This window comes from Xanthomonas sp. 3058 (assembly GCF_014199765.1).
Lineage (GTDB): Bacteria > Pseudomonadota > Gammaproteobacteria > Xanthomonadales > Xanthomonadaceae > Xanthomonas > Xanthomonas campestris_B.
Genome location: NZ_JACHOF010000016.1, coordinates 1 through 57,500, shown reverse-complemented (window position 1 = coordinate 57,500; position 57,500 = coordinate 1). Strand labels below are relative to the sequence as shown.

Below are 57,500 nucleotides of genomic sequence, written 5' to 3'. Positions count from 1 at the left end.
CGCGCTGCCCGCGAATGCGCCGAGGCCTTTCTGACGCCGCTCCGCCAGGCGCTGGACCAGCACTAGGAACGAAGCTCCTTTTGCGGGGAAGAGGAACTGTGTGGATCCCCCGGCGCGCTCTGCCCCCATCCGCCCTTCGGGCACCTTCCCCCGCAGGCGGGAGAAGGCAGGCGATTGGTCGTTGCGGTGTAGCGGCAGGAGAAGGCAGGCATTGGTCGTTGCGGTGTAGCTGCGGGGTCGGCAGACGATCGATTGTCGCAGTGGAGTCCCTCTCCCGCTTGCGGGAGAGGGGTTGGGGTGAGGGCGTGGGGGGGTGAGGGCGTGAAGGCCGCAGGCAACGCCAAGTGCATCCCGACCACAAGCTCCGCAAGTCAGAACGCGTGCGACGCAGCCCCCCGCCTTTCCTCCAAGCCCCCGCGCAACCACTACCGCGCTGGCCCAAGCCTGCGAATTGCCACCGCAACCCCATATTCATCCTCTGCGCTACCTCGGCCTTCCCGCAGCGCGTTAGACTGTCGCCCCTCTGCGGCCCGTGCGGCCGCCCTGCATGGATTGTCATACACGCATGAGCTGGCTCAGCAAATTGATGCCCTCCGGCATCCGCACCGAGAACACCCCGGCCAAGAAGCGCAGCGTCCCCGAGGGCCTGTGGGAGAAGTGCAGCAACTGCGGCAGCGCGCTGTACGGGCCCGAGCTCGAGGAAAACCTGGAGGTGTGTCCGAAGTGCGACCACCACATGGCGATCCGCGCGCGCGCGCGCCTGTCGGCCCTGTTCGATGTGGATAGCCCGCTCACCGAAATCGCCGCCCAGCTCGGCCCGGTCGACGTGCTCAAGTTCAAGGACCAGAAGCGCTACGGCGAGCGCATCAAGGCCAGCCAGAAAAGCAGCGGCGAGTACGACGCCTTGATCGCCGTGCGCGGCATGCTCAAGGGCAATCCACTGGTCGCTGCCGCATTCGATTTCGCCTTCATGGGCGGCTCGATGGGCTCGGTGGTCGGTGAGCGCTTCGCACGTGCGGCCGAAGTGGCACTGGAAGTCGGCTGCCCGTTCGTGTGCTTCTCCGCCAGCGGCGGCGCGCGCATGCAGGAAGGCCTGTTCTCGCTGATGCAGATGGCCAAGACCTCCGCCGCGCTCGGTCGCCTGCGCGAAGCGGGCCTGCCGTACATCTCGGTACTGACCCATCCCACTACCGGTGGCGTGTCGGCCTCGTTCGCGATGCTGGGTGACATCAACATCGCCGAGCCGCATGCATTGATCGGCTTCGCCGGCCCGCGCGTGATCGAACAGACCGTGCGCGAGACCTTGCCGGAAGGCTTCCAGCGCTCGGAATTCCTGCTCGATCACGGCGCCATCGATCAGATCTGCGACCGCCGTGACCTGCGCGACCGGATTGCCGAGTTGACCACGATGATGATGCGTCAGCCGCATCCGCAAGACGCGGCCGCATGAGCCGAGTCGTTGCGCGATCGCGCGACACCGTCGCACGCGTCGTGGCGCGTGCGTCCACCCGTTAGGCAGGAACACCGCAGCGCATGAGCAGTCGTAAGTATTTTGGCACCGACGGCATCCGCGGTCGGGTCGGGCAGGGCGTGATCTCGGCCGATTTCGTATTGCGGCTGGGTAACGCGCTTGGCCGCGTGCTCACCCGGGGACGCAGCAAGCGCCCGTTGGTGTTGATCGGCAAGGACACCCGCATTTCCGGCTACATGTTCGAAGCCGCGTTGGAAGCCGGTCTGGTCGCCGCAGGCGCCGACGTGCAGTTGATCGGCCCGATGCCGACCCCGGCCATCGCCTTCCTGACCAACACGCTGCGCGCCGACGCTGGCGTGGTGATCAGTGCGTCGCACAACCCGCATTACGACAACGGCATCAAGTTCTTTTCCGCCGAAGGCGAGAAGCTCGACGACGCGACCGAAGCGGCGATCGAAGCCGCGCTGGACGAGCCGTTCCACACGGTGGAGTCCGAGCACCTGGGCAAGGCGATCCGCACCCGCGACGCGATCGGCCGCTACATCGAATTCTGCAAGGCCAGCGTGCCGCGCGGGTTCACGCTGCACGGAGTGAAGATGGTGCTGGATTGCGCGCATGGCGCGACCTACCACATCGCCCCGATGCTGTTCCGCGAGTTGGGTGCGGACGTGGTGGTCATCGGCGCGGCGCCGGACGGGCTCAATATCAACGCAGGTGTCGGCTCCACGCATATCGACAACCTCGCCGCCAAGGTGCGCGAGAGTGGCGCCCAGCTCGGCATCGCCTTCGACGGCGACGGCGACCGCGTGCTGATGGCCGACGACCAGGGCAATCCGGTCGATGGCGACGACCTGCTCTACATCCTGGCACGCTCGTGGCAGGCCAGCGGCCGGCTCACCGGCACGGTGGTCGGCACCTTGATGACCAACTACGGCCTGGAACAGGCGCTGGCCGCATTGAACATCCCGTTCCAGCGCGCCAAGGTCGGCGACCGTTATGTGCACCAGGCCCTGGTCGAAGGCAGCGGCACCTTGGGCGGAGAGACCTCCGGCCATTTGCTGTGCCTGGACCGTGCCACCACCGGCGACGGCATCGTCAGCGCGTTGCAGGTGCTCGAAGCGCTGGGCCGCGATGGGCACAGCCTGCGCGAGGCCTTGAGCGGGCTGGCCAAGGTGCCGCAGAAGACCGTCAACGTGCGGCTGCAGGGCGGCGCGGCCAAGGCCGTCGTGGATGCGACCGGCGTGCAGCAGGCGCTGCAGCAGGCGCAAGCCGCCGTGCAGGGCCGTGGGCGTGCGTTCCTGCGTCCGTCCGGCACCGAGCCGGTGGTGCGCGTGACCGTGGAAGCCGACGACGCCGGCCTGATGCAGGACACCCTCGACCGACTCTCCGGAGCAGTGCGTGACGCGGCGTGAGTCGATCGTCATTGGCGTGTGCGTGGTCGTGGCCAAGGCCGCGACGTTCTACCTGCTGTATCGCCTGCTGATCTGATTGGCTGGCCATTGCTGTTTCGCCCTTTTCGACCTCGACTGCAGATATCCGTATGAGCGCCCGCATCCCGACCCTGGACATCACCCGTTTCGACAGCGACCGCGACGCCTTCGTCGCCGAGCTCGGTTCGGCCTATCGGCAGTGGGGCTTTGCCGGCATCCGCAATCACGGCATCGCGCAGGCCGACATCGACGGTGCGTATGACGTGTTCAAGGCGTTCTTCGCGCTGCCGGAAGAGGTGAAGCGTCGCTATCACGTGCCCGGCAGCGGCGGCGCGCGGGGCTATACCGCGTTCGGCGTGGAGACCGCCAAGGATTCCAAGCATTTCGATCTGAAGGAGTTCTGGCACATCGGCCGCGAAATCCCGGACGACTCGCCGTACCGCGAGGTGATGCAGCCGAACCTGTGGCCAGACGAAGTGCCCGATTTCCGCGCGCGTGGCTATCGGTTGTACCAGCAGCTGGATCAACTGGGGTCGCGCGTGCTGTCGGCATTGGCGCTGCATATCGGCCTGCCGCAGGACTATTTCGTCGACAAGACCAATCACGGCAATTCGATCCTGCGACCGATCCATTACCCGCCGATCACCAGCGACGACATTCCCAATGTGCGCGCCGGCGCGCATGGCGACATCAACTTCATCACCCTGCTGGTCGGCGCCAGCGCCGCTGGCCTGGAAGTGCGCTCCAACGATGGCGAGTGGGTGCCGTTCACCGCCGACGCCGACACCATCGTGGTCAACATCGGCGACATGCTGCAGCGCCTGACCAACCATGTGTATCCGTCCACCATCCATCGCGTGGTCAATCCGCCGGGCGAGCAAGCGCGCAAGCCGCGTTACTCGGTGCCGTTCTTCCTGCACCCCAATCCGGATTTCCTGATCGACGTGCTGCCTTCGTGCATCAGTGCCGACAATCCCAGCCGTTATCCCGAGCCGATCACCGCGCATGGTTTTCTGGAAGAACGTCTGCGCGAAATCAAACTGAAGTAACGCGCCGTTTGCATCGATTACGGCAAGGCGCGCAGCGATGCGCGCCTTGCAAGCAATGACCGATTGCACAGTTTGATTCACCGATAATCGCTCGCGTCCGGTTAAAGCTTGCGTTCACCTCGGCCGATAACCCAGTCTGATCGCGAGCGCGATGTCGGACTTGGCCGGCGTCCGCTGCAGAGTGCAATGGGGGCGCGGGTTCATGCGAAAGCAGAGAGTGAAACGGGTAGGGTTTGGTTGCTTGCTGCTGGCCGCCGCTGTTGCGACCTCGGCGATGGCGACTGCGGTCAGCGTGACCGTGGTCGATGCCAATGGCATGTTGGTCGATGCGGTGGTGAGTCTGGAGCCGGCGCGTCCGGCTGCCGCGACGGCAGCCAAGACCGTCGAGATGGATCAGGTCAATTCGCAGTTCGTGCCGGCCGTGTTGGCGGTGCGCACCGGCACCCTGGTGCGGTTTCCGAACAACGATCAGATCCAGCATCAGGTGTATTCGTTCTCTGCCGCAAAACGCTTCGAATTGCCGCTGTTTCAGGGCAGCACGGCGACACCGGTGCGGTTCGATCAAGCCGGCCTGGTGACCGTTGGCTGCAATATCCATGACTGGATGCTGGGCTATATCGTGGTGCTGGAAACGCCTTACTTCGGCAAGACCGGCAGCGACGGGCGCGTGCAGCTCGATGCGCCTGCAGGCAGCTACACATTGCGGGTATGGCATCCGCGCATCAAGGGCGCCCCGGCGGCCGAGCCATTGCTGCTCGCACGCGATGCCGTGCAGCGCCGTGTGGTCCTGCAGACCACTGGTGCCGCCCCGATGGTCGCCCCGCCGGATCCGCGCGTGCGCGCGTTGCAGGATAAATTCCGCCGCGCCGATCCGAAGAAGCCGCAACCGTGAAGGCGATGCGCTTGCATACCCGCATCGCGGCCTTGCTTGTGTTGGTCGTGCTCGCGACGCAGGCGTTGACCTTCATCGCGGTGCAGGTGGCGACCGAGCGTAGCGTCAAGGCGCAGCTCGGCGAAGAACTGCTGATCGGCGAGCGCGTCTGGCAACGCATCAATATGCGGCGCGATGAACAACTGACGCAGGCGGCCTCGGTGCTTGCCGACGACTTCGGTTTCCGCGCGGCGGTGGCCAGTGGCGATGTGCCGACCATGCAATCGGCACTGCGCAACCATGCCGCGCGCATGTCGGCGCAGACCGCCGTGCTGTTGTCGCCGGATGGCGAATTCCTGACCGGGCTGGCCGACGTCCCGCAGGCCGAGCAATTGCGTGCAGTGCAGGTCTTGCTGCAGCAGGCGCAGCGCGATGGGCATGCGGTTGGCGTGGTCGCGTTGGACCGGCAGATCGTGCGGTTGGCGGTGGTGCAGGTGCTGGCGCCCGCCCGCGTGGGCTGGATCGCGATCGGCAACGAATCCGGCGATGGCCTGGCGCAGGATTTCCGTAGCACCACCGGGTTGGATGCCACCTTCTTTACCGATGGCCCACCCGTGCGCGTGCTGGCCTCCACCCTGGAGCCGGCGGCGCGTGCGGAATTCGCGCGACAGTTGCCCGACGCGGAGCATGTGCAGGCGGCGTCGATTCCATTGACGCTGGGGCAGTCGCGTTATCTGGTCAAACTGCAATCGGTCCAGGGCGATAGTCATGTGCGGGTTGCGTTGCAGGCATCGCTGGATCGCGCGGTGGCGCCGTATCGCATTCTCAAGTTGCGCATCCTGCTGCTGGCCGGGCTGGCGACCGCTTCCGCGCTCGCAGTGGCGATCTTTCTGGCGCGCAGTGTGAGCAAGCCCGTTGCGCAACTGGTACAGGCGGCACGGCGCATCCAGCGCGGCGATTACCACACCGCGCTCGAAGTGCCGCCGGGCCGCGAGCTGGCCGAGCTGGCCGACAGTTTCGGGCGCATGCAGCACCAGATCGCCAGTCGCGAGCAGCACATCCTGCATCAGGCACGCCACGATGCGCTGACCGGGCTGCCCAATCGGATCTGGTTGCTGGAGCGGCTGCAACAGGTGGTCGATCAGACTGTAGCCTGCGGCGGCACCGCGGCGGTGCTGATCCTGGACCTGGAACGCTTCAAGGAACTCAATGACAGCCTGGGCCACGATTTTGCCGATCAGGTGCTGGTCGAAGCCGGGAGTCGGCTTTCCGAAGTGGTGCAGGAGCCCAATCTGGTCGGGCGCCTGGGCAGCGATGAATTCATGGTGGTGGTGGCGCACGCCGATGCGGCCACCGTGCAGCAGGATGCGCAGCGCCTGCTGCTGCAGTTGCGCCGCCCGTTGGCCTTGCCGCAGGCACGTATCCAGCTGGAAGCCAGTATCGGGATTGCCTTGATTCCCGAGCATGGTGCCGACCCGGACACCCTGTTGCGGCGCGCCGACATTGCGCGCCGTCAAGGCGGCAACGTCACCACCGTCGGCGCCAGCGTGTATCGGCTGGGCCAGGACGAGCAGCATCTGCGGCGCTTGCGCCTGACCGGCGATCTGCGCCAGGCCGTCGGCGACAACGAGTTGACCTTGCGCTTCCAGCCGAAGATCTGCCTGCGCAGCGACCAGGTCGAACAGGTCGAGGTGCTGATGCGCTGGCACCATCCTGTGCTCGGTGCGATCGGCCCGGACGAATTCATTCCACTGGCCGAGCACTCCGGCGTGATCCATTCGCTGACCCGCTACGTGCTGGACGAGGCCTTGCGCTGCCAGGCGAAATGGCGCAAGCAGGGACTGGAACTGGGGATGGCGATCAATCTGTCTGCGCTGGATCTGTCCGACCCCGGCTTGCCCGATTTCGTGCGTGCCCGCCTCGAAGGGCATGCGGTGCCGGCGCAGTCCGTCACGCTGGAATTGACCGAAAGCGCCTTGATGCGCGACGTGGAATCGGCGCTGCATATGCTGCACCAGTTGCGTAGCGTCGGCGTGCGCCTGTCCATCGACGACTTCGGTACCGGCTATTCCTCGTTGGCTCAACTCAAGCGCATGCCGGTGAACGAATTGAAGATCGACAAGAGCTTCGTCATGCAGTTGGCAGAAGGCACCGACGATGCCTTCATCGTGCGCAGCACGATCGATCTGGGCCATAACCTGGGGTTGAGCGTGATTGCCGAAGGTGTCGAGAACGACACCGCGTTGGGGCTGTTGCGCAGCTACGGCTGCGATATGGTGCAGGGCTATCTGTACGCGCCGCCGTTGGAGGAAGCGCCGTTGGTGGCCTGGTGCATGCGTCAACTCGGCAGGACGCCGATGGCGCAGGCAGGAGCGCACCGATGAGGCAGCGCCTGCGCAACGCACTGACCGTTGCCGTGTTCGCCGCTGTGCTGGTGCCGGCGCTTGGCATCGCCGGCGACGGGCGTCTGCTCGCCACCGGCGGGGTGTCGACGATCGAAGGCAGCGGCGGTGGCGGCATCGTGCCGTGGGCCACGTTGTCCGGCTATGGCACACGCGACGAACTGGGCACGGTGCTGTTCGCCACGCATGTGGACAGCGGCGATTACCGGCTCGATGTGCAGGGCGCTGCGCTCACTGTCGGCAACCGCCTGGAACTCTCGCTGGCCCGGCAGCGGCTGGATCTGAGGACGCTGCAGGATCGCCTGGGTCTACCGTGGAATGCGCTCGGTCAGGATGTGTTCGGCGCCAAGCTGCGCTTGCACGGTGATCTGGTGTACGGGCGGGCGCCGCAGGTCAGCGTGGGGGTGCAATACAAGCGGCTGCGCGATGGCACGCTGCCGTTGGCGATCGGCGCGCGCGACGATCACGGCACCGATGTCTACCTCAGCGCCAGCCGGTTGTTGCTGCAAGGGGCGGGCGGTTATCAGCTGCTGCTCAACGGCACGCTACGCGCCACCCGCGCCAATCAGACCGGCTTGCTCGGCTTCGGCGGCGATCGTCGCAACGGTTATCGACTTGTAGCGGAAGCCAGTGCCGCAGTCGTGCTGTCGCCGTCGTGGGTAGTGGGTGTGGAATATCGCGACAAGCCGAACAACCTGGGTTTTGCGCGCGAGCAGGCCTGGGCGGATGGATTTGTCGCCTGGTTTCCCAGCAAGCATGTGTCGTTGACCGCCGCCTGGGCCGAGCTGGGCGATATCGCCACGCTGACCGATCAACGCGGTCCCTATCTTTCCTTGCAGGTAGCGTTCTGATGAAACGACGGCTGCGCTGGTCCTTGCTGTGCGTGCTGGGCCTGATGAGTGCCTGCGCCACCACGCAGCCGCGCCCCACGCTCTACGACGAACTCGGCGGACAGGCCGGAATCGAGGCGCTGGTGGAAACCATGTTGTCGCGTATTGCCGACGATCAACGCATCGTCGACAAGTTCGCGCGCGTCAATATCGTGATGCTCAACGAGCGCCTGGTACAGAAGTTCTGCCATGTCAGCGACGGACCGTGCCCGGATACTGCCAAGTCGATGAAACAGGCGCATGCGCATCTGGCGATACGCGAAGGCGACTTCAACGCCCTGGTCGAGGATCTGAACTGGGCGATGGATCAACGGCAGATTCCGCGCCGCACGCAGAATCGCTTGCTCGCGCGGCTGGCCGCCATGCATGGCGAGATCGTCAACCACTGAGGGTGGCTGCTTGCACCGCCGCAAAGGCGCGAACAGTCCCGATGCTTGGTGCAGCATGTGCCATGCCTGTGCCGTGGGGATTGCGCACGATTCTATCCTGACGACCGCTGACACCGCGGTGTCAGCCGCCCGACGTCGTGGAAACGCGTGTGGGCGAAAGTGCACGTGCACGATGTCGCGGCCAATCGACGCACAACGTCTTTAATCCAATGGACGCACCCGATGCGAGCCGCGCGCCATCAGGCGCAATGCCAGCGCATGCGGTAGCAGGTGCAGTGCGGCGTTGACCAACCGATAACGCCATCCCGGCACCGCCAGCACTTGGCCGCGCTCCAGTGCCTTGATGCCGTACTCGGCCACATCGTCGGCCTGCAGCCACGCCCAGCGGGGCAGGGCGGACATCGCCGCGCGGGTGCCGGTCACATCGTGGAATTCCGACCACGCAAATCCGGGGCACAGCGCGCAGACCTTGACCGCGCAGTCGGCGTTTTCCAGCGCCAGCGATTCGCTGAAGCGCAGCATGAAGCTCTTGCTGGCTGCGTACAGCGTCTGTCCATCGGCGCTGGGTGTCAGCGCGGCAAACGAGGCCACGTTGAGAATGCGGCCCTGGCCGCTGGCGCGAATCATCGGCAGCAGTCGCCAGGTCAGCTCGCACACCGTACCGACCATGACCTGCAGAAAGCGCGCATGCGTGGCCCAGTCGTTATGTTGATAACGGCCCGGCACGCCGTAGCCGGCGTTATTGACCAGCGTTCCCACCGTCCAGCCGTTGCGCTGAATCTGCGTTACCAACGTTTCCACCGCCGCGGGGTCGGCCAGGTCGGCGGGCAGCACTTCCACTCGCACCTGCGCGCGCAATTCGTCGGCCAATGCCTGCAACCGATCCACCCGGCGCGCGGTCAACAGGAGCGGCACACCGCGCCTGGCGTAAGCCCGCGCAATTTCCCGTCCGATGCCGCTGGAGGCGCCAGTGACCAATGCGAAGACAGGCGAAACGGACATGGCGGGTTCCTGCTGCAGGAGGGAGGGGACAGGCAATGGACAGAAGTGTGCCGGTTGCCGACAACGCATGGGCTATTCTGTGGGCTGTCTTCCACTCAGGAACCTGCACCTGATGCGTCGAAAGATCGTTGCCGGAAATTGGAAACTGCATGGCAGCCGCACCTTCGCCACCGAACTGGTGGCCAAAGTCGCCGCGCACATGCCCCTGGAGGGTGTCGATGTCGTCATCCTGCCGCCACTGCCTTACCTGGGCGACCTCATCGAGGACTTCGAAGCGCATCACCTGTTCTTTGGAGCCCAGGACGTCAGCAGCAACGAGAAGGGCGCCTACACCGGCGAGGTCTCGGCGACCATGCTGGTCGATGTCGGTGCGCAATACGGGCTGGTCGGCCACTCCGAACGCCGTCAATACCATCAGGAGACCAGCGAGTTGGTGGCGCGCAAGTTCGCTGCCGCCATCCACGCCGGGCTGATTCCGGTGCTGTGCGTGGGCGAGTCGCTGGAACAGCGCGAAGCCGACCAGACCGAGGCGGTGCTGCGTGCCCAGCTCGAACCAGTGCTGGCGTTGGTGGGGAGCGAGGGCTTCGCGCGGGCGGTGCTGGCCTACGAACCGATCTGGGCCATTGGCACCGGCCGTACCGCCAGCCCGGAACAGGCCCAGGCCGTGCATGCGTTCCTGCGTGGCGAAGTCGCAAAGGCGGATGCTAGAATTGCCGATTCGCTGCCAATCCTGTACGGGGGCAGTGTCAAGCCCGACAACGCCCATGAGCTGTTCGCGCAGCCTGACGTCGATGGTGGGCTGGTCGGAGGCGCGTCACTGGTCGCCGAAGATTTCCTGGCCATCGCACGCGCGGCGGCCGCTTGTTAACCCATTAAGTTTTGTCCGGGGACGGATTTCGAAATGCTGATGTTGATCCTCAATGTGGTCTACGTGCTGGTCGCGCTGGCGATGATTGCGCTGATCCTGATGCAGCGTGGTGCGGGTGCGGCGGCCGGTTCCGGCTTCGGTGCCGGTGCGTCGGGCACCGTGTTCGGTTCGCAGGGCGCGTCGAACTTCCTGTCCAAGTCGACCAAGTGGCTGGCAGTGGTGTTTTTCAGTATCAGCCTGTTCATGGCGTGGTATGCCACGCATGGCGCACGTCCCACCGATCAGAACCTGGGCGTGATGTCGCAGTCGGCCACGCCGGCGCCGGCCGCTGCGGGCGAATTGACGCAGCCGTTGCCGCAGGCTCCGGCCGCTGGTGCGGTTCCGACCGCTCCGTCGCAACCGGCGCCTGCCGCTCCGGCCCCGTCCGCACCGGCGCAACAAGCGCCTGCGGCACGCGAAGAAAACGCGTCGGAACCAGCACAAAAACGCTGAAGCCGGTTACAATACGCTGCGCACTGGGATGCCCAGCGGCGCAACGTATGCCCAGGTGGCGGAATTGGTAGACGCACTACCTTGAGGTGGTAGCGACTTAGGTCGTAGGGGTTCGAGTCCCCTCTTGGGCACCATTGTTTGGCTGCAGTTCCTGCGCATCGCGGCATGCCGCGCGCGGGGTCTGCCTATACCCCATGCCGGCACGCGGCGCGTGCGGGCAGAGGCAAGAGAGAATCGCTGTGCTGGCCGAATATTTGCCGAGTCTGCTGTTTCTGATCGTCGCCACCGGTATCGGCATCGTGTTGATGCTGATCGGTCGATTCCTCGCTCCGCGTACCCCGGATGCGCGCAAGCTCTCGCCTTACGAGTGCGGCTTCGAAGCGTTCGAAGACGCGCGCATGAAGTTCGACGTGCGCTACTACCTGATCGCGATCCAGTTCATCGTGTTCGATCTGGAAATCATCTTCATCGTGCCGTGGACGCAGGTGTTCATGGAGATCGGCGCACGCTCGCTGGTCACCATGGGCCTGTTTGTCGGCATGTTGTTCCTCGGCTTTATCTACGTGTGGAAGAAGGGAGCGCTGGAATGGGAGTGATTCAGACCCTGGATCGTCTGATGACCAACCCGATGCCGGAAGGCCGGGTGGAAGACATCCTGCGCCCGGAAGGCGAAAACCCGCTGCTCGAGAAGGGCTACGTGACCACCAGCGTCGATGCGCTGTTGAATTGGGCGCGCACCGGCTCGATGTGGCCGATGACGTTCGGTTTGGCCTGTTGCGCCGTCGAGATGATGCACGCTGGCGCCTCGCGCCTGGATCTGGACCGTTACGGCGTGGTGTTCCGCCCGTCGCCGCGCCAGTCCGACGTGATGATCGTGGCCGGTACGCTGGTCAACAAGATGGCGCCGGCGCTGCGCAAGGTCTACGACCAGATGCCGGATCCGAAGTGGGTCATTTCGATGGGCAGCTGCGCCAATGGCGGCGGCTACTACCATTATTCGTATTCGGTGGTGCGCGGTTGCGACCGCATCGTGCCGGTGGACATCTATGTCCCGGGCTGCCCGCCGACCGCCGAGGCGCTGGTCTACGGCATCTTGCAGCTGCAGAAGAAGATCTGGCGTACCCAGACGATCGCGCGCTGACACCCGTCTTCTTCTACCGAGAGCAGCCAAGCCCCCATGGCAGAGCAAGCATCCTCCTTCACTGACCGACTTGCGGCACGTTTCGCCGGTGCGCAGATTGCCGTGGCATTGCCGCGCGGCGAAGTGACGCTGGAAGTCGCTGCAGCCGATTGGCACGCCACCTGTCTTGCGCTGCGCGACGAGCTCGGTTTCGAGCAGCTCAGCGACCTGTGCGGCGTCGATCATCTGGGTTACGGCAGCGACGAGTGGGATACCGCCGACGTGTCGTCGCAGGGTTTCAGCCGCGGCGTCGAAGGCAAGGCCGTGGGCCGTTTCGCCTGGGGCGAATTTCCCAGCCAGGAAAGCTCCGGCGGCGCGCATCCGCAACACATGCCCAAGCAGCGTTTTGCGGTGGTCGCGCAGCTGATTTCCTACCAGCACAACCAGCGTCTGCGCGTGCGTTGCTACGCACCCGACGAACAGGTGCCGGTGGTGGCATCGCTGACCGATATCTGGCCGGGCGTGAACTGGTTCGAGCGCGAAGCCTTCGACCTGTTCGGCATCGTCTTCGATGGTCACCCGGACCTGCGCCGCATCCTGACCGACTACGGATTCGTCGGCCATCCGTTCCGCAAGGATTTCCCGCTGATCGGCAACGTCGAAGTGCGTTACGACGAAGAGCGCCAGCGTGTGGTGTACGAGCCGGTCACCTCGGTCGAGCCGCGCGTCGGTGTGCCGCGCGTGATTCGCGACGATGCCCGTTATGAGACTGCCGCTGGTGAAGTGGGCAAGTCGGAGACCGCCAAGTGAGTGAGTTCCGCCAGGCAACCGATGCCTTCGCGAGCAATCCTGTCGAAAGCAGGCAGGAAATCCGCAATTACACGATGAACTTCGGCCCGCAGCATCCTGCGGCGCACGGCGTGCTGCGTCTGATCCTGGAAATGGACGGCGAAACCGTGGTGCGTGCCGATCCGCATATCGGCCTGCTGCACCGTGGCACCGAAAAGCTGGCCGAGTCCAAGCCGTTCAACCAGTCGGTTCCGTATATGGACCGTCTGGATTACGTGTCGATGATGTGCAACGAGCACGCCTACGTGCGCGCGATCGAGTCCCTGATGGGAATCGAAGCGCCCGAGCGCGCGCAGTACATCCGCACCATGTTCGACGAAATCACCCGTATCAAGAACCATCTGATGTGGGTCGGTTCCAATGCGCTCGATCTGGGCGCGATGGCGGTGATGCTGTATGCGTTCCGCGAGCGCGAAGAATTGATGGACGTTTACGAGGCGGTCAGTGGCGCGCGCATGCACGCTGCCTACTACCGTCCCGGTGGCGTGTATCGCGATTTGCCCGATCGCATGCCCAAGTACAAGGAATCGCGCTGGCACAAGGGTGGGGCGCTGAAGAAGCTCAACGCAGCGCGCGAAGGCTCGATGCTGGACTTCCTCGAAGACTTCACGAATACCTTCCCGTCGCGTGTGGACGAGTACGAGACGCTGCTCACCGACAACCGCATCTGGAAGCAGCGTACCGTCGATGTGGGCATCATCAGCCCGGATCTGGCGCGCGCCTGGGGCATGACCGGCCCGATGCTGCGTGGCTCGGGCATCGAATGGGACCTGCGCAAGAAGCAGCCGTACGCCAAGTACGACGCGGTGGATTTCGATATCCCGGTCGGCACCAATGGCGATTGCTACGACCGCTATCTGGTGCGCGTGGCCGAGATGCGCGAATCCAATCGCATCATCAAGCAGTGCGTGAAGTGGCTCAGGGCCAATCCAGGCCCGGTCATGGTCACCAATTTCAAGGTCGCTCCGCCAAGCCGCGAAGGCATGAAGGACGACATGGAAGCGCTGATCCATCACTTCAAGCTGTTCAGCGAAGGCTATTGCGTGCCGGCTGGCGAGACGTATTGCGCCGTCGAAGCACCCAAGGGCGAGTTCGGCTGCTACCTGATGTCGGATGGCGCCAACAAGCCGTTCCGCCTGCATCTGCGCGCGCCGGGCTTTGCGCATCTGTCCTCGATGGACGCGGTGGTGCGTGGTTATTTGCTGGCCGACGTCGTGGCGATGATCGGTACTTACGATTTGGTTTTCGGTGAGGTTGACCGATGAAGGCGACGGGTAATTTCGAAGCGGCGCGCGACGTCGATCCGCAGGTGGTGCTGAGCGACAAGACGCGCGCGCACATCGATCATTGGCTGGCCAAGTTCCCGCCCGACCGCAAGCGTTCGGCGGTGCTGCAGGGCCTGCACGCTGCGCAGGAGCAGAACCAGGGCTGGCTGACCGACGAATTGATCGTCGGCGTGGCCAAGTACCTGGAACTGCCACCGGTGTGGGCCTACGAGGTCGCCAGCTTCTATTCGATGTTCGAGACCGAGAAGGTCGGCCGCCACAACGTGGCGTTCTGCACCAACATCAGCTGCTGGCTCAACGGCGCCGAAGATCTGCTGGCGCACGCCGAGAAGAAACTGGGTTGCAAGCTGGGGCAATCGACGGCCGATGGCCGCGTCTACCTCAAGCGCGAAGAAGAGTGCCTGGCGGCCTGCTCGGCAGCGCCGATGATGGTCATCAACGGCCATTACCATGAGCACCTGACGAAAGAGAAGGTCGACGCGCTGCTGGACGGGCTGGAGTAAGACATGGCACATCATCACGCACCCTCGGGCCCGGTCGGGCCGGCACCGTTGCCGCATCAGGTCGTCTACACGACGCTGCACTACGACACTCCGTGGTCGTACGAGAGCTATCTGAAATCCGGTGGCTACGCCGCGCTGCGCAAGATCCTCGAAGAGAAGATCGCGCCGGCCGACGTCATCGAAATGGTCAAGGCGTCCAACCTGCGCGGCCGCGGCGGCGCGGGCTTCCCGACCGGCTTGAAGTGGTCGTTCATGCCCAAGGGCACGATGCAGAAATACATCCTGTGCAACTCGGACGAATCCGAGCCGGGCACCTGCAAGGACCGCGACATCCTGCGTTACAACCCGCATTCGGTGGTGGAGGGCATGGCGATCGCCTGCTACGCCACCGGCTCGACCGTGGGCTACAACTACCTGCGTGGCGAGTTCCACCACGAGCCGTTCGAGAATTTCGAACTGGCGCTGGCCGATGCGTATGCCAACGGCTGGCTGGGAAAGAACATCCTCGGCAGCGGCGTGGATATCGATATCTACGGTGCGCTGGGTGCCGGCGCCTACATCTGCGGCGAAGAAACCGCGCTGATGGAATCGCTGGAAGGCAAGAAGGGCCAACCGCGCTACAAGCCGCCGTTCCCGGCCAACTTCGGCCTGTACGGCAAGCCGACCACCATCAACAACACCGAGACCTACGCGTCGGTGCCGGCGATCATTCGCAACGGCCCTGAGTGGTTTTTGGGGTTGAGCAAGACCAAGAACGGCGGCCCGAAGATCTTCTCGGTGTCCGGCTGCGTGCAGAAGGGCGGCAATTTCGAAGTGCCGCTCGGCACCACCTTCGACGAACTGCTGGAAATGGCCGGTGGTCTGCGCCCGGGCCGCAAGCTCAAGGCAGTGGTGCCCGGTGGCGTGTCGATGCCGGTGCTGAAGGCCGAGCAGATGCCTGGCTTGCAGATGGATTACGACACCTTGCGTGCACTGGGCACCGGTCTGGGGTCGGGCGCGATTGTCGTCCTGGATGACAGCGTGTGCTGCGTGCGTTTCGCCTGCCGCATCTCGCAGTTCTTCCACAAGGAATCCTGCGGTCAGTGCACCCCGTGCCGCGAAGGTACCGGCTGGATGCATCGCGTGCTGGAGCGCATCGTCGCCGGCAAGGCCACGATGGAAGACCTGCACCAGCTGCGTACCGTGGCCGGCCAGATCGAAGGGCACACCATCTGCGCGTTCGGCGAAGCGGCGGCGTGGCCGATTCAAGGCTTCCTGCGGCAGTTCTGGGACGAGTTCGAGTACTACATCGTCAACGGTCGTTCGATCGTCGACACGCACGTCGGAGTGGCCGCATGAGCGCCCAACCAGTGAACCCGAACGTGCCACCGGACCATGTCACCGTCGAGATCGACGGGCAGTCCCTGGTGGTGCCGAAGGGCTCGATGATCATCCAGGCGGCCGACAAGGCCGGCATTCCGATCCCGCGCTTCTGCTACCACGAGAAGCTGCCGATCGCGGCCAACTGCCGCATGTGCCTGGTGGACGTCGAGAAATCCCCGAAGCCGTCGCCGGCCTGCGCCACCCCGGTGATGGATGGCATGAAGGTCACCACGCGCAGCGAAAAAGCGTTGAAGTACCAGCGCAGCGTGATGGAATTCCTGCTGATCAATCACCCGCTGGACTGCCCGATCTGCGATCAGGGCGGCGAATGCGAATTGCAGGACGTCTCGCTCGGCTACGGCCGGTCGGTGAGCCGCTTCAACGAGCGCAAGCGCGTGGTGCCGGACGAAGACATCGGTCCGCTGGTTGCCACCGAAATGACCCGCTGCATCCAGTGCACCCGCTGCGTGCGCTTCACTGCAGACATCGCCGGCACCTACGAACTGGGCGGCATGTATCGCGGTGAAAACCTGCAGATCGGCACCTACGACGGCAAGCCGCTGACCACCGAAATTTCCGGCAACGTCATCGACGTGTGCCCGGTGGGCGCGCTGACCAACAAGGTGTTCCAGTTCCGTGCGCGTCCGTGGGAATTGATGGCGCGCGAATCGCTCGGCTATCACGATGCGATGGGCTCGAACCTGTTCCTGCACGTGCGTCGCGGCGAAGTGCTGCGCACCGTGCCGCGCGACAACGAAGCGGTCAACGAGTGCTGGCTGTCCGATCGTGACCGTTATTCGCACCAGGGCCTGTATGCGGAAGACCGTGCGGTCAAGCCGCTGAAGAAGATCAACGGTGAGTGGACCGAAGTGAGCTGGACCGAAGGTCTGGCCGCTGCGACCCAGATCCTGCGCGACAATGCCGGCGACGCGCTGGGTGTGCTGGTGCATCCCTCCACGTCCAACGAAGAGGGCGCGCTGCTCGCACGCCTGGCCGAAGGCCTGGGCAGCGGCAATCTGGATCACCGCCTGCTCAACCGCGATTTCTCCGACGCTGCAGTGGCCGAAACCTTCGCCACGCCGCTTGCAGAGATCGAGCAGGCCGATGTTGTCGTGCTGTTCGGCACCAACGTGCGTCACGAACTGCCGCTGCTGCATGCGCGTTTGCGCAAAGCGCACATCCAGAACCGGACACAGATCCATTCGGTCAATCCGGTCGATTTCGATTTTGCCTTCACCCAGGCAAGCCGCACGGTCGTTGCGCCGTCGCAACTGGCTGGCGCACTGAACGATGCGGCCTTGCGCGATGCGGTCAAGGGCGCCACGCGTGCCGTGATCGTGGTCGGTGCACTGGCTGAAAATCACCCGCAGGCCGCTGCACTGCGTGCTGCTGCACGCGACTTTGCCGCTGCCACCGGTGCGTCGCTGTGCCGGATTCCGCAGGGTGCGAATGCTGTCGGGCTGGTTGCGCAAGGTGTGCTGCCGACCGCACGCGATGTGGCCGGCATGCTGGCGCAGCCGCGTCAGGCGTATGTGCTGTACGGCATCGAGCCGGGCCTGGATTTTGCCGATGCCGCTGCTGCACGCAGCGCGCTGGCTGGTGCCAAGGTAGTCGCTTTCAGCCAGTTCGCTTGCGCCTCGACGCGCGATGTGGCCGATGTGATCCTGCCGATCGGCGCATTGCCGGAAATCGATGCATCGCTGACCAATCTCGACGGTCGCGTGCAGACGGCACGTGCCGCCGGCCGCCTGCCGGTCGAAGCGCGCGAGGGTTGGCGCGTCCTGCGTGCGCTTGGCGGCGAGCTGGGTCTTCCGGGTTTCGAGTTCATCGATCTGGTCGGCCTGCGTGCCGGTATGCAGAATCGCAGCGTCATTCCTGCGGCATCGGCGCAGCCGGCAACGATGCGCGACGGACTGGAAGTGGCCGCCACCGCAGCGATCTATCGCACCGATGCCGTGGTGCGGCGTGCTGCTGCGTTGCAGTCGCATCCGCTCAACATCGCGCCCTGCGTGGTGATGCATCCCGACCAGGCTGCACAGTTGCAGGTCGGCGCGCATCAGATGGTCAAGGTCGGTACCGACGCCGGTCAGGCGACGTTGCCGGTGATACTGGACAAGCGTGTCGCACCGGGCACGGTGTGGATCGAATCCGGCCATGGCGCAACCGCGCCGCTCGGTGCCGGTCGTGTAACGGTGGTGGCTGCATGAACGAATTGCTGTTGAACGTGGTCGACCCCCTGCACCAGTGGTTCCTCGGACTGGGCGATGGCGGCGTCCTGCTGTGGATCGTGCTGAAGATCCTGCTGATCGCCGTGCCGGTGATCCTGGCGGTGGCGTTCTACGTTGTCTGGGAGCGCAAGCTGATCGGCTGGATGCACGTGCGTCACGGGCCGATGTACGTGGGCATGGGCATTTTCCAGGCCTTCGCCGACGTGTTCAAACTGCTGTTCAAGGAGATCCTGCAGCCGAGCAGTTCGCACAAGGCGATGTTCATCATCGCGCCGCTGCTGACATTGGCGCCGGCCTTCGCGGCCTGGTCGGTGGTGCCGTTCGATGCGCAGCTGGTGCTGTCCAACGCCAACGTGGGTCTGCTGTATTTGCTGGCGATGACCTCGCTGGGCGTGTACGGCATCATCCTGGCCGGCTGGGCGTCCAACTCCAAGTACGCGTTCCTGGGTGCGATGCGTTCGGCCGCGCAGGTGGTCAGCTACGAAATCGCGATGGGCTTTGCGCTGGTCGGCGTGATGATCGCTTCCGGCAGCGTCAACCTCAGCCAGATCGTGTTGGCGCAAGGCGGTAATTCGGGCTTCTTCGACTGGTTCCTGATTCCGCTGTTCCCGCTGTTCATCGTGTACTGGGTGTCCGGCGTCGCCGAAACCAACCGCGCGCCGTTCGACGTGGTGGAAGGCGAATCGGAAATCGTTGCCGGCCACATGGTGGAATACTCGGGCGGCGCGTTCGCGCTGTTCTTCCTGGCCGAATACGCCAACATGATCCTGGTCAGCTTCCTGATCTCGATCTTCTTCCTCGGCGGTTGGCTGAGCCCGATCCAGGGTTGGGTCACAGCGGATATCTCGCCGTGGATCAATTGGGTGTGGACCGGCGGTTGGCCGTGGCTGCTGATGAAGGTGTTCTTCTTCGCCAGCGCCTATATCTGGTTCCGTGCAAGTTTCCCGCGCTACCGCTACGACCAGATCATGCGTCTGGGCTGGAAGGTGTTCATTCCGCTCACGATCGTGTGGATCGCAGTGACGGCGTTGATGGTGTTTTACGGCGTGATCCAGAAGGGCGTGTAATTGATGAACAAGATCACCCATTACTTCAAGAGCTTGCTCCTGCTCGAATTGCTCGGAGGCTTGTGGCTGACGTTGAAATACACGTTCAAGCCCAAGTACACCGTGATGTACCCGATGGAGAAGTTCCCGCAATCGCCGCGTTTCCGTGGCCTGCATGCGTTGCGCCGCTATCCCAATGGCGAAGAGCGTTGCATCGCCTGCAAGTTGTGCGAAGCGGTGTGCCCGGCGCTGGCGATCACCATCGACTCGGCCAAGCGCGAGGACGGCTCGCGTCGTACCACGCGCTACGACATCGATCTGTTCAAGTGCATCTTCTGCGGCTTCTGCGAAGAAAGCTGCCCGGTGGACTCGATCGTCGAGACGCATATCCTCGAATACCACTTCGAGAAGCGTGGCGAGAACATTGTCAACAAGCCGCAGCTGCTGGCGATCGGAGACCGGTTTGAAGCCGAGATCGCCGAGCGTCGCGCTGCCGATGCCGCCTTCCGTTGAGGTCATGATGGACTGGGTCACTATTGCTTTTTACGCCTTCTCCGCCGTCGCGGTCGTGTCCGCCGGTGCGGTGATCAGCGTGCGCAACCCGGTGTATGCCGTGCTGTGCCTGATCCTCACCTTCTTCTCGATGGCCTGCATCTGGCTGCTGGTCGGCGCCGAGTTCCTCGGCGTGACGCTGGTCTTGGTCTACGTCGGCGCAGTGATGGTGCTGTTCCTGTTCGTGGTGATGATGCTGGACATCGACACCAGCCGTCTGCGTGAGGGCTGGGTCAAGTACATGCCGATCGGTGTCATCGTCGCGGTCGCCATGCTGGCGCAGATGGTCACGCTGATTGGTGTCAAGGCACGCAGTGTCACGCCGTTCCCGGCCGACAACGCGGCCGCGCAGGCAGCCGATAGCTCGAACCTGACCTGGCTGGCCAAGAGCCTGTACACCGAGTTCCTGCTGCCATTCGAATTTGCTGCGGTGATCCTGACCGTGGCCGTGGTGGCTGCGGTGATGCTGACGCTGCGCAAGCGCACCGGCATCAAGATCCAGATTGCCTCCGAGCAGTCTCGCGTCAAGGCGGGCGATCGCTTGCGTATCGTCAAAATGGCGGTTGAAAAGCCGGTACAGGTCGCGCCGCAGATCGATGCGGCCGACGGACAGGAGGCGAAGTCTTGATTACCTTGGGCCACCTGCTTGGACTGGGCGCTGTGCTGTTCTGCATCTCCCTGGCCGGCATCTTCCTCAACCGCAAGAACGTCATCGTGCTGCTGATGTCGATCGAGTTGATGCTGCTGTCGGTCAACGTCAACTTCATCGCGTTCTCGCGCGAGCTCGGCGACACCGCCGGTCAGTTGTTCGTGTTCTTCATCCTGACCGTCGCCGCCGCGGAGGCCGCGATCGGCCTTGCGATCCTGGTGACTCTGTTCCGCACGCGCCGCACGATCAATGTGGCCGAAGTCGATACGTTGAAGGGCTGACCTGTAGATGGAAATCACTCTCTCCAAGAGTCTGTTGATTGCAGTGGTGCTCGCACCGCTGGTCGGCAGCATCATCGCCGGCCTGTTCGGTCGTCAGGTGGGGCGCAAGGGCGCGCAGTACGTCACCATCCTCGGTGTGGCGGTCAGCTGCGTACTGTCGTGCCTGACCCTGTATCAATTGGTGGAGCAGGGCGCCAGCCCGTTCAACCAGAACCTGTACACCTTCTTCGACGTCGGTAATTACTCCGCGCATGTCGGCTTCATGGTCGATCGCCTGACCGCGATGATGATGGTGGTGGTGACCTTCGTGTCGCTGCTGGTGCACATCTACACCATCGGCTACATGGAAGAGGACCCGGGTTACCAGCGCTTCTTCAGCTACATCTCGTTGTTTACCTTCTCGATGCTGACGCTGGTGATGAGCAACAACTTCCTGCAGCTGTTCTTCGGCTGGGAAGCGGTAGGCCTGGTCTCGTACCTGCTGATCGGTTTCTGGTTCAAGCGCCCGACCGCGGTGTTCGCCAACATGAAGGCGTTCCTGGTCAATCGCGTCGGCGACTTCGGCTTCATCCTCGGCATCGCCGGCGTGTTGCTGTGGTTCGGCTCGCTGGATTACTCCACCGTGTTTGCCAACGCGACCACCATGGCCGGTGCCAAGGTGCAGCTGTTTGCTGGCCACGAGTGGAGCGTGATGACGCTGATCTGCATCTGCCTGTTCATCGGTGCGATGGGCAAGTCGGCGCAGGTGCCGTTGCACGTGTGGCTGCCGGACTCGATGGAAGGACCGACCCCGATCTCGGCGTTGATCCACGCCGCAACGATGGTCACCGCCGGCATCTTCATGGTGGCGCGCATGTCGCCGCTGTTCGAGCTATCGGAAACGGCGCTGAACTTCATCCTGTTCATCGGTGCGACCACGGCCTTCTTCACCGGCCTGATCGGCATCGTGCAGAACGACATCAAGCGCGTGGTTGCGTATTCGACGCTGTCCCAGCTCGGCTACATGACGGTAGCGCTGGGCGTGTCCGCTTACTCGGCGGCGGTGTTCCACCTGATGACGCACGCCTTCTTCAAGGCGCTGCTGTTCCTGGCGGCCGGCTCGGTCATCATCGGAATGCACCACGAGCAGGACATGCGCAAGATGGGCGGCCTGCGCAAGTACATGAAGGTGACCTACTGGACCAGCGTGATCGGTACGCTGGCGCTGGTTGGCACGCCGTTCTTCTCGGGTTTCTACTCCAAGGACACCATCATCGAAGCCGCTGCGCACCACGCGCACGAATCGCATAGCTGGATCGCGACCTACGGTTACTGGTCCGTGCTCGGTGGTGTGCTGGTCACCAGTTTCTACAGCTTCCGTCTGCTGTTTTTGACTTTCCACGGCAAGGAGCGCTTCCGCGATGCCCACGCGCACGGTGCGCATGCCCATCACGACAGCGCGCATACCGATGCCGAAGCACAGGTGCATGCGCACGATGCACATGCGCATGACGCACATGCGCATGACGCGCACGGCCACGATGACCACGGCCATGGACACCACGGTGCGCATGAGCCGCACGAGTCCAAGTGGGTGGTGACGTTGCCGTTGATCCTGCTGGCGATCCCGTCGGTGGCGATCGGCTTCTTCACCATCGGCCCGATGTTGTTCGGCACCGATTGGCAGGGCCACCACGCCGCGCACGCGATGAAGGGTCAGGCGGTGTCGTTCTTCACCGGCATTGTCGACTTCTACGATCCGGCGCGCGACACCGTCGGCGCGCTCGCCGAAGAGTTCCATGGCCCGGTGGCGTTCGCGCTGCACGGCATGCTGGCTGCACCGTTCTTCCTGACCGTCGCTGGCCTGCTGCTGGCCGCGCTGTTCTACCTGTGGAAGCCGGAGCTGGCCACCAAGTCGCGCAAGGCGTTCGCGCCGCTCGTGTGGCTGCTGGAAAACAAGTACGGCTTCGACAAGCTCTGGATCAATGGCTTCGCCGGTGGCGGCGTTGCTCTTGGCAAGGCGTCACGTGCCATCGATACCCATGTGGTCGACGGTGTCGTCGTCAATGGTTCTGCCCGACTGATCGACCTGGCTGCAAATCTGCTGCGTCGCACGCAATCCGGTTTCCTCTATCACTACGCCTTCGCAATGATCATCGGTTTGATCGCCTTGTTGGCGGTACTGATGCATTTCTGGCGTTGACCTGTACGGAATAAGAAAACGTGTCGAACTGGCCTTTACTGTCTATCTTGATCTGGCTGCCGATTATCGGTGGCGCCTTGATCCTTGCGTTGCGCAACGCCGAAACTGCCCGATGGGCATCGCTGGCGGTGGCGGTGGCGACCTTTGTGCTGAGTCTGCCGCTGCTGGGCTACGACACGGCCAATGACGCCATGCAGTTCATCGAACTGCATGCCTGGATCCCGGCCTACAACATCGGCTACAACCTGGGCGTGGATGGCATCGCGGTCGCGTTGATCGTGCTGACCACGTTAGTGACGGTGCTGGCGCTGATCGGCGCCTGGCGCTCGATCGATAAGCGCGTCAATCAGTACGTCGCCGCGTTCCTGATTCTGGAAGGCGTCACCGTCGGTATCTTCGCTGCCACCGACGCGATGCTGTTCTATGTCTTCTTCGAAGCCATGCTGATCCCGATGTTCCTGATCATCGGTGTCTGGGGCGGTCCGCGGCGTATCTACGCGGCGATGAAGTTCTTCCTCTACACCTTCCTCGGCTCGGTGCTGATGCTGGTGGGTCTGGTCTACCTGTACCTGAAGGGCGGCAGCTTCCAGCTTGCCGACCTGTATGCGCTGCAGCTGACCGCCAAGGAGCAGACCTGGATCTTCTTCGCGTTCCTGATCGCCTTTGCGGTCAAGGTGCCGATGTTTCCGGTGCACACCTGGTTGCCGGATGCCCACGTCGAGGCGCCGACCGCCGGTTCGGTGATCCTGGCGGCGATCGCACTGAAGATCGGTGGTTACGGCTTCCTGCGCTTCAACCTGCCGATCGTTCCCGATGCAAGCCATGAGTTTGCGTGGTTGGTCGTCGCGCTGTCGTTGATCGCCGTGATCTACGTCGGTCTGGTGGCCCTGGTGCAGGACGACATGAAGAAGCTGGTGGCGTATTCGTCCATCGCGCACATGGGCTTCGTCACCCTCGGCACCTTCATCGCCTTCACCCTGGTGCGCGAGTACGGCAGCACCGACGCCGCCCGTCTCGGCCTGCAGGGTGCGATGGTGCAGATGATCTCGCACGGCTTCGTGTCCGGCGCGATGTTCTCCTGCATCGGCGTGCTGTACGACCGCATGCATACCCGCCGCATCGCCGATTACGGCGGCGTGGTCAACGTGATGCCGTGGTTCGCCACCTTCGCCATGCTGTTCTTCATGGCCAATGCCGGCTTGCCGGGCACCAGCGGCTTCGTTGGCGAGTTCATGGTGATCCTGGCCAGCTTCCAGAAGCACCCGCTGATTGCCTTCGCTGCGGCCACCACACTGGTGATCACTGCGGCCTATACCTTGTGGCTCTACAAGCGCGTGTTTTTCGGCGAAGTGGCCAACGCACACGTGGCCGAGCTGAAGGACATCAATGGCCGTGAGGCGTTCGTGCTGGGGGTGTTCGCCGCTGGCGTGCTGGCCCTGGGCCTGTATCCGAAGCCGCTGACCGATCTGATGGAACCATCGATCGCCAAGCTGGCTACCCAGATTGCCGCGACCAAGCTGTAACAGCTTGCCGTACGTTTTGATTTTCAGGATTTGATGATGACCACGCCAACGCTCGCGCCGTTGACCACCGCTGACCTGGCTCCGCTCGCTCCGGAGCTGGTGCTGATCGGCGGCGCCTTTGCCCTGCTGATGCTCGACCTGTTCGTCAGCCAGCGGCACAAGGTCTGGACCCACCTGTTTTCCGTCGCGGTACTCGCCGTGGTGTTGGCGCTATTGGCCACCGGCACGGGCGGGCAGGGCGAAGCGTTCCATGGCATGTTCGTACGCGATACGGCTGCGGATGTGATGAAGACCGTGATCGTGTTCGTCAGTGGCCTGAGCCTGGTCTACGGCTGGAGCTACCTGCGCGAGCGCAATCTCTATCAGGGCGAAATCCCGGTGCTGGTGTTGTTCGCCACCGCCGGCATGATGCTGCTGGCGTCGGCGGGCAGCCTGTTGATGGTCTACCTGGGTCTGGAATTGCTTGCGCTGTGCTCCTACGCGCTGGTTGCCTCCAATCGCGACAACGGCCTGGCGACCGAAGCGGCGATGAAGTATTTCGTGCTGGGCTCGCTGGCGTCGGGTCTGCTGCTGTACGGCATGTCGCTGGTCTATGGCGCTACCGGTACGCTCAGCCTGAGCGGCATCCATGACGCGATCGACGGCTCCAAGGAGCGCACGCTGCTGCTGACCGGCACCATCTTCATGATCGCTGGCGTGGCCTTCAAGCTGGGTGCCGCACCGTTCCATATGTGGTTGCCCGACGTCTACCAGGGCGCGCCCGCGCCGATCGCGTTGTTCATCAGTTCGGCCCCCAAGCTGGCGGCTTTCGGGATGGCGTATCGCCTGCTGGAAGTGGGCATGGGGCCGTTGTCGCCTCAGTGGCATCTGTTGATTGGCGGCCTGTCGGCACTGTCGCTGGTGATCGGCAACCTGATGGCCATCGCGCAGAGCAATCTCAAGCGCATGCTGGCGTACTCGACCGTCTCACATATCGGCTTTTTGCTGATGGGTGTTGCCGGTGGCGGTGAAGAGGGCTACAGCGCTGCAATGTTCTACGCAGTGAGCTACACCATCATGTCGACCGCCGCGTTCGGCGCCATCATCGCGTTGTCGCGCAATGGCTTTGAAGCCGAGAACATCGACGACTTCAAAGGACTCAACGCGCGTAATCCATGGATGGCCGGCCTGGTGCTGTGCATCATGGCCTCGCTGGCCGGTATTCCGCCGTTCCTCGGGTTCTGGACCAAGCTGGCGGTGTTGGGCGCTGCAGTGAAGGGCGACATGCTGTGGCTTGCGATCGTTGGTGTGCTTTGCGCGGTAATCGGCGCTTACTACTATCTGCGCGTCATCAAGGTCATGTACTTCGATGAGCCGGTCGGCGAGCCGTTGCCGGCCAACAACGACCGCGTGCTGGGCATCGTGCTCAGTGTCAACGCGCTGGCCTTGCTCGCCCTGGGCGTGAGCTGGAGTCCGATCATGGTCTGGTGCCAGCGCGCATTTGCAGGTCTCGCGTAACGCGCGTCTGCACCAGGCTGTAGGCGGACATGCGCGCGTGTTGCCTGGCCCTGAAATAAAGTTGTGATTGATGTTTCGTTTTTGTTGCAATGCGGTTATCATTCGCCGCGACGTTGAGACCCACCAGGGTTTCAACAGATGGAAAACTGGGGCTTGCAATTTTCTCCCGAGTTCTTCATAATTCCGCTTCTGCTGCGGGGTGGAGCAGTCTGGCAGCTCGTCGGGCTCATAACCCGAAGGTCGCAGGTTCAAATCCTGCCCCCGCTACCAAGTTTTGAAGTGCTGCGTTAATGCAATGCCTTAGGGCAGTACTTCAGCTTCTTGGATCGCAAAGACGCATGTTCCCGTCTTTGCGCCGACCCTTAGAGGTCGGGCTTTTTTTACACAAGGGGCCCATCGGGCCCCTTGTTTTTTCCGGAACCGGAAAGTTTGCTGCCGGTTGCCGGGGTTCTACTGGCAATCATCTGATCAGGGCAGTCTGTGAGCGAAAAAGCGACCGAAATCGCGAATCTGCTGAGTCCAACGGTTGAGTCCCTGGGCTTGGAACTGCTGGGTGTGGAATATCTTCCCGCTCCAGGTGGCGCCACGTTGCGCCTGTATATCGATGTGCCGTTGGCCGAACAGCCCGAGCGTGTGATCAATGTCGATGACTGCGAGCGCGTGAGCCGTGAAGTGTCGGCCCAGCTTGACGTCGAAGACCCCATCACCGGCAACTACACGCTTGAGGTGTCCTCGCCGGGTGTGGATCGTCCGTTGTTCACGCTGGAGCAGTTCGCCCGTCATGCCGGCGAGTCCGCCAAGATCGTGTTGAAGCTGGCGCAGGATGGTCGGCGCCGCTTCCAGGGCAAGATCGTGCGGATCGAGTCCGAGGCCGACGCGGTGGTGTTCGCCATCGACGGCAAGGACGTACAGATCGGCTTCGACAACATCGACAAGGCGCGCATCCTGCCGGATTGGGTCGCTTTGGGCCTGGCCCCGCAAAAACCGAATAAGCCCGGCCCGAAAAAACCCGGGCACGAGAAGAAGAAACCATCCAACGAGTCGGCGGCTGGCAAGCCGCGCGCGGAGTGACTAAATGAGCAAGGAACTTTTGCTGGTAGTGGATGCGGTGGCCAACGAAAAGGGCGTGCCGCGCGAAGTGATCTTCGATGCGATCGAGGCCGCGTTGGCTTCCGCAGCGAAGAAGCGCTATCCCGACCAGGACGTGCTGACGCGCGTGACCATCGACCACAAGGACGGCAACTACGAAACCTTCCGTCGTTGGGAAGTGGTGGCCGACGATGTGGTGATGGAGTCGCCGGATCGCCAGGTGCGTCTGATGGATGCCATCGACGAAGCCGACGGCGTGGATGTGGGCGACTACATCGAAGAACAGATCGAAAACCCGGATTTCGGCCGTATCGCCGCGCAGGCCGCCAAGCAGGTGATCGTGCAGCGTGTGCGCGAAGCCGAGCGCCAGCAGGTGGTCGATGCCTGGAAGGACCGCGTGGGCGAGCTGATCACCGGTGTGGTCAAGCGTGCCGAGCGCGGCAATATCTTTGTCGATCTGGGCGGCAATGCCGAAGCCTTCATTCCGAAGGACAAGGGCATTCCGCGCGATGTACTGCGTCCGGGCGACCGCGTGCGCGGCTACCTGGCCGAAGTGCGTTCGGAACCACGCGGCCCGCAGCTGTTCATCAGCCGCGCCGCGCCGGAATTCATGATCGAGTTGTTCAAGCTCGAAGTGCCGGAAGTGGGTCAGGGCCTGGTCGAGATCAAGGCCTGCGCACGCGATCCGGGCGACCGCGCCAAGATCGCCGTGATCGCGCACGACACCCGCACCGATCCGATCGGTGCCTGCATCGGCATGCGCGGTTCGCGCGTGCAGGCGGTGTCCAACGAGCTCAATGGCGAGCGCGTGGATATCGTGTTGTGGAACGAGAACCCGGCCAACTTCGTGATCAATGCGATGGCGCCGGCCGAAGTGCAGTCGATCATCGTCGATGAAGACAAGCACTCGATGGATCTGGCCGTGGCGGAAGATCGCCTGGCCCAGGCGATCGGCAAGGGCGGCCAGAACGTGCGTCTGGCCAGCCGCCTGACCGGTTGGCAGCTCAACGTGATGACCGCCGACCAGGTGGCCGCCAAGTCCGAAGCCGAGCAGACCTCCGCGCGCCAGTTGTTCATGGACCGCCTGGAAGTGGACGAAGAAATCGCAGCGATCCTGGTGACCGAGGGCTTCAATACGGTCGAGGAAATCGCCTACGTGCCGGTCGGCGAGTTGCTGGCGGTGGAAGGCTTCGACGAAGACATCGTCGAAGAGTTGCGCGCCCGTGCCCGCGATGCGTTGCTCAACGCCGCGCTGGCAGAAGAAGAAGGCCTGGAAGGAACTCAGCCCACCGAGGACCTGCTGGCGCTGGAGGGGATGGACGAGGAAACGGCCTTTGCTCTGGCCGAGCACGGCGTGCGCACCAGCGAGGACTTGTCCGACCTGGCAGCGGACGAGATCGTCGACTTCGGCATCGAGGGTTTGACCCAGGAGCGCGCCGCGGCGCTGATCCTGGCGGCCCGCGCCGAGGAGATCGCCCGTTTGGAGCGCGGCGAATGAGCCGGCAATGAACCGCGCCCTGACCCCATCAGGGCTTAGAATCAGCGTTTCCCTTGCTCTGGGCGAGGGGGCGCCAACCAGATCATAGGATCCGAATGTCGCAGCAAACCACCATCCGCAAGCTTGCCGAACTGGTCAATACGCCGGTCGATAAACTGCTGGTTCAACTGGCCGAGGCCGGAATGAAGTTCAGCGGTCCCGACCAGGTCGTGACCAGCACCGAGAAGATGAAACTGCTTGGCTTCCTGCGTCGCACGCACGGCAAGGCCGAGGCGCCTGCCGAAGCGGCGAGCGAAGCAGCCAAGAAGATCACGCTGAATCGGCGCAAGCTGCAGGAAGTGACGGTCAACGCCGGCCGCACCAAGACCACGGTCAACGTCGAGGTGCGGCAGAAGCGCACCTACGTGAAGTCCGAAAATGAAGGTAGCGGCCGTGCCGCGCCGATGACGCCGGACGAAGAGCGCGCCGACATCCTGGCCAAGCTCGCCGCCTCGCGTCAGCGCAATCTCGACGAGCAGCAGGCGCTGGCCGAAAGCGATCGTGTGCGCGACGAAGCGATTCAGCGCAAGCGTGACGAAGAGCAGGCCGCCAAAGACCGTGCAGAAGCCGAGCGCAAGGCTGCCGAGGAAGCCGCTGCGGCTGCCAGTGCGCCGGCCCCGGTTGCTGCTGCGACGCCGCCGTCGGCGCCTGCCGCACGTGCCCCGTCTTCGCCGTCTTCGGCACCGCGTCCGGCCCGTCCGGCTGGTGCATCTCCGGCCTCGCGTCCGGCCGCGCCGGCACGCCCGGACGATCGCAACAATGCCGCCAAGCACAAGACGCGCGGTTCGCACGTCATGGTGGCTGGCGTCGAAGACGACGATGCGACCAAGCGCTTTGCCGGGCAGTTGCATCTGTCCGCTGCCGATCGCGCGCGCCGTTCCAATGTGCGCAGCAAGCCGACCGGTCGCCCGGGTTCGTCGTCCTCGCGCCGTGGCAACGACAGCGGGCGTGGCGGCAATCAGGGCAATAGCGGTCCGCACGGGTTCGAGCGTCCGACCGCACCGGTGGTGCGTGAAGTGGCGATCGGCGAAACCATCACCGTGGCCGACCTGGCGCAGAAGCTCGCGCTGAAGGGCGGCGATGTGGTCAAGGCGCTGTTCAAGATGGGCGTCATGGCGACCATCACCCAGAGCATCGATCACGACACCGCTGCCCTGGTGACCGAAGAACTCGGCCACAAGGCGGTGCGTGCCGACAATGCCGACTTCGAAGACGCGCTGTTGGCGCATGCCGAAGATGCGCAGGGCGATGCCACGACGCGTCCGCCGGTGGTCACCATCATGGGTCACGTCGATCACGGCAAGACCTCGCTGCTGGATTACATCCGTCGCACCAAGATCGCCTCTGGCGAAGCCGGCGGCATCACCCAGCACATCGGTGCGTACCACGTCGAAACCGGCCGTGGCGTCATCAGCTTCCTGGATACGCCCGGCCATGCCGCGTTTACCTCGATGCGTGCGCGCGGCGCCAAGATCACCGACATCGTGGTGCTGGTCGTTGCCGCCGATGACGGCGTGATGCCGCAGACCAAGGAAGCGGTGGCGCATGCCAAGGCGGCAGGCGTTCCGTTGATCGTGGCAGTCAACAAGATCGACAAGGCCGGCGCGGATCCGCTGCGGGTCAAGAACGAATTGCTGGCCGAAAACGTGGTGGCCGAAGACTTCGGTGGCGATACCCAGTTCATCGAAGTGTCGGCCAAGGTCGGTACCGGTGTGGACACGCTGCTGGACGCGATTTCGCTGCAGGCCGAAGTGCTGGAACTCAAGGCAGTGGCAGATGGCCGCGCCAGCGGGACCGTGATCGAATCGTCGCTGGACAAGGGCCGCGGCCCGGTCGCGACGGTGCTGGTGCAGCAGGGCGCGCTGAAGCGTGGCGACTACCTGGTGTGCGGCATTCAGTACGGCCGCGTGCGTGCGCTGTTCGACGAAACCGGCCACCAGCCGGCCTCGGCGGGTCCGTCGATTCCGGTGCAGGTGCTCGGCCTGTCCGGCGTGCCGGAAGCCGGCGACGACTTCGTGGTCGTCGACGACGAGCGTCTGGCCAAGGACGTGGCACAGCAGCGCGAAACCAAGCGCCGCGAGTCGCGTCTGGTCGCCTCGGCAACCAACCGCATGGAAGACATCCTGGCCCAGATGGGCAAGGGCGAAGGTCAGCAGGTGTTGAACCTGGTGATCAAGGCCGACGTGCAGGGTTCGGTGGAAGCACTCAAGCAGTCGCTGGTGGCGTTGTCCAACGACGACATCCGCATCAACGTGATCCACTCCGGCGTGGGCGGCATCACCGAATCCGATGCGAATTCGGCAGCGGCCTCCAAGGCGACGGTGATCGGCTTCAACGTGCGTGCGGATGCATCGGCACGCAAGATCGTCGAGTCCAACGGCATCGATCTGCGTTACTTCTCGATCATCTATGACGTGATCGACCAGGTGAAGCAGGTGGCGTCCGGTCTGCTCGGCGTGGAAATCCGCGAAGAGATCATCGGTATCGCGCAGGTGCGCGACGTGTTCCGCAGCTCCAAGTTCGGTGCGGTTGCAGGCTGCATGATCATCGAAGGCGTGGTCAAGCGCAGCAAGCCGATCCGCGTGCTCCGCGACAGCGTCGTGGTGTTCGAGGGCGAGCTGGAATCGCTGCGTCGCTTCAAGGAAAACGTCGAGGAAGTGCGCAACGGTACCGAGTGCGGTATCGGCGTGAAGGCCTACAACGACGTCAAGCCCGGCGACCAGATCGAGTGCTTCGAGCGTATCGAAGTCGCGCGTACGCTGTAACGGCTGCCGGGGCCTGCGGGCCCCGGATTCCGTCAAGCACGGTTTCAAGGCAAGTTTTGCAAGGCGAGGGCGGCATGGCCGCCCGCGTTCGTTTTTGGCTTCGGTGCCAACTGGCCCTCCGAATCAACCAGGTCCACGACCATGCCAACCAAATCATTCCATCGCACCGACCGCGTGTCGGCACAGGTGCGTCGCGACCTCGGCACGATCGTGCACGCGGCCGTGCGCGACCACGGCTTGCCGTCGGTCAGCGTGTCCGATGTCGAAATCAGCCGCGACCTGGCGCATGCCAAGGTGTTCGTCACCGCGCTGCAGCAGGAGCGTTCGGCTGAAGCGGTCAAGGGGCTCAAGGAAATCGCTGGTCAGCTGCGTACGCAGTTGGCGCGCGCGATGAAGCTGCGTCATGTGCCCGAGCTGCATTTCCATTACGACGATTCGGTCGATCGCGGCGAGCGCATCGATAACTTGCTGCGTGACCTGGACGACGTCGGCCCGGAGTCCACCTCCAGCGACGAAGACGCCGAGCAGCGCTGAGCGCTGTCCGGCCGCCGCCGTTTCAGGCGCGGCACTGACTCCCACGGGCGCGCAGGTCGCCCGATTCGAGCACCGATCCTTTGAAACCCCGCATCGTCTATCGCCCGCTGCACGGCATCCTGTTGCTGGATAAACCGGCTGGGCTCAGTTCCAATAATGCATTGCAGGCTGCGCGCCGGTTATTGCGTGCGGAAAAGGGCGGCCACACCGGCAGCCTGGATCCGCTGGCGACCGGTTTGCTGCCGCTATGCCTGGGCGAGGCCACCAAGATTGCCGGCCTGCTGCTCGGCTCGGCCAAGGCGTATGACGCCGAGATCGTGTTGGGCATCACCACCGATACCGACGATGCCGATGGTGAGCCATTGCGCGAACGTACGGTGCCCGGGCTGAGCGACGATGGCTTGCGCGCGGCGCTGGCGCCGTTCGTCGGTCGGATCGCGCAGCAGGCGCCGATCTACTCCGCACTCAAGCAGGGCGGCGAGCCGCTGTATGCCAAGGCGCGCCGTGGCGAGGTGATCGATGCGCCGGTGCGCGAGGTCGACGTGCATGCGATCGAACTGATCGGCTACGACGCGCCGCGTCTGCAACTGCGCGTGACCTGCGGCTCGGGCACCTACATCCGCAGCCTGGCGCGCGATCTTGGTGAAGTGCTGGGCTGCGGTGCGCATATCGCGTCGCTGCGTCGCCTGTGGGTCGAGCCGTTTCGCACTCCGCAGATGATGACGCTGGAGGCGCTTTCTGCAGCGTTGGAAGCCGGTACCGATGCACAGGAATTGCTGCTGCCGATCCAGGCCGGCCTGGTCGATTTTGCGCGGATCGTGCTCGACCAGGCCCATGCGACGCGGTTCCGAATGGGCCAGCGCCTGCGTGATACCGCATTTCCGGCCGGCCAGGTGGCGGTGTTCGGACCCGACGGAATCCCCTCAGGCCTAGGCCTGGTGGACGCCGAGGGGCGTTTGTCGCCGCAGCGGCTGTTCAATGGACTGAACGACCTTTCGGCTTGTTAAGGTTTGGTCAACTTGTTCCCGTAGTCGCACGACGTTACAATTTCGCGGCCCCGATCGGGGCACCTTCAGCGCCAAGCGCGCTCATTCCTAGCAAACGGCGAGTCCGACGGTGCGTCATGCACGTTCCTGTCGACCACGCATCTATCGAGTACACATCATGTCCGTCGACACCCAGAAAGTTATTGAAGACAACAAGCGCAGCGCCCAGGACACCGGTTCGCCGGAAGTGCAGGTCGCTCTGCTGACCGCGCGCATCGAGCTGCTGACCGGTCACTTCAAGACCCACAAGAAGGATCACCACAGCCGTCGTGGTCTGCTGCAGATGGTCAACCGTCGTCGCAGCCTGCTCGACTACCTGAAGAAGAAGGACAACGCGCGTTACAAGTCGTTGATCGAGAAGCTCGGCCTGCGCCGCTAATCGAGTCCTACCGCCGCGGCGCAGCGATGCGCCGCGGTTTCGTTTTGGTCATTGGCACTCCGTTGTTTGCAGCATGTAGTTCATGGGCCGGAGCCTCCCGGCCACCCGTTCTCGGCATGGGTCGACGACGGTCCAACGAAGACAGCAACACCTAAGGGAAAAAACCTCCGTGGCAAAAATCACCAAAACCTTCCAGTACGGCAAGCACACCGTCACCCTGGAGACGGGCGAAGTCGCTCGCCAGGCGAGCGGCGCGGTCATCGTCAAGATGGACGACACCGTACTGCTGGTCACCGCCGTCGCCGCAAAGACCGCGCGCGAAGGGCAGGACTTCTTCCCCCTGACCGTTGATTATCAGGAGAAGTTCTATGCCGGCGGCCGCATCCCGGGCGGCTTCTTCAAGCGCGAAGGACGTGCGACCGAGAAGGAAACGCTGATCTCGCGCCTGATCGATCGTCCGATCCGTCCGCTGTTCCCGGAGGACTACAAGAACGAAGTACAGATCATCGCGACCGTGATGTCGATGAACCCGGACATCGACGGCGATATCGCCGCGCTGATCGGCGCATCGGCCGCACTGTCGCTGGCCGGCACCCCCTTCAATGGCCCGATCGGCGCCGCCAAGGTGGGCTACAAGAACGGCGAATACATTCTCAACCCGACCATCGCCGAGCTGAAGGATTCGCAGCTGGAGCTGGTGGTCGCTGGTACCGCGAACGCGGTGCTGATGGTGGAGTCGGAAGCGGCGCTGCTGTCCGAAGAAGTGATGCTGGGCGCGGTCACCTTCGGTCACCGCGAACTGCAGAAGGTCATCAACGCGATCAACGAGCTGACCGTCGAAGCCGGCACCAAGCCCAGCACCTGGGTTGCGCCTGCCAAGAACACCGCGCTGATCAACGCGCTGAGGGAAGCCGTCGGCACGCAGCTGGCTGGTGCCTTCCAGGTGCGCGACAAGCTGCAGCGTCGCGACGCCATCTCGGCGATCAAGAAGGACGTGATGGAATCGCTGGCCGGCCGCGTCGCCTCCGAGGGCTGGAGCACCGCTGAGCTGTCGAAGGAATTCGGCGAGCTGGAATACCACACCATGCGCGACTCGGTCCTGGAGACCAAGGTGCGTATCGACGGCCGTGCACTGGATACCGTGCGTCCGATCGCGGTGCAGGCCGGCGTGCTGCCGCGTACCCACGGCTCGGCGCTGTTCACCCGCGGCGAGACGCAGGCGATCGTGGTCACCACGCTGGGCACCGCCCGCGATGGCCAGGTGATCGATGCGGTCAGCGGCGAGTACAAGGAAAACTTCCTGTTCCATTACAACTTCCCTCCGTATTCGGTGGGCGAGTGCGGTCGTTTCGGTGCGCCGAAGCGTCGTGAAATCGGTCACGGCCGTCTGGCCAAGCGCGGCGTGCTCGCGGTGATGCCGAGCCTGGAAGAATTCCCGTACACCATCCGCGTGGTCTCGGAAATCACCGAGTCCAACGGTTCCTCGTCGATGGCATCGGTCTGCGGCAGCTCGCTGGCGCTGATGGACGCCGGTGTGCCGATCAAGGCGCCGGTGGCAGGTATCGCCATGGGCCTGGTGAAGGAAGACGACCGCTTCGTGGTGCTGTCCGACATCCTGGGTGACGAAGATCACCTGGGCGACATGGACTTCAAGGTGGCCGGTACTGCCGAAGGCGTGTCCGCGCTGCAGATGGACATCAAGATCGAAGGCATCACCGAAGAGATCATGAAGCAGGCATTGCAGCAGGCCAAGGCTGGCCGTCTGCACATCCTCGGCGAGATGGCGCATGCACTGACCACCCCGCGTCTGGAACTGAGCGATTACGCGCCGCGCTTGCTGACCATCAAGATCCACCCGGACAAGATCCGCGAAGTGATCGGCAAGGGTGGTTCGACCATCCAGGCGATCACCAAGGAAACCGGTACGCAGATCGACATCCAGGACGACGGCACGATCATCATTGCCTCGGTCAACGCGATTGCCGCGCAAGCTGCCAAGTCGCGCATCGAGCAGATCACCTCGGACGTGGAGCCGGGCCGCATCTACGAAGGCAAGGTCGCCAAGATCATGGACTTCGGCGCGTTCGTCACCATCCTGCCGGGCAAGGACGGCCTGGTGCACGTCTCGCAGATTTCCAGCGAGCGCGTGGAGAAGGTCGGCGACAAGTTGAAGGAAGGCGATCTGGTCCGCGTCAAGGTGCTGGAAGTGGACAAGCAGGGCCGCATCCGTCTGTCGATCAAGGCAGTGGAAGAAGGCGAGGGCGTGCCGGCTTCGGCCGAGTAATCGCCACTGTCTGAGCATGACGAAAAAGCGGGCTTCGGCCCGCTTTTTTCGTATGTGCTCGGTAATGACATGGGCTTTGACCTTTCTCCCCCCGGAAGAAAGGCTTTCAACAGATTCCCTTCTCCCTCCGGAAGAAAGGCTTTCGATTCCCTTCTCCCGCGAGCGGGAGAAGGTGGCGCGCAGCGCCGGATGAGGGTGTGGCGAAGCCTCGTGCAGTTTGAAACAAGGCGAAGGCCTCACCACGAACCCTCACCTCGCCCTCGCTTCGCGCCCAAGTCAGCGTTCGTGGCGCGGGAGCTTTCCAAGGCCCGCGCGCCAGTGGTGCGCGAGCTGCGCCTTTGTCGCCCCAAGGGAGAGCAGGGCCTTGACCCCCGTCACCCAGGCTGCTGGGTCGGCGCTGGCTGCGTCTGCGGACGCGGCGGCACAACGCGCGGGAAACCGGGCGGCATCGTTTGGTCTGCGGGCGAGGTGACTGGCGCGGCGGGCAACGGTTCAACCGGCGGCGGCGCCGTCATCGCTGCATCCGGCCGCAGCTTCAACAGCGCAGCCCAATCGCGCCGATTGAAATCGCACAGTTCTTCGTGCGCTGGCGTGCATTCGCTGGCGATGCCCAGGCCGTCTTCGCTCTGATCCTGGCTGCCGGCGGACTGCGGCGTCGGCAGCACCACGCGGCCGGCACGGTCCAGCGGCATCTTGCGCATCATTACCGTGTTGAACACATTGCCGCCGATCAAATACAAGGTGCGATCGCCACCGACGTTGGCCGCCACCACCACGTCGCAATGCGATTGCCATGGCATCGGGGCGCTACCGCCAAGTCCGGCCTTGAGCCCGGCATAGCCGAGCGCGGCGCTGCGCCCGCGCAGCAGGCACAACAGATCGCCGGGAGCAGGCTTTTCCACTGCCGGATCGGTGAACTGATACGGGCCGCTGGCGCCGTCGTTATACGCGCTCTTTATGTAATCCAGGTGGCGTGCCGAGCGATGAAAACCGCTCAACCTCGCTTGCGTCATCACCCATGAAATGAAGGCGGCCGACCACGGGTTGTCGATCAGGAAGGCGCGGCAATCACTGGCGGTGTAACGCGTGCCATCGAGCGCGGCGCAACTGGATGCCCCCGCACTGCCGCCCATCGATGCCAGCGTGCCACTGTCGCGCCAATAACCCGCGACGCGTTGCCAGGCCACCACGCCGTGGTCGGCAAGATAGCTGGACTCGGCTTCGGTCACGCCAAGACTGGCCAGACGACCTTTGGCATCGATAAACGGGCGTTGCCACAACCTGTGTTCGTTACAGGCACTGCGCACGATGGCGATTGCTGCAGGACTGGTGCCGAATCGCGGCGGCATATCGCACACTTCCGCAGCTGCCGCGTTGCCGCCCCATGCTGCCAGTAACAGGCAGACCCACGGCCAAGGTTTTCCAGTCATCGCAGATCCTGTACGGAACAATATCAACAGGCTGACAGAGCTGCGTGTGGGCACGCGTGAAGTCAGCGTGGCGGCGGGCCGAGTTTGAGCGACAGGTCGATGGCTTGCACGTGCTTGGTCAGACCGCCGATGGATATGCAATCCACCCCATCGGCGGCAATCGCAGCGATGCCGGCAAGGTCCACGCTGCCGGAGACTTCCAGTGGAATGCGTCGTTCGCGCGGCAAGGCGGCAGCGAGGCGGACCGCTTCGCGACGCATCGCCGGGTCGAAGTCGTCGATGAGGATGCGCGTGCAGCCGACCTGCAAGGCCTCGCGCAGTTGCTCCAGTGTTTCCACTTCGACCACCAGCGGCAGCTGCGGTTGCTGCGCACGTGCAGCGTGCACGGCAGCGCTCAGCGAGCCGGCGGCGCGGATATGGTTTTCCTTGAGCATCACCGTATCGAACAGCCCGATGCGGTGATTGTCGCCACCGCCACAACGCACCGCGTATTTCTGTGCAGCGCGCAGACCCGGCAGCGTCTTGCGCGTATCCAGGATGCGCGTGCCGGTACCGGCCACTGCCGCAACGTAGGCGGCGGTCGCGGTGGCCGTGGCCGAAAGCGTCTGCATGAAATTGAGCGAAGTGCGTTCGGCGCTGACCAGACTACGACTGCGACCATGCAGCAGCGCCAGCACCGTGCCGGCGCCGACGTGCTGGCCTTCATGCACCTGCCAGTCGATGCGCACCTGTGGGTCGAGCGCGCGATGCGTGGCGTCGAACCAGGGCCGCCCGGCAATCACCGCATCCTGTTTGCACAGCAGATAGGCGCTGTCGGCCTGATCGGGTAGCAGCGCCGCAGTCACATCGCCGGTGCCGATGTCCTCGGCCAGTGCGCGTGCCACGTCGGCATCCACCAGCGCGGCCGGGGGCGCCTGCGGCACGGTCGTACGCACAGAGGAATTCACTTCTCGGGGAAGTCGGCAATCTGCGCAGCAGCGATGGCCTCTTCGGCCAGCAGCACCGGAATGCCATCGTCGACGCGGAAGATCTGCTTGCGGTCGCGGGTGATCAGCGCCTCACGCAGCGGCTGTGCCTGCACGGTGCCGTCGGCACGCTGCAGATTTCCGCCGGCGATGGCGGTGTTCAGTGCTTCCAGGCCTTTGCCGTCGAGCAGCGAGAGCGGCTGGCGGGTGTCGGGCGAGCATAGGAGGTCGAGCAATTTGCGATCCATCGAAGTCTTTGTCTTGCGTGGAAGATGGCTAGAATACGTCTTTACCGCAGGGCAGGGCCATGACCTCCAACCACTCCCCGCCGCTGGTCGGCATCGTGATGGGCTCCCGTTCGGATTGGGAGACCATGCAACACGCAGCTCAGAAGCTCGATGCGCTGGGCGTGCCTTACGAAGTCAAGGTGGTCTCGGCGCATCGCACGCCGGACGTGCTCTTCACCTATGCCGAGCAGGCTGGCGAGCGCGGCCTGCGCGCGATCATCGCCGGCGCTGGCGGTGCGGCGCACCTGCCGGGCATGCTCGCTGCCAAGACCGCAGTGCCCGTTCTCGGCGTGCCGGTGCAGTCCAAGGCGCTCAACGGCATGGATTCGTTGCTGTCGATCGTGCAGATGCCGGCCGGCATTCCGGTGGCCACGTTTGCGATCGGCAATGCCGGTGCGGCCAATGCTGCCTTGTTCGCCGCCGCGATGCTGGCGTCCGAGCAGGCGCAGATCGGTCAGGCGCTGGCGCAGTTCCGCGCCAAGCAGACCGACGATGTGATGGCCAGCGACGACCCGCGCCAATGAGCACGGTCGGGATTCTGGGCGGTGGTCAGTTGGCGCGCATGTTGGCTCTGGCCGGCGCGCCGTTGGGCTTGCGTTTTGCAGCGTTCGATCCGGCGGAGGATGCCTGCGCAGGGCAGGTCGCGTCGTTGCAGGTCGGCGCATTCGACGATGCCGCTGCGCTGGCTGCCTTCGCAGCGCATGTGGAGGTGATCACCTTCGATTTCGAGAACGTGCCGGCCGCCAGCGCGCAACAGCTCGCTGCGCAAGTGCCGGTGTTTCCCAGTGCCGCCGCCCTGGCGGTGGCGCAGGACCGGCTCAGCGAAAAAACCCTGTTCCGCGAGCTCGGTATTCCGGTGCCCGAGTTTGCAGCGATCGACGACCGTGCCGGGCTGGATGCCGCATTGGCGCGTATCGGCACCCCCTGCGTGCTCAAGACGCGTCGCTTTGGTTACGACGGCAAGGGCCAGTTCCGCATCAAGACGCTGGCCGATGCCGATGCCGCCTGGGATGCGCTCGGCGCGCAGGCGGCCAAGGTCGGTTTGATCGTGGAGGCCTTTGTGCCGTTCCAGCGCGAGGTCAGCGTGGTGGCGGTGCGCGGCCGCGATGGCGCGTTCCGCACCTGGCCGTTGACCGAGAACTGGCATGTGGATGGCGTGCTGTCGGCCAGCCTTGCGCCGGCCAGCGTGGATGCCGATGTGCAGGCCGCCGCGCAGGCGCATGCGCGCGCGATCGCAGAGCGGTTGGACTATGTCGGCGTATTCGCGCTTGAACTGTTCGTGCGCGACGGCCAATTGCTCGCCAACGAGATGGCGCCGCGCGTGCACAACTCCGGCCATTGGACCATCGAAGGCGCCGAGACCTCGCAGTTCGAAAACCATGTGCGTGCCGTACTCGGTTTGCCGCTCGGTAGCACCGCCATGCGCGGCCATGCCTGCATGCTCAACTGGTTAGGCGCGATGCCGGACGCTGCCGCATTTCTAGCGGTGCCTGGCGGGCATTGGCATGACTATGGCAAGCAATCGCGCGATGGACGCAAGGTGGGGCATGCAACGCTGCGTGCCGACACCCCGCAGGCGCTTGCGCGTGCACTGGCGGATGCCGGAAATGTGTTGCAGCGCGATGCGCAGGTTGGGCCGGTGGTCGCGCGCTTGGGTGAATGCGCTCTGCAGGTGCGGTGATGCATCGACGCAGGACCGTCGCAATGGCTTGTCAGGCGGTCGTGTCGTCCTCTTGAACGTCGTCGGGGCCACCCGGCGATGATCGATGGACGCATCGATAGCCCGAGCGGTGACGTGGCTAGCCGAGCTGGCTGGCTACGAACTCCCAGTTGATCAGCTTCCAGAACGCCTCCAGGTACTGCGCACGATCCTGTCGATAATCCAGGTAATACGCGTGCTCCCAGATGTCGCAGGCGAGCAGCGGCGTATCCGGCCCGGTGCGCGGGGTGGAGGCATTTGGCGTGGCGACGATGGCCAGTGTGCGGTCCGGGCGCTGCACCAGCCACACCCAGCCCGAGCCGAATGTGCCCAGCGCGACGCGGTTGAATTCCTGCTTGAAATGCGCGAAATCGCCGAACGATTTGGCGATGCTGTCGGCCAGCCGGCCCAGCGGTTCGCCGCCGCCGCGCGGACGCAGACACTGCCAATAGAAATTGTGGTTCCACACCTGCGCGGCAAGATGAAACAACGTGCCTTGCGCCTGCGCGATGATCTCTTCCAGCATCAGTTCGGCAAACTCGCTGCCTTCGATGCGCGCGTTGAGCTGTTCGACCTCGCTGCGATGAATGACGCCGTAGTGCGCTTCCAGCGTCGCGGACGACAGGTGTGGCTCCAGAGCGGCGCGGGAGTAGGGCAGTGCAAGATGTTCGATCGGCATGATGTCAGTGGCAGCGAAGGGAGTGCGGCGACAGGCCGTGCTGAAGGCTTACAATGCGCGCCTTTGCGGAAGTTTATCCGACCCGGCGGTCGGGCCTGCCGCTCCCAGTCAGGAGAGTCCAATGCCGGTGATGGAACGGATCCAGGCCGAAGTCGAACAACACCCGATCGTGTTGTTCATGAAAGGCACCCCGCAGTTCCCGATGTGTGAATTTTCCAGTCGCGCCGTACAGGCGCTGGTCGCTGCCGGTGCCGACCAGCTGCGCACGATCAACGTGCTGGAAGAAGCCGAAGTGCGCGCGAATCTGCCGCGCTATTCCAACTGGCCGACCTTCCCGCAGTTATTCATTCATGGCGAGCTGATCGGCGGTTGCGACATTACGCTGGAACTGTTTGAAGCCGGCGAGCTCAAGCGCATTGTCAGCGAGGCGTACCAGCCGTGAGTTCGGCGCAGGCTCAGCCCGATGCGGCTGCACTGGCCGGGCGGGTGGTGCTGGTCACGGGCGCCGCTGGCGGACTGGGCGCTGCTGCAGCGCAGGCATGTGCTGCTGCCGGCGCCACCGTGGTGCTGCTCGGTCGGAAGGTGCGTCCGCTGGAGCGGGTCTACGATGCGGTCGCCATCTCCGGGCCGGAACCGTTGCTGTATCCGCTGGATCTGGCCGGCGCCACGCCGGACGATTACGGCGCGCTCGCGCAGCGGCTGCAATCCGAACTTGGTGGCTTGCACGGGCTGCTGCATTGCGCAGCCGATTTTGCCGGGTTGACGCCGGCCGAGCTCGCAGACCCCGCAGATTTCGCGCGCAACCTGCATGTCAACCTCACCGCACGTGCGTGGCTGACCCAGGCCTGCCTGCCGCTGCTGCGCCAGCAGCGTGATGCGGCGATGGTATTGGTCGTCGACGATCCGGCGCGCGTCGGCCAGGCGTACTGGGGCGCCTACGGTGCGGCTCAGCATGCGCAGCGCGGCCTGCTCTCCAGCCTGCATCACGAGACTGCCGCCGGCCCGGTGCGCATCAGCGGGCTACAGCCCGGCCCGATGCGCACCGCGCTACGCGCACGTGCCTTTACCTATCAGGAAGACAGCGACGCGGTCGACCCTGCACGCTATGCGCCTGCCTGCGTCATGTTGTTGTCCATGGCGGGTGCAGCGCAGCGCGGTGCGATCTGGAGCCCTTCGGTATGACCATTCTGTCGGCGGCGTTGCTGCTGTTCCTGATTCTGGACCCGCTGGGCAACATCCCGGTGTTCCTCAGCGTGCTCAAGCCGCTGCCGCCCAGGCGCCAGCGCTTCGTGCTCGCGCGCGAACTGTTGATCGCCTTGTTCGTGCTGATGGCATTTTTGTGGGGCGGCAAGTACGCGCTGGAGTTGATGCATCTGCGCCAGGAGTCGGTGGCGATCGCCGGCGGCATCGTGCTGTTCCTGATCGGCATCCGCATGATCTTCCCGCGCCCGGAAGGCCTGATGGGCGAGATCCCGGACGGCGAGCCCTTCATCGTGCCGCTGGCGATCCCGCTGGTGGCCGGCCCGTCCGGCATGGCGGCGGTGATGCTGATGGGCAGCAACGAACCCACGCGGCTATGGGACTGGAGCCTGGCACTGATGATCGCCTGGATCGGTGCATCAACGATCCTGGCCTCGGCCCCGTTGCTGTACAAGCTGCTCGGCCATCGCGCATTGACCGCGATCGAGCGCCTGATGGGCATGTTGCTGGTGGCCATTTCGGTGCAGATGTTTCTGGATGGGTTGGGGACTTATTTCAAGTTGCCGGTGTCGATCTAGAGCGGCCAGCAAACCTGCTGCGCCGCCGTCAGGCGGGTGTGGGCGGTGCTCGGAATCCCCGTGGACCACGCGTCCACTCCGGTTCCTCCGCGCCGTGCACACCAACCTGACGACCGCTCGCTACGGTTTGTTAGCCGATCTTGAGGTCCGCGCTGGGGTGGGGCCGGTCCTGCACAAGGCAGGTGGCTGCTGAGGTGGGCCGAGCGCCAGGCTGGCTCCGACCATTTCCATGGCAGAGCGCGGTTTTCCATAGCCAACGCTGCGTTGCTTGATCCGGCCGCCGTTGCAGGGGACTGAATTGCGCAAGCTGCTGATGGGGCCGCTGCCGATACGGCGGCGATTCGGATCAGGCAGGATGTGGCGTTCTGGTAGCAGCACGGGTGCATGCGTTGGGGCTGCGCAAATCGGCTGATGGATTGCGCAGGGCGCATGTTCACGAAGCACGGAGCGACCGGCGAGGTCATCGAATCGATGACGGGTCCTTTTCCTTACGAATCTGTAGTTTTAACAGCCAAATCCCGGCTCAGCATAAGCGCGATATGTGTCTCGCTTTGCTTGCGACTTTGCGCAATGTGGCGCTTGCGCCGCCACAAAAGATGTTCATGTTGCACTGCGCGCGTTTTGTCACGCGGCCGTCACAATCAGGCCTTAGCGTGTTAATCTGTTGTTAACCGTTGCGGCAGCAACCAGTCGCGCGGCAAGGGACCCCAGATGATCGGCAGCCCACCCCCGGGAACGGTTGGGCTGACTGCGCCTTTTTGTCACTGCCCAACCTGTATCGAGGCTACCGAAATGACCCACCCCCGTTGTCTCCGCATGTCCAAGCTGACGCTTGGCCTTGTTGCCGCACTTGCTGCTGCCCCCGTGTTCGCTCAGAGCACGTCTGCCGGCGTCGCCGGCATGGTTACCAGCAGCGCCGGTCAACCGGTGCCGAATGCCGAAGTGACGATCACCCACGTCGAATCGGGAACCGTCAGCCGCGCCACCACCGATGCCAGCGGACGCTACAACGCGCGCGGCCTGCGTGTGGGTGGTCCGTACACCATCACCATTGCGGCATCCGGCGCGGGCAACACCACCCGCGAAGGCATTTACCTGAACCTGGATAAGGTGAATCAGGTCGATGCGGCCCTTGGTGGCGATCTGGCGACGATGGGTACCGTGCAGGCGATCGCCGGCAACTACGGTTCGGCCATTTTCAGCGCCAACAAAATGGGTACCGGCACCAACGTGACCCGTGAAGAAATCGAGTCGCTGCCGTCGATCAACCGCAACCTGCAGGACTACGTGCGTCTGGATCCGCGCGTCGCGCAGACCGACAAGGCCCGCAACGAAATCTCCATCGCCGGCCAGAACCCGCGCTACAACGCGATCCGCGTCGACGGCATCAGCACCAATGATGCCTTCGGCCTGGAATCCAACAGCCTGCCGACCCCGCGCCAACCGTTCTCCATGGACGTCATCGATGAGATCTCGGTGGACGTGGCCAATTACGACGTGACGATCAGTGGCGGTACCGGTGGCGTGATCAACGCCGTCACCAAGTCCGGTACCAACGAATTTCATGGTTCGGTCTACGGCACATATCGTGAAAACGATTGGTCAGGTAAGAACCAGAACGACATCCGTCCACAGCTGTTCGATAACGAAGCGACTTATGGTCTGACCCTGGGCGGTCCGATCGTCAAGGATAAATTGTTCTTCTTCGCTAACTACGAAAAGTACAAGGGCAAGGGCGTGTTCACCGGCAACAGCGGTTACGGTCCGGCCGGTTCTGGTGCCAGCAATGAAGTCGGTATCACCCAGGCGCAGGTCGATCAGGTGATCGATATCTCGCGCAACGTCTACGGCTTCGATCCCGGTGCCTTGGCCTTGCCGGCACTGGATTCTGATTCGGAAGAGAAGGGCTTCAAGCTGGATTGGAACATCAGCGACAAACATCGCGGTTCGTTCCGCTATGGCAAGTCCGAGCAAAGTACGGCCAACCTCAATGGTTTCGGTAACAATCAGCTGGCGTTGAACTCGTACCATTATGTGCGCGACTTTGAACTCGAGACCTACACCGGCCAGTTGTTCAGCGACTGGACCGATACGTTCTCGACCGAAGCCAAGGTGTCTTATCGCGATTACTCGGCGGTTCGTACTGCGGCATCGCAGTTGCCAGCCATCGCTGTGCGTTTCGGCAACAACACGTTAAACCTCGGTACCGAAGCCAATACGCAGGCTAACGAGTTGCGCACCGAAACCTGGAACGCGTTCTTCGCCGGCACCCTGTTCTTGAATGACCACACGGTCAAGTTCGGCTTCGACTACGAAGACAACGACATTTACAACTTGTACGGGCCACGTGTCTTCGGCAGCTACACCTTCAATTCCGTTGCCAATTACCAGGCAAATTTGCCGAACGCATATCGTTATTCGTATTCGCCCACAGGGATTGACAATATCGCTGCGAAGTGGGGCATGCGCAATGTCGGCGTATTCCTGCAGGATTCCTGGGCAGTCAACAGCAACCTGACACTGAATTTCGGCCTGCGTTATGACGAGCCGATGGTAAAGAACTCGCCACAGTTCAACCAGGCTGCCTTTGGCGCGTTTGGCGTGCGTAACGATGAAACGATCGACGGCAATGGCCTGTGGCAGCCGCGCTTTGGTTTCAACTACACCTTCGATGCAGATCGTCCGACTCAGCTGCGTGGTGGTGTAGGCCTGTTCCAGGGTGCGGCTGCGTCGGTGTGGCTGTCCAACCCGTATTCCAATACCGGCCTTGCGTTCACCGACTACAACTTCAATAACGCGTCTAGCAGTGGCATCCGCTTTACGCCGGACATCAACAATCAGCCGCGCGGCGTATCGGGTCAAACGCAATCGGTCGACTTCGTCGATAAGGACCTTGGTCAGCCTTCGGTGTGGAAGGCCAACCTGGCATTCGATACCGAGTTGCCATGGTATGGCATTGTTGCCTCGATGGAGGGTGTCGTCACTAAGGTCAAGGAAGCGATCTATTACCAGCAGCTCAATCTTGGTACCGCAACCGAGGTTGGTCAGGATGGACGTAACATCTACTGGAACCCCAACGGTCTTAATCCGGCCAGCTGGAACTCTCTGGGTAGCGCATGTCTTCGCGAAACCGGTGTAGCAGTGGGTTCCTCCTGTGCGAACAGCGGCACGGATATTCGTGCGCGTCGAAACACCAATTTCAACGACGCCATCATCGCGCGTTCGACCGATAAGGGCGGCACACAGAGCTTCACCGTTGGTCTGAGCAAGCCGTTCAACGACAGTGACTGGTCGTGGAGCCTGGCCTACACCTACTCAAATGCGAAGGAAGTTAGCGGCCTGACCAGCTCCACCTCGGGTTCGCAGTTGCTCAATACTGCAACCTTCCAGGCAAATGAAGAAGTGAACGCAACCTCGGCTTACGAGATCAAGGACAGTTTCCTTGGTACGTTGCAGTGGAAGCATAATTTCTTCGGCGATTTTGCGACCAAGGTTGGGCTGGTTTATCAGGGTCGTAGCGGTCGTCCTTACAGCTACACCTTCGATAACGATGCCAATGGCGATGGTCGTTTCAATGACTTGCTCTACATCCCTGCAGCGCGCGGCGATGTGCTGTTCCGCAACGCGGCTGAAGAAAATGCGTTCTGGAACTACGTCAACAACGACCAGTACCTGTCCACGCATAAGGGCCAGGTTGCGGGCCGCAACGCCGTGCGCAACTCATGGGTCAACCAGTTCGATCTGCACATCGAGCAGGAGCTTCCTGGCTTCTTCGATGGCAACAAGGCGCAGATCTGGGTTGACGTGATGAACGTCGGTAACCTGCTCAACAAGAAGTGGGGTCGCGTTGACGAATATGCGTTCCCGGGCTTCAAGGGTGTGGCCGAATACGGCGGTATCGACCCGACCACCAAAAAATACGTTTACCGGTTTAATGAGCCAGATGCTGCGACCGTCTATGACGACAAGGGCATCTCCCGCTGGGCGCTGCAGCTGGGCTTCCGCTACCAGTTCTAAAACTGGCTAGCGTGTCGAAGTTTGCAAAAACGGCCGGGTTCTCCCGGCCGTTTTCTTTTGTGTGGGTGAGTACGCTAAAGTCTTGCGCATAAGACAGGAGCAAGCTATGGAACTCAGCAGTACGGCAGCACGGGCGCTGCCGGTGGTGGATGCGCGGATCTACCCGCGCGGTGGCCTGGACGTGTTGTCCAAGGCGGAAGTGGCGCGACTACGCGATGCATCCAGTGGCGGCATGCACGAGCTGTTGCGCCGTTGTGCATTGGCCGTGCTGACCAGCGGTAGTGCCTCGGACGACCCGCGTGCCGCACGTGATCTGTATCCGGATTTCAACATTCAGGTAAACCAGCAGGATCGCGGCATCCGCATCGATCTGAGCAGTGCGCCAGCGATGGCGTTCGTCGATGGCGAGATCATCCGTGGTGTGGCCGAGCTGTTGTTCGCTGTCGTGCGCGACCTGGCCTACATGGCGATCGAGCTCGAAGCGCAACGCGCCGATCTCGATACCAGCGAGGGCATCACCAACGCGGTGTTCGGCCAGTTGCGCAATGCGCGCATCCTGCAGCCGTCCGACCCCAACCTGGTCGTGTGCTGGGGTGGGCATTCCATCTCGCGCGACGAGTATCTTTACACCAAGCAGGTGGGCTACGAGCTCGGCCTGCGTGGGCTGGACATCTGCACCGGCTGCGGCCCGGGTGCGATGAAGGGTCCGATGAAAGGCGCCACGATTGCCCACGCCAAGCAGCGCAAGCATCACACGCGCTACATCGGCCTCACGGAGCCGGGCATCATCGCTGCCGAATCGCCGAACCCGATCGTCAACCACCTGGTGATCATGCCGGACATCGAAAAGCGCCTGGAGGCCTTCATCCGCATCGGCCATGGCATTCTGGTGTTTCCGGGAGGGGTCGGCACGGCTGAGGAGATCCTCTACCTGCTTGGCATCCTGTTGCGCGAAGAGAACGCCCACTTGCCGTTCCCACTGATCCTGACCGGCCCGACCATCGCCGCGCCGTATTTCGAGCAGATCGACCGCTTCATCCGGCTCACGCTGGGCGAGGCTGCTGCTTCCCGCTACGAAATCATCGTGGGCGATCCGGTTGCAGTTGCGCGACGCATGGCCGAGGGTGTCCACGCAGTGCGTGCGCACCGCAAGGACCACAAGGACTCGTACTACTTCAACTGGTCGGTGCACATCCCGTTGGAGTACCAACAACCGTTCGAGCCGAGTCACCAGGCCATGGCCGCCCTGGACCTACACCACGGCCGCCCGGCACCTGCACTGGCCGCAGACCTGCGTCGCGCGTTCTCCGGCATTGTCGCCGGCAACGTCAAGGAAGACGGCATGCGCCGCATCGAGGAGTTCGGCCCGTTCGAAATCCACGGCGACCCGGACATCATGCAGGCCCTGGACGAGCTCCTGCGCGGCTTCGTCGAGCAGCGCCGGATGAAGATCTCGGGGGACTACCGGCCTTGTTATCGGGTGGTGACCTGATTCGCTAGTCGCGGGACTGACGTTCGTCGGTCAAGAGAGCCGCTTGTCGGTAGGGCAGTTGTTTTTACCGCTATTGCCACTCATGCTCCTCAGCACTGACGCTGGGGAGCGTATTGATGTATTTCTGCCGTGCCCGCGGGTTCACGCTGGTTGAGTTGATGATCACGGTTGCGGTCCTTGCGATCGTGGCCGCTATCGGGTATCCGAGTTTTCAAGGCGTCATTCGGTCTAATCGAGCTGTTACCGCAAATAATGAAGTGGTCGGGTTGCTTAACCTCGCCAGGAGCGAAGCATTGCGTTCTGGCCAGAGTGGAGCGATCTGCGGAAGCAGTAACGGCACTGCCTGCGATGGGAGCTGGGGCGGAGGCATCCTTGCGTGGAGCGATGTCAATGCAAACGGTGCATTGGATGGCGGAGAACCTGTCCTGCGCTACTGGCTTGGCAATCCCAAGCTTGTTGTTCAAGGCCCGAGTAGCGGTCTAGTGGCCTTTGACGGCCGAGGACGCCGAATTTCTGCTGCCGACCAGCAAATCACTGTGCGTCCGGATCAATGTGCCGGCCAGCAATTGATGCGAACGCTGCTCATCAATGCAGCTGGGCAAGTCAGAAGCAGAAAGGACACCTGTCAATGAGACAGCACGGCACTAGGCGGGAAGCATCCGGGTTTACATTGATCGAAGTGTTGATAGCTATCATTGTTCTCGCGTTCGGGCTGCTTGGCTTTGCACTGCTACAAACGATGAGCGTGCGCTTTGTGCAAAGCGCCAACTATCGAACACAGGCGACCAATCTCGCTTATGACCTTATCGATCAAATGCGCTCAAATCGATACCAGGCTAGTCAGTACACAGCGGCCAGCTTCGCCGCGGGTTCGGTGACCGCAAGAGGGTCCTGTAGTCGCCCGACCGGCGAAACAGTGTCCATCACCCAAAATATTACTCGCTGGAAATGTCAGGTTGCCAAGGCATTGGGAGACTCTTCATCGGCAAATGTTGTGGTCGCCAACGGTCAGGTCACTGTGTCCATCTCCTGGGGTGATCAGAAGTGGGATGCAACTGATCCGGACACATCGACGACATTCGCATTGCAGACAGAGATCTGAATCATGACCGCACGTACCAGGGCGGCGGGTCTGTCGCTTGTTGAAATGATGATTGCGCTGGTCATTGGCCTTGTGCTGCTGCTCGGGGTGATCCAGGTCTTTTCCGCTTCGAGGACAGCATTTCAGCTGTCTGAAGGAGCGTCCAGAGCCCAAGAAAATGCACGGTTCGCCCTGGATTTTCTGGCGCGTGACATCCGCATGGCGGGCCACTTCGGTTGCGTCAACGACCAGGCGCATTTTGTGAAAGGCCAGGGGGATCCCCGCGTCAACTTATCCGCGACAACCGGAAGTGGCAGCCCACTGGACTTCTCTGTATCGATTCAAGGGTATGAAGCGACGGGTACATCGCCGGGAGCACAGCTGCAGCTCGGCGGAACGTTGTCCGCCGCCGCTGGTGTGCCTTCGCAAATTCAAGCGCTCAATCCTGCTCCGTTGCCAGGCAGCGATATTCTTGTGCTGCGTTTTCTTTCTCCTGAAGGTGTGCCGGTTACTGGACTGGTACGTACAGGCAGCAACTCCGTCGCCAGCTTTGATGCAGGGCGTTTGTCACGCTTAACCAGCGGAGGCGTTGGAATACCGACCTTGTTCGGCATCGCCGACTGCTCGCATGCAGACGTGTTTACTGGGACATCTGCTGCAAGTTCTGTAACGACCAGCGTAGATCTTTCGCGCTACACCGCGCAGCCGACTGGGCAAACAATGCTCTACCGTGCCGAGTCACTGGTGTACTACGTCGGCACTGGAGCCTCCGGTGAGCCTGCGCTGCGTCGAGCACGAGCAGCGAGCGATGGCACGTACGCTCAGAACGAGGAGCTTGTCGAGGGCATTGAAAATTTGCAGTTGTTATATGGGCTGGATTCCACAGCCAATATCTCAAGTGCTACTCCGCCAGTGGGAAATATAACGTCACAATTGACGGCATCAGGGTTGGGGGCCAGTGCAGATGCGGCCGGCGCCAACCAGTGGCGACGGGTTGGGGCGGTCCAGATAGGAATTCTGGCACGCAGTCCCAATACGGCGAACGCAGTTGCCACGGCTAGTGGCGATCCCGTGGGAGTACTGGGAGTCAGCATGCAACCGCCATCTGTTCCTGACGGCCGCTACCGAGCCAGTTATGAACTATCCATCGCACTTCGCAATCGCTTGTTTGGCAACTAATCATGAATCGGCATCGCAACTTCGTGAATAAAGTACGTTTGTCCTCGCGCAGTCGACAGAGAGGCGCTGTTCTGTATGTCGCCCTGATTATGTTGATTCTGCTTGCGTTGTTGGGTATCTCTGCAATGCAGGTAGCAGGTATGCAGGAAAAGATGGCATCCAACTACCGTGCTGTTAACCGTGCTTTCCAGCAAGCGGAGGGTGTCGTGCGTAACGGCGAGGCGTCAGTTGAGGCGATTTCCAACCGCACCGCGCTACCGACTGGCAGTACGGTGACCTCTGCCAGCATAAAGCGTGGATGCGATGATGGTTTCGACCCGGTGCAGTGGGCCCGCGAGCAGACCTCGACCGAAGCCACGAATGTACGCCAAATAGACCAGTGCATCGAGGGCGAGGCGAGCATCGGGATGGGGCCGCCGATGGATTCGGCGTCACCAATTTTTCAAATCACAGGCGTTTCCGTGGACGATGAGACAAACGCCTCGTCGAGGTCTGCTATTGATACCGTCTTCAAGCTTTAAAGGCCAATGTTATGCTATCGCGTAAAGTAAAGCTCATTACTGCTTCCAGTATGGTCTGCCTTGTCGGGCTGGGCTTGGTCTATATGCTGGTTGCTGCACAAGGCCAAGGGCCGCTTGCGCAGGAGCCGCTCAACAATCAGGCGCCTATCCCGCCAGCCTTTATTATGGCCGTGGACGATTCGGGCTCAATGACGTTTCAGACACAGTTTCCCGGTGCTGACGGGCAAGGGTGCTGGAATACTAATCGACAAAGTTTCTTCTCATCCCCGGGTGTGCTCAATCGCTCTGGTAATGTATGTGGGTACAATCATGTAATGATTGGTCCTCGTCTCGAAGTGGCTCGACTTGGTATCCCTTCGCTTGATATCTACGGGTTTGCAAAATCATCAGCGTACAATCCAACTTACTATAATCCTCAGGTTAAGTACGATCCCTGGATAGGTGCTAACAAGCAAGCGTATGACGATGCGGATACTTCTTCAACCAAGATTGATCCGCGTGTCAATGCGACAAGCAATCTTGTCAATTTAACCAGTGACTCATTGATATCAAATTGGCTTGATGCGGGCTTTATGCAGGATGGGATGGTTATTCCAGATGGGAGGTTTTTTCAGCGCGTTTTTGTAAATGCTAGGGGCACTGTGACTGGGTACGGATCGGTCCAGCGTGCCAATGGCGCCGCATGGGCTGAAGGCGCAACGCACGTGCTGATTCAGCATGTGAGATCAGTGTTTTTTATGCCTTACACGTCAAATAATGATCCGCTTCCCGTTCTTCCCGGTTCGCCTAATGCCTACAATGGGGTTGCACGCATACGTGTAGCTAATGCATGCGGACAAGGGTGTGACCTTTGGAAGTACACGATTGCTGCAAAAAATACAGATGCCTTAAGAAACTTTGCCAATTGGTTTTCGTTTTACGGTAATCGAAACAGAGCGATGATTGCAGGCATGACGCGCTCTTTTGATGCGGTAGAGGAGAATCTTCGCGTTGGTTATTTCCGGATCAACCAAAATACGAGTTTTGATTCGGCCGATGAACGCTTGGTAATGAGGAATATAGGTGTCATTGCTGACCGAAACGCCCTCTACAGTGAAATGATTGGGCTCACTGCATCCGGCGGAACGCCAAATCGCGAGGCGGTAAATGCGGCGGGAATTCAGTTTACGCGCTCGGATTCAGGGGCGCCAGTTCAGTTGGCATGCCAGAAAAATGCAGTAATGCTTTTTACCGATGGATTTAGTAATGACATCGATAATAACTTTGCTGCTGTTGATAATGCTGATGGCGATGGGGGGATGGGCGAGCCATTCGCGGATACCTATTCCAATACCATGGCGGATATCGCTGCGCGATATTACAATAACTTCAATGGTGCGTCGCCGCTTCGTCCAGATCTGACGGCAGGGCAGGTTCCTGTTCCCAGTGAATGCACTTCGGCACCAAGCGTGAGGCTGGATTGCCAGAAGAATTTGCATATCAATTTCTTCGGCGTAACGCTAGGGGCAAGGGGTAATCTCTTTAATCCGGATATAGCGCAGGATGCCTACACGGATCCGTCCATATATAAGAGCTGGCCGGCGCGCTCTGACAATAATGCCTCAACCGTAGACGACATATGGCACGCTGCGGTCAATACGCGCGGCGAGTACATCAACGCACGTACCCCTGCTGAGATCACTGCTGCAATCGATCGCGTCCTTGCGTCTGTAACTCAGGGTGAGTCCCCATCAGGGACTGCTGCGCAGACTGGTGCCCGAATCGGAAATGGCTCGTTTGCTGTTACGCCCTCTTATCGGATCGGGACTGACGGAACTGACTGGTATGGCCGCCTGGAAGGTAATCGTGTGGCGATTGATCCTCAATCCAGGTTGGCTACGACGACACTGGTTTGGGAGGCCAGCGCCCGTCTTGGTGGGACTAGTCCAGAAGCGCGAAACATTGTTGTGAACAAGGCAGGTAGTACGGTTAACTTCAATGATACTAATGTTTCGCTCTCTGATTTGTGTGCAAAACCTGCTGGACTCTATCCTGGAATTGCCAAGTGCACAGAACCTGGCTTGACGCTGATCGGAGCAACTGCTCAGTCTGCTGTGTCTTATCTCAGGGGGGATCCAGGGAATGAAGTTAAGAATCGAGGTAGGTTCCGTGATCGGACGTCCTTGCTTGGCGATATCGTCAACTCGTCTCCAGTCATCAGCGCTCCGACCGATGACTATGGCTATCGGGCACTTCAGGGTTCATTAGGAACGACCTATGGCACTTACCTCGCTACAAAAACGACATCTGGACGCTATACGGTATACGTCGGTGCAAACGACGGTATGCTGCACGCGTTCGATGCGGGTATGACGGCAGATGGCTCAGTGGACGTCAACGGAGGAGCCGAGCGTTTCGCATATATTCCTGCAACTGCGCTGGGACACATGGGGGATCTCCTCTTGCCTTCGGATCCCACAAATAGGAATGTCGAGTACGAGCATCGTTATTATGTAGATGGTCCCGTTGTGGTAGGTGACGCTAATTATGGTAGTGGCTGGAAGACGGTTGCCGTCGGAACTGCGGGAGCGGGTGGGCGTAGCGTATTCGCACTTGATGTGACGAATCCCACGGCCTTCTCGACGTCTAGCAAGCTTTGGGAAATTAGTGACCTTGACACCACTCTTTCGGCTGCTATCAGGAGCAATATTGGTCATGTGCTCGGAAAGCCTGTCATCGTCCCGGTTAGAGGTGCTGCAGGAGCTGTCACTTGGAAGGCGATTTTTGGTAACGGCTACAACAGTCAGAGCGGGAAAGCAGTACTGTTCGTGGTGGATATCAAAGCAGGTGCGCCCGCCGTCACGATGATCGAAGCGACAGACGCTAGTGCCGCAATTGCCGGCACCAATGGGTTAGGGAACATAGTTGTGGTGGATCGGTGGGGTGGCGTCTCTCAGACTGACGCGGTTCGCGATGGGTTAGCAGACACTGTCTACGGCGCTGATCAAAAGGGTGCTATTTGGAAATTCGATCTTCGTAGTACGGCTGCCTCCATCACAGTGCCATTTTTTACTGCGAGAACCTCCACAGAGAATGGGCAAACTTATCGCCAGCCTATTACCGGAGGGCTTGTAGCGACCGCTGGAGATGCCGGTGGCGTGATGTTGTTCTTTGGAACCGGGAGTTTTTCGTTCAAAAGTGATCCCAAGGATGAATCGATCCAATCGCTTTATGGCATTAACGATCTTTCCAGAGGCGCGCCGGTTGCCGCGCTCACCCGAGCAAACCTGCAGGGCAGTACGGTCGTTCAGAACGGTGATCGGACTCTGAGCCGTGCTGCAGCTCCTGCTGGCTCGCGGGGCTGGTATGTCGATTTACCAGCGAAAGAGCGTATGGTGGGTAACCCCTCGATTGCTTCGGGGATCGTGCTCATCCCGACGTATACACCGGCCGTGGTCAGTTCCGGTTGCGAACCAGCTGGCACAAACTGGTTATTCGGCTTGGATACGCGTACTGGAGATGGCGCTTTGATGGATGCACGCAAAGGATCTCCCACGGGCGCGAGCTTTGGCGCAAGAACGGCTGCAACACCGCTGACCACGGCCGGTACTGCTCCAGTCAAGGATGTTGGAGTCTCCGCGATTCCCCGGCTGTCCCCGGCTGAGAGTGGTAGTGTGCCTGGCGGGCAGGCCTGCTGGATGGTCGTCACTGCCGCCGGCTCTGGTCCGCTCTATATACCTTACCCATGCGGCAGGCAGTCCTGGAGGCAGGTCCAATGACAACTTTCTTGCAAGCATTTAGGGGGCGTGCGGCCTCAGTGCGGGAGCCGGGACGAGCCGTTTCCGGGTTCACATTGATCGAGCTGATGATCGTTGTAGCTGTAATAGCGATCTTGTCTGCTATTGCGTATCCGAGTTACGCCGAGTACGTCCGTAAGTCCCGAAGGGCGCAGGCTAAGGCTGATCTCGTCGAGTATGCGCAGTTAGCGGTAAGGTTCTACACCGTACGAAATTCCTACGTTGATTTTTCGCTGCCAACGCTAGTTTCCCCTCGGGAGGGAGGAACAGCCGCGTATCGGCTTGCTCTTCAAACCACTCAGTCGACCTTCTCGATCTCTGCAACTGCACAGGGCAACCAGGTGCAAGACAAGTGCGGCGATCTTGGCATTGATCAAGCCTCAAGGAAGTCCAATTCCAAGGGAGCCAAATCCGACTGTTGGTGATGTAGAGACCGGTAGATCGGGGGTTGCATCTTCGGGGTAGCCTGTCTAGAATACGCCTCCCCGCCCGAATAGCTCAGCCGGTTAGAGCACTTGACTGTTAATCAGGGGGTCGTTGGTTCGAGTCCAACTTCGGGCGCCAAAAACATCAAGGGCTTGCGATAAATTCGCAAGCCCTTTTTTGTTGCGCCGGGAAAATTACCGGGAAAATTCGCAGCCCTCACGACTCTGAGGGCTTGACCAGGTCAACGAACGCTAACGCCTCTGCAGACGACTCATCAGTGGGCAAAGTTGGTGGCGCTATCACCTGTAACTCGTGATCGTAGCGATGCGTCATCTGCGGCGTGATGTGGCCTGCAGCATCTTGCTTGTGCGCTCGAGTACCGCGTGTGTCAGTGATGCCGCGATGCTTGAGGCCATGCAGCGTGAAGCGCGCTTCTTCCTCGATCACGCCGGCCTCGATTGCCGCCGTGATCAAGCGCTGCCATGCCGTCTTCAATGTTGACCGCGCCAAGCGCGTGCCGGTCTGGGTGACCAACAAGCCGCGCTGCTCGGGTCGCAGGGGAATCGGTCGTTTATGTGCATGGGTTCGTTGAGCACGGTAGTCCCGCAACCAGATCCATGCCCATCGCAGATCATCGTTCCAGGCGGTGATGTTGTCGCGAGAACCCTTGCGGCGCGTACAGCGCACTCCCTGCTGTAGGGCGTCCGCGTCTGTCAGGTCGGTCACCTCGACACCGCGCAGACGTGCGTTGTAGGCCAGTACCATCACCGCCGGCATGTATGGCGGTACCGCTCCCTTTGCGTGCAGCGGCAATGCAGCGCGTGACTTGGCGAACTCAAGCACCGCCATGAACGATTGCGGATCCGGCATCTTGGCATCCGCGCGCTCTTTCGCGCCGCGCACGCCGCTGGCCGGGTTGGTCTTGCAATGGCCGATGCGTATGCCCCAGGCAAACAGCCGGTGCAGATAACGCAGCGTGTGATTGGCCGTGGACGGACGGGCAAGAAGCGCCGGCTGGACGGCGCTTGCTTCCCGCCCCTTGGCGAGCGCTTCGACCAGGCGCTGCACCAGGGGAACGGACAACCGATCGACCAGCAGGTTGCCGAACGTACTACCGTCTTTCAACACGTAGCCACATGCCACCTCGGCGTGGCGATCGTAGTCATCGCGGGTGCTGCGGGACAGGTCGCGGTACTCGGTGGATAGCTTGAACGCGTTGACCAGGTATTGCAGAGAGCCGACCAGGCCAACGCCACGCGACGCCTCCCTGGCTGCGTGCAGGTCTGACAGCCTCGCATCCGCGTAGGCAATGGTGCGCTTCCTCGTGGGGCCACCCTCAGGATGCGGTTCGATGATGTACCAGCGCCCATCGGCCCAGTAGACGCCCTTTGGGAGGGCGTCTTGGTCGATGTGCCTGGGGATATCCGGGTTGAACTTGCGCTTCCTGCCGCGTCCCATCAGATCAGCTCCTTGTTGTGTAGCTCAGCGGCGTTCTTGGCCAGCCCCACTGCAGCGTTGAGCGCGTCCAGGGTTGTCCAGATTCCGCCCCTTCCGTCGTACTTGTAGAGAATTCCCTGCTCGCGCGCCCACCGCACTACCGTCGATGCACGCGGAGCAGGACCGAGCGGCGCGCAAAGGCGACGCAGATCCTCGAACGTAATCACCGGACTGCTCACGCGGCTTTCCCCTCGATCCACTCCCGCCTGTGCCGCCACTGCTCGCGCATTTCCTCGACGAGCAGGTCAGCAGCGGCGTAGCCACGCTGAGCGGCAATGCGGAGCCGTAGTTCTCGCACCTTGGCCGCATTCACGTAGCCCAGCAGGAGCCAGTGGCGCGCCTCGCAAGCCCTGCGAAACGCTTCCATATTCGTGCCATCGATCATCGCTGCTGCGTACCAGTGAAGCGCAGGCCAAGCTGCACGACGTTTGGCGCGCAGGGACGTGGCTGACGCGGTGCGCGTATCCGATGAGCTCGGCGCCACTCGGTCATGGCCAGCTCGTAACTGGGATGCTTCTGCGTGCGCCCACACACGCACTCGATGAAGTGCCCGCCACCGGACTCGGGCCGGCGCAGATCGAGTATGTGGCGCGCGGTGTGGCCGTTCTTGCAGCTCGGCAATGATGTGCCGTGGTCGACCTGGCGCTGCGTCATGCAGCCTCCCGTTCGCAAAGCGCGAGGTCAGAAGTGCAGCCCCCGCCGGCCTGCTCGTCGAAGAACATGGCGAACTGGCGGCCGCCGCGTGTGGTCAGGCTCCAATCAACCACTCCATCGATTGGAAGCACGTCGCCGTTGATTGGCGAGAACCAACTCGCGGCCAGCCTCTTGCTGACGGCGGCCACAATCGCCTCCCACTCTCGGATGATCTCGATCACGATCGGAAAGAGGTGAGCCCAAAGGCGTACCTCGTGCTTCCGGCTGTTGATGCACATCTGGCAGCCGACCCGGCTGAAGCCCATCGCATAAAGCGGATTGGGGAGGATCCCGTGCCGGCTGTGCATGCGACGTCCCCCCGATTTTGAGTAGCACGCCAGTTTGGAGTCCAATTCCCTACCCCGAAGGAGATTGGACGTGAAGAAACGTTTTACTGACGAGCA

Annotated in this window: 53 protein-coding genes, 3 tRNA genes, 1 other RNA gene and 1 pseudogene (1 of these 58 running past the window's edge); 48 read left to right on the top strand and 10 right to left on the bottom strand. The window is 62.3% G+C overall.

Features of this window, described 5'->3' with window-relative positions:
• The 8 genes from trpA to GGR61_RS16605 all read left to right on the top strand — a co-directional run.
• A protein-coding gene (gene trpA, locus GGR61_RS16640) for a tryptophan synthase subunit alpha (protein ID WP_184406777.1) crosses the window boundary here: on the top strand, nt 1-66 show its 3' end. 741 nt of this gene lie to the left of the window's left edge; only the last 66 of its 807 coding nucleotides appear in the window; its start codon lies beyond the left edge, outside the window; its stop codon occupies nt 64-66.
• A gap of 499 nt (nt 67-565) precedes the next feature.
• Nucleotides 566-1,450 carry an acetyl-CoA carboxylase, carboxyltransferase subunit beta gene (gene accD / locus GGR61_RS16635; RefSeq protein ID WP_184406778.1) on the top strand — a complete coding sequence of 295 codons (885 nt, stop codon included), beginning with the start codon at nt 566-568 and terminating at the stop codon, nt 1,448-1,450.
• A gap of 83 nt (nt 1,451-1,533) precedes the next feature.
• Nucleotides 1,534-2,883, top strand: coding sequence for a phosphoglucosamine mutase (gene glmM / locus GGR61_RS16630; protein WP_184622749.1), 1,350 nt, complete (start codon nt 1,534-1,536; stop codon nt 2,881-2,883).
• Between the two features lie 128 nt (nt 2,884-3,011).
• Nucleotides 3,012-3,950, top strand: coding sequence for an isopenicillin N synthase family oxygenase (locus GGR61_RS16625; protein WP_184622747.1), 939 nt, complete (start codon nt 3,012-3,014; stop codon nt 3,948-3,950).
• Nucleotides 3,951-4,152: 202 nt separating this feature from the next.
• Nucleotides 4,153-4,842, top strand: coding sequence for a methylamine utilization protein (locus tag GGR61_RS16620; protein WP_184406781.1), 690 nt, complete (start codon nt 4,153-4,155; stop codon nt 4,840-4,842).
• Nucleotides 4,839-7,205, top strand: coding sequence for an EAL domain-containing protein (locus GGR61_RS16615; RefSeq protein WP_184622745.1), 2,367 nt, complete (start codon nt 4,839-4,841; stop codon nt 7,203-7,205). Before GGR61_RS16620 ends, GGR61_RS16615 begins: the two co-directional genes overlap by 4 nt.
• On the top strand, nt 7,202-8,074 hold the full coding sequence (locus GGR61_RS16610; RefSeq protein ID WP_221237419.1) for a DUF3034 family protein: 873 nt from the start codon (nt 7,202-7,204) through the stop codon (nt 8,072-8,074). Before GGR61_RS16615 ends, GGR61_RS16610 begins: the two co-directional genes overlap by 4 nt.
• Complete coding sequence (locus tag GGR61_RS16605) at nt 8,074-8,502, top strand: group 1 truncated hemoglobin (protein WP_184406784.1); 429 nt, start codon at nt 8,074-8,076, stop codon at nt 8,500-8,502. The genes GGR61_RS16610 and GGR61_RS16605 overlap by 1 nt, the downstream gene beginning before the upstream one ends.
• A 201-nt stretch (nt 8,503-8,703) precedes the next feature.
• Here GGR61_RS16605 and GGR61_RS16600 read toward each other — a convergent pair whose 3' ends face one another.
• Nucleotides 8,704-9,504, bottom strand: a complete 801-nt coding sequence (locus tag GGR61_RS16600; protein ID WP_184622742.1) for an SDR family oxidoreductase — start codon at nt 9,502-9,504, stop codon at nt 8,704-8,706.
• Between the two features lie 112 nt (nt 9,505-9,616).
• Between GGR61_RS16600 and tpiA the strand changes: the two genes are divergently transcribed.
• From tpiA to pnp, 25 genes are all read left to right on the top strand, one after another.
• Nucleotides 9,617-10,372 (top strand): triose-phosphate isomerase, encoded by a 756-nt coding sequence (gene tpiA, locus GGR61_RS16595; RefSeq protein WP_184622741.1) that lies wholly within the window; start codon nt 9,617-9,619, stop codon nt 10,370-10,372.
• Between the two features lie 33 nt (nt 10,373-10,405).
• Complete coding sequence (gene secG / locus GGR61_RS16590; protein WP_184406787.1) at nt 10,406-10,864, top strand: preprotein translocase subunit SecG; 459 nt, start codon at nt 10,406-10,408, stop codon at nt 10,862-10,864.
• 49 nt (nt 10,865-10,913) lie between these two features.
• Nucleotides 10,914-10,998: transfer RNA gene (locus GGR61_RS16585), tRNA-Leu, on the top strand.
• A gap of 105 nt (nt 10,999-11,103) precedes the next feature.
• Entirely contained in the window at nt 11,104-11,460 is a 357-nt protein-coding gene (locus GGR61_RS16580; RefSeq protein WP_010371162.1) for an NADH-quinone oxidoreductase subunit A, read from the top strand.
• Entirely contained in the window at nt 11,451-12,005 is a 555-nt protein-coding gene (locus GGR61_RS16575) for an NADH-quinone oxidoreductase subunit B (RefSeq protein WP_010371165.1), read from the top strand. The genes GGR61_RS16580 and GGR61_RS16575 overlap by 10 nt, the downstream gene beginning before the upstream one ends.
• Before the next feature lie 36 nt (nt 12,006-12,041).
• Nucleotides 12,042-12,794: an NADH-quinone oxidoreductase subunit C gene (locus GGR61_RS16570; protein WP_184406788.1), complete on the top strand. Its 753-nt coding sequence runs from the start codon at nt 12,042-12,044 to the stop codon at nt 12,792-12,794.
• The gene (locus tag GGR61_RS16565) at nt 12,791-14,098 is read left to right on the top strand and encodes an NADH-quinone oxidoreductase subunit D (protein ID WP_184406789.1); all 1,308 of its coding nucleotides are present in this window, start codon (nt 12,791-12,793) and stop codon (nt 14,096-14,098) included. The genes GGR61_RS16570 and GGR61_RS16565 overlap by 4 nt, the downstream gene beginning before the upstream one ends.
• Entirely contained in the window at nt 14,095-14,622 is a 528-nt protein-coding gene (nuoE, locus tag GGR61_RS16560) for an NADH-quinone oxidoreductase subunit NuoE (RefSeq protein ID WP_005991372.1), read from the top strand. The genes GGR61_RS16565 and nuoE overlap by 4 nt, the downstream gene beginning before the upstream one ends.
• A 3-nt stretch (nt 14,623-14,625) precedes the next feature.
• The gene (gene nuoF / locus GGR61_RS16555; protein ID WP_184406790.1) at nt 14,626-15,960 is read left to right on the top strand and encodes an NADH-quinone oxidoreductase subunit NuoF; all 1,335 of its coding nucleotides are present in this window, start codon (nt 14,626-14,628) and stop codon (nt 15,958-15,960) included.
• Nucleotides 15,957-18,191 (top strand): NADH-quinone oxidoreductase subunit NuoG, encoded by a 2,235-nt coding sequence (gene nuoG / locus GGR61_RS16550; RefSeq protein WP_184622740.1) that lies wholly within the window; start codon nt 15,957-15,959, stop codon nt 18,189-18,191. The genes nuoF and nuoG overlap by 4 nt, the downstream gene beginning before the upstream one ends.
• Nucleotides 18,188-19,279 (top strand): NADH-quinone oxidoreductase subunit NuoH, encoded by a 1,092-nt coding sequence (gene nuoH, locus GGR61_RS16545; RefSeq protein ID WP_184622739.1) that lies wholly within the window; start codon nt 18,188-18,190, stop codon nt 19,277-19,279. The genes nuoG and nuoH overlap by 4 nt, the downstream gene beginning before the upstream one ends.
• Nucleotides 19,280-19,282: 3 nt before the next feature.
• Complete coding sequence (gene nuoI, locus GGR61_RS16540) at nt 19,283-19,771, top strand: NADH-quinone oxidoreductase subunit NuoI (RefSeq protein WP_184406793.1); 489 nt, start codon at nt 19,283-19,285, stop codon at nt 19,769-19,771.
• Between the two features lie 4 nt (nt 19,772-19,775).
• Nucleotides 19,776-20,438 (top strand): NADH-quinone oxidoreductase subunit J, encoded by a 663-nt coding sequence (locus tag GGR61_RS16535; protein ID WP_184406849.1) that lies wholly within the window; start codon nt 19,776-19,778, stop codon nt 20,436-20,438.
• On the top strand, nt 20,435-20,740 hold the full coding sequence (nuoK, locus tag GGR61_RS16530) for an NADH-quinone oxidoreductase subunit NuoK (RefSeq protein WP_005914274.1): 306 nt from the start codon (nt 20,435-20,437) through the stop codon (nt 20,738-20,740). The genes GGR61_RS16535 and nuoK overlap by 4 nt, the downstream gene beginning before the upstream one ends.
• A 7-nt stretch (nt 20,741-20,747) precedes the next feature.
• A complete protein-coding gene (nuoL, locus tag GGR61_RS16525) occupies nt 20,748-22,922 on the top strand; it encodes an NADH-quinone oxidoreductase subunit L (RefSeq protein ID WP_184622738.1) in 2,175 nt (724 codons plus the stop codon).
• 20 nt (nt 22,923-22,942) lie between these two features.
• Nucleotides 22,943-24,445 carry an NADH-quinone oxidoreductase subunit M gene (locus GGR61_RS16520; protein WP_184622737.1) on the top strand — a complete coding sequence of 501 codons (1,503 nt, stop codon included), beginning with the start codon at nt 22,943-22,945 and terminating at the stop codon, nt 24,443-24,445.
• A 36-nt stretch (nt 24,446-24,481) separates the two neighbouring features.
• Nucleotides 24,482-25,942 carry an NADH-quinone oxidoreductase subunit NuoN gene (nuoN, locus tag GGR61_RS16515; protein WP_184622736.1) on the top strand — a complete coding sequence of 487 codons (1,461 nt, stop codon included), beginning with the start codon at nt 24,482-24,484 and terminating at the stop codon, nt 25,940-25,942.
• A gap of 193 nt (nt 25,943-26,135) precedes the next feature.
• Nucleotides 26,136-26,212 (top strand) — tRNA-Met (locus GGR61_RS16510).
• 210 nt (nt 26,213-26,422) lie between these two features.
• Nucleotides 26,423-27,013: a ribosome maturation factor RimP gene (gene rimP, locus GGR61_RS16505; protein WP_184406797.1), complete on the top strand. Its 591-nt coding sequence runs from the start codon at nt 26,423-26,425 to the stop codon at nt 27,011-27,013.
• A 4-nt stretch (nt 27,014-27,017) separates the two neighbouring features.
• Entirely contained in the window at nt 27,018-28,529 is a 1,512-nt protein-coding gene (gene nusA, locus GGR61_RS16500; RefSeq protein ID WP_184406798.1) for a transcription termination factor NusA, read from the top strand.
• Nucleotides 28,530-28,624: 95 nt separating this feature from the next.
• Nucleotides 28,625-31,333, top strand: a complete 2,709-nt coding sequence (infB, locus tag GGR61_RS16495; protein ID WP_184622734.1) for a translation initiation factor IF-2 — start codon at nt 28,625-28,627, stop codon at nt 31,331-31,333.
• Between the two features lie 141 nt (nt 31,334-31,474).
• Complete coding sequence (gene rbfA / locus GGR61_RS16490; protein WP_184622732.1) at nt 31,475-31,867, top strand: 30S ribosome-binding factor RbfA; 393 nt, start codon at nt 31,475-31,477, stop codon at nt 31,865-31,867.
• A gap of 80 nt (nt 31,868-31,947) precedes the next feature.
• Nucleotides 31,948-32,874, top strand: coding sequence for a tRNA pseudouridine(55) synthase TruB (gene truB, locus GGR61_RS16485; RefSeq protein ID WP_184622730.1), 927 nt, complete (start codon nt 31,948-31,950; stop codon nt 32,872-32,874).
• Between the two features lie 157 nt (nt 32,875-33,031).
• Nucleotides 33,032-33,292, top strand: a complete 261-nt coding sequence (gene rpsO, locus GGR61_RS16480) for a 30S ribosomal protein S15 (RefSeq protein WP_184406801.1) — start codon at nt 33,032-33,034, stop codon at nt 33,290-33,292.
• Between the two features lie 169 nt (nt 33,293-33,461).
• Nucleotides 33,462-35,576, top strand: coding sequence for a polyribonucleotide nucleotidyltransferase (pnp, locus tag GGR61_RS16475; protein ID WP_184622728.1), 2,115 nt, complete (start codon nt 33,462-33,464; stop codon nt 35,574-35,576).
• A 374-nt stretch (nt 35,577-35,950) separates the two neighbouring features.
• On the opposite strand, the gene GGR61_RS16470 is transcribed toward pnp, so the two are convergent.
• The 3 genes from GGR61_RS16470 to GGR61_RS16460 all read right to left on the bottom strand — a co-directional run bounded on the left by GGR61_RS16470 (nt 35,951) and on the right by GGR61_RS16460 (nt 38,219).
• Nucleotides 35,951-37,006, bottom strand: a complete 1,056-nt coding sequence (locus GGR61_RS16470) for a DUF2272 domain-containing protein (protein ID WP_184406803.1) — start codon at nt 37,004-37,006, stop codon at nt 35,951-35,953.
• 62 nt (nt 37,007-37,068) lie between these two features.
• Nucleotides 37,069-37,953, bottom strand: a complete 885-nt coding sequence (nadC, locus tag GGR61_RS16465) for a carboxylating nicotinate-nucleotide diphosphorylase (RefSeq protein ID WP_184406804.1) — start codon at nt 37,951-37,953, stop codon at nt 37,069-37,071.
• Entirely contained in the window at nt 37,950-38,219 is a 270-nt protein-coding gene (locus GGR61_RS16460) for a Trm112 family protein (RefSeq protein ID WP_184406805.1), read from the bottom strand. Before GGR61_RS16460 ends, nadC begins: the two co-directional genes overlap by 4 nt.
• 59 nt (nt 38,220-38,278) lie before the next feature.
• On the opposite strand from GGR61_RS16460, the gene purE reads away from it, so the two are divergent.
• Together purE and GGR61_RS16450 are read left to right on the top strand one after the other, a co-directional pair.
• The gene (gene purE / locus GGR61_RS16455; RefSeq protein WP_184406806.1) at nt 38,279-38,782 is read left to right on the top strand and encodes a 5-(carboxyamino)imidazole ribonucleotide mutase; all 504 of its coding nucleotides are present in this window, start codon (nt 38,279-38,281) and stop codon (nt 38,780-38,782) included.
• Nucleotides 38,779-39,939 (top strand): 5-(carboxyamino)imidazole ribonucleotide synthase, encoded by a 1,161-nt coding sequence (locus tag GGR61_RS16450; RefSeq protein ID WP_184622726.1) that lies wholly within the window; start codon nt 38,779-38,781, stop codon nt 39,937-39,939. The genes purE and GGR61_RS16450 overlap by 4 nt, the downstream gene beginning before the upstream one ends.
• A gap of 118 nt (nt 39,940-40,057) precedes the next feature.
• On the opposite strand, the gene GGR61_RS16445 is transcribed toward GGR61_RS16450, so the two are convergent.
• Nucleotides 40,058-40,636, bottom strand: coding sequence for a Fe-Mn family superoxide dismutase (locus GGR61_RS16445; RefSeq protein ID WP_184406808.1), 579 nt, complete (start codon nt 40,634-40,636; stop codon nt 40,058-40,060).
• 121 nt (nt 40,637-40,757) lie between these two features.
• Here GGR61_RS16445 and grxD point away from each other — a divergent pair, with 121 nt between their 5' ends.
• The 13 genes from grxD to GGR61_RS16380 all read left to right on the top strand — a co-directional run bounded on the left by grxD (nt 40,758) and on the right by GGR61_RS16380 (nt 55,044).
• The gene (gene grxD / locus GGR61_RS16440) at nt 40,758-41,078 is read left to right on the top strand and encodes a Grx4 family monothiol glutaredoxin (protein WP_184406809.1); all 321 of its coding nucleotides are present in this window, start codon (nt 40,758-40,760) and stop codon (nt 41,076-41,078) included.
• Nucleotides 41,075-41,818, top strand: a complete 744-nt coding sequence (locus GGR61_RS16435) for an SDR family NAD(P)-dependent oxidoreductase (RefSeq protein WP_184622725.1) — start codon at nt 41,075-41,077, stop codon at nt 41,816-41,818. The genes grxD and GGR61_RS16435 overlap by 4 nt, the downstream gene beginning before the upstream one ends.
• Nucleotides 41,815-42,414 carry a YhgN family NAAT transporter gene (locus tag GGR61_RS16430; RefSeq protein WP_184406811.1) on the top strand — a complete coding sequence of 200 codons (600 nt, stop codon included), beginning with the start codon at nt 41,815-41,817 and terminating at the stop codon, nt 42,412-42,414. The genes GGR61_RS16435 and GGR61_RS16430 overlap by 4 nt, the downstream gene beginning before the upstream one ends.
• Before the next feature lie 60 nt (nt 42,415-42,474).
• A non-coding RNA gene (locus tag GGR61_RS16425) (sX9 sRNA) lies at nt 42,475-42,550 on the top strand.
• A 656-nt stretch (nt 42,551-43,206) separates the two neighbouring features.
• A complete protein-coding gene (locus tag GGR61_RS16420) occupies nt 43,207-46,431 on the top strand; it encodes a TonB-dependent receptor (protein WP_184406812.1) in 3,225 nt (1,074 codons plus the stop codon).
• Between the two features lie 106 nt (nt 46,432-46,537).
• Nucleotides 46,538-47,923: a nucleotide 5'-monophosphate nucleosidase PpnN gene (gene ppnN / locus GGR61_RS16415; protein WP_184406813.1), complete on the top strand. Its 1,386-nt coding sequence runs from the start codon at nt 46,538-46,540 to the stop codon at nt 47,921-47,923.
• A 116-nt stretch (nt 47,924-48,039) separates the two neighbouring features.
• Nucleotides 48,040-48,555 carry a Tfp pilus assembly protein FimT/FimU gene (locus GGR61_RS16410; protein WP_184622723.1) on the top strand — a complete coding sequence of 172 codons (516 nt, stop codon included), beginning with the start codon at nt 48,040-48,042 and terminating at the stop codon, nt 48,553-48,555.
• Nucleotides 48,552-49,025, top strand: coding sequence for a type IV pilus modification protein PilV (gene pilV / locus GGR61_RS16405; protein WP_184622721.1), 474 nt, complete (start codon nt 48,552-48,554; stop codon nt 49,023-49,025). Before GGR61_RS16410 ends, pilV begins: the two co-directional genes overlap by 4 nt.
• A 3-nt stretch (nt 49,026-49,028) precedes the next feature.
• A complete protein-coding gene (locus GGR61_RS16400) occupies nt 49,029-50,183 on the top strand; it encodes a PilW family protein (protein ID WP_184622719.1) in 1,155 nt (384 codons plus the stop codon).
• Nucleotides 50,184-50,185: 2 nt separating this feature from the next.
• Entirely contained in the window at nt 50,186-50,704 is a 519-nt protein-coding gene (locus GGR61_RS16395) for a PilX N-terminal domain-containing pilus assembly protein (RefSeq protein WP_184622717.1), read from the top strand.
• An 11-nt stretch (nt 50,705-50,715) separates the two neighbouring features.
• Nucleotides 50,716-54,462, top strand: coding sequence for a PilC/PilY family type IV pilus protein (locus GGR61_RS16390; RefSeq protein ID WP_184622715.1), 3,747 nt, complete (start codon nt 50,716-50,718; stop codon nt 54,460-54,462).
• An 86-nt stretch (nt 54,463-54,548) separates the two neighbouring features.
• Nucleotides 54,549-54,905: a type IV pilin protein gene (locus GGR61_RS16385; RefSeq protein WP_260288180.1), complete on the top strand. Its 357-nt coding sequence runs from the start codon at nt 54,549-54,551 to the stop codon at nt 54,903-54,905.
• A 62-nt stretch (nt 54,906-54,967) separates the two neighbouring features.
• A tRNA-Asn gene (locus tag GGR61_RS16380) sits at nt 54,968-55,044 on the top strand.
• A 78-nt stretch (nt 55,045-55,122) separates the two neighbouring features.
• Here the strand turns inward: GGR61_RS16380 and GGR61_RS16375 are convergent.
• From GGR61_RS16375 to GGR61_RS16355, 5 genes and pseudogenes are all read right to left on the bottom strand, one after another.
• Nucleotides 55,123-56,364, bottom strand: a complete 1,242-nt coding sequence (locus tag GGR61_RS16375) for an integrase (RefSeq protein ID WP_184622711.1) — start codon at nt 56,362-56,364, stop codon at nt 55,123-55,125.
• On the bottom strand, nt 56,364-56,582 hold the full coding sequence (locus GGR61_RS16370; protein ID WP_184622709.1) for a hypothetical protein: 219 nt from the start codon (nt 56,580-56,582) through the stop codon (nt 56,364-56,366). Before GGR61_RS16370 ends, GGR61_RS16375 begins: the two co-directional genes overlap by 1 nt.
• Nucleotides 56,579-56,788, bottom strand: a complete 210-nt coding sequence (locus GGR61_RS16365) for a hypothetical protein (RefSeq protein ID WP_184622707.1) — start codon at nt 56,786-56,788, stop codon at nt 56,579-56,581. Before GGR61_RS16365 ends, GGR61_RS16370 begins: the two co-directional genes overlap by 4 nt.
• Entirely contained in the window at nt 56,785-57,057 is a 273-nt protein-coding gene (locus tag GGR61_RS16360) for a hypothetical protein (protein ID WP_184622705.1), read from the bottom strand. The genes GGR61_RS16365 and GGR61_RS16360 overlap by 4 nt, the downstream gene beginning before the upstream one ends.
• Nucleotides 57,054-57,500, bottom strand: a pseudogene (locus GGR61_RS16355) (hypothetical protein); the annotation flags it as partial. The gene GGR61_RS16360 and the pseudogene GGR61_RS16355, both read right to left, overlap by 4 nt.

Coding starts and splice junctions, on each gene's coding strand:
- rpsO (WP_184406801.1), top strand. CDS start 33,032: ATGTCCGTCGACACCCAGAAAGTTATTGAAGACAACAAGCGCAGCGCC.
- nuoH (WP_184622739.1), top strand. CDS start 18,188: ATGAACGAATTGCTGTTGAACGTGGTCGACCCCCTGCACCAGTGGTTC.
- pilV (WP_184622721.1), top strand. CDS start 48,552: ATGAGACAGCACGGCACTAGGCGGGAAGCATCCGGGTTTACATTGATC.
- GGR61_RS16390 (WP_184622715.1), top strand. CDS start 50,716: ATGCTATCGCGTAAAGTAAAGCTCATTACTGCTTCCAGTATGGTCTGC.
- GGR61_RS16410 (WP_184622723.1), top strand. CDS start 48,040: ATGTATTTCTGCCGTGCCCGCGGGTTCACGCTGGTTGAGTTGATGATC.
- GGR61_RS16445 (WP_184406808.1), bottom strand. CDS start 40,636: ATGCCGATCGAACATCTTGCACTGCCCTACTCCCGCGCCGCTCTGGAG.
- GGR61_RS16450 (WP_184622726.1), top strand. CDS start 38,779: ATGAGCACGGTCGGGATTCTGGGCGGTGGTCAGTTGGCGCGCATGTTG.
- rbfA (WP_184622732.1), top strand. CDS start 31,475: ATGCCAACCAAATCATTCCATCGCACCGACCGCGTGTCGGCACAGGTG.
- GGR61_RS16600 (WP_184622742.1), bottom strand. CDS start 9,504: ATGTCCGTTTCGCCTGTCTTCGCATTGGTCACTGGCGCCTCCAGCGGC.
- GGR61_RS16470 (WP_184406803.1), bottom strand. CDS start 37,006: ATGACTGGAAAACCTTGGCCGTGGGTCTGCCTGTTACTGGCAGCATGG.
- GGR61_RS16395 (WP_184622717.1), top strand. CDS start 50,186: ATGAATCGGCATCGCAACTTCGTGAATAAAGTACGTTTGTCCTCGCGC.
- grxD (WP_184406809.1), top strand. CDS start 40,758: ATGCCGGTGATGGAACGGATCCAGGCCGAAGTCGAACAACACCCGATC.
- GGR61_RS16400 (WP_184622719.1), top strand. CDS start 49,029: ATGACCGCACGTACCAGGGCGGCGGGTCTGTCGCTTGTTGAAATGATG.
- GGR61_RS16430 (WP_184406811.1), top strand. CDS start 41,815: ATGACCATTCTGTCGGCGGCGTTGCTGCTGTTCCTGATTCTGGACCCG.
- nuoN (WP_184622736.1), top strand. CDS start 24,482: ATGACCACGCCAACGCTCGCGCCGTTGACCACCGCTGACCTGGCTCCG.
- nusA (WP_184406798.1), top strand. CDS start 27,018: ATGAGCAAGGAACTTTTGCTGGTAGTGGATGCGGTGGCCAACGAAAAG.
- GGR61_RS16620 (WP_184406781.1), top strand. CDS start 4,153: ATGCGAAAGCAGAGAGTGAAACGGGTAGGGTTTGGTTGCTTGCTGCTG.
- GGR61_RS16360 (WP_184622705.1), bottom strand. CDS start 57,057: ATGACGCAGCGCCAGGTCGACCACGGCACATCATTGCCGAGCTGCAAG.
- GGR61_RS16535 (WP_184406849.1), top strand. CDS start 19,776: ATGATGGACTGGGTCACTATTGCTTTTTACGCCTTCTCCGCCGTCGCG.
- glmM (WP_184622749.1), top strand. CDS start 1,534: ATGAGCAGTCGTAAGTATTTTGGCACCGACGGCATCCGCGGTCGGGTC.
- GGR61_RS16625 (WP_184622747.1), top strand. CDS start 3,012: ATGAGCGCCCGCATCCCGACCCTGGACATCACCCGTTTCGACAGCGAC.
- GGR61_RS16570 (WP_184406788.1), top strand. CDS start 12,042: ATGGCAGAGCAAGCATCCTCCTTCACTGACCGACTTGCGGCACGTTTC.
- tpiA (WP_184622741.1), top strand. CDS start 9,617: ATGCGTCGAAAGATCGTTGCCGGAAATTGGAAACTGCATGGCAGCCGC.
- GGR61_RS16575 (WP_010371165.1), top strand. CDS start 11,451: ATGGGAGTGATTCAGACCCTGGATCGTCTGATGACCAACCCGATGCCG.
- GGR61_RS16605 (WP_184406784.1), top strand. CDS start 8,074: ATGAAACGACGGCTGCGCTGGTCCTTGCTGTGCGTGCTGGGCCTGATG.
- GGR61_RS16385 (WP_260288180.1), top strand. CDS start 54,549: ATGATCGTTGTAGCTGTAATAGCGATCTTGTCTGCTATTGCGTATCCG.
- accD (WP_184406778.1), top strand. CDS start 566: ATGAGCTGGCTCAGCAAATTGATGCCCTCCGGCATCCGCACCGAGAAC.
- infB (WP_184622734.1), top strand. CDS start 28,625: ATGTCGCAGCAAACCACCATCCGCAAGCTTGCCGAACTGGTCAATACG.
- nuoL (WP_184622738.1), top strand. CDS start 20,748: ATGGAAATCACTCTCTCCAAGAGTCTGTTGATTGCAGTGGTGCTCGCA.
- nuoI (WP_184406793.1), top strand. CDS start 19,283: ATGAACAAGATCACCCATTACTTCAAGAGCTTGCTCCTGCTCGAATTG.
- secG (WP_184406787.1), top strand. CDS start 10,406: ATGCTGATGTTGATCCTCAATGTGGTCTACGTGCTGGTCGCGCTGGCG.
- purE (WP_184406806.1), top strand. CDS start 38,279: ATGACCTCCAACCACTCCCCGCCGCTGGTCGGCATCGTGATGGGCTCC.
- GGR61_RS16375 (WP_184622711.1), bottom strand. CDS start 56,364: ATGGGACGCGGCAGGAAGCGCAAGTTCAACCCGGATATCCCCAGGCAC.
- nuoG (WP_184622740.1), top strand. CDS start 15,957: ATGAGCGCCCAACCAGTGAACCCGAACGTGCCACCGGACCATGTCACC.
- GGR61_RS16460 (WP_184406805.1), bottom strand. CDS start 38,219: ATGGATCGCAAATTGCTCGACCTCCTATGCTCGCCCGACACCCGCCAG.
- nuoF (WP_184406790.1), top strand. CDS start 14,626: ATGGCACATCATCACGCACCCTCGGGCCCGGTCGGGCCGGCACCGTTG.
- nuoE (WP_005991372.1), top strand. CDS start 14,095: ATGAAGGCGACGGGTAATTTCGAAGCGGCGCGCGACGTCGATCCGCAG.
- GGR61_RS16610 (WP_221237419.1), top strand. CDS start 7,202: ATGAGGCAGCGCCTGCGCAACGCACTGACCGTTGCCGTGTTCGCCGCT.
- GGR61_RS16420 (WP_184406812.1), top strand. CDS start 43,207: ATGACCCACCCCCGTTGTCTCCGCATGTCCAAGCTGACGCTTGGCCTT.
- ppnN (WP_184406813.1), top strand. CDS start 46,538: ATGGAACTCAGCAGTACGGCAGCACGGGCGCTGCCGGTGGTGGATGCG.
- GGR61_RS16365 (WP_184622707.1), bottom strand. CDS start 56,788: ATGATCGATGGCACGAATATGGAAGCGTTTCGCAGGGCTTGCGAGGCG.